We start from the raw sequence: 57,490 nt of genomic DNA on the forward strand, positions 1-57,490 counted from the left end.
ACAGCAGAAACTGATTCGTTATTGTTTTGAACGGCAGTTGGATTTACGGAAATAACATACATATGTGTTGAAACTGTGCATAGCTTGATTGCAGGGTTGCCATACTACTTCCAAAACGAAGGGGTGGCTTCTTATGCACAGTCGATTGAAGAAGAAACCAAACCGTAAAATAGCATGGCGCACTTATACAAAACATATCACACATCCAGAGATATGCGGCTTATTATCGAAATGGCTAGTTCGATCGTTATTATGGTTCGTACTCTGTGTTGTAGCCGCCCAATCCTTACTGCTTGTTGGTACGTTTCGACCGTGGGTGTCGCCTGTGGATAGGCTCGAAGGGGTTCCTTTTCATCCTCCTTTTGAGGAAGAGAATCTATCATTCGAGAGAGGCTTGCAGAAGAGGTGACTGCGATTCCCTTTTTGCATCCCTATTCTATGTGTGGTATAATTTTCACGTCGCAGGCAACGCCTGCTTTTTTCTTGAATGGTGCATGAAATGTTTTTCTACGAAGGGAGTCAGCCCCGTTGACACAGTCAGATCACAGCAGACATCACATAAATATTGCCATCGACGGACCTGCGGGAGCTGGTAAGAGTACGGTTGCACGCCTAGTTGCGCAAGAGCTTGGGTATGTATACATAGATACCGGTGCGATGTACCGGGCAATATCTCTTCACATGTCACGAGCCGGCATTCAACCCGATGAGGCAGCAGCACTCTCTGAAGAGCTGAAACGAGTCACCTTGGAACTGAAGCCGGAAGGCGAGCGGCAATTTGTTATTTTGAATGGTGAAGATGTTACGGATGCAATTCGTACGTCTGAGATCAGCCGCTTGGCATCTGATTATGCCAAATCCCAAGTCGTTCGTGAGCAGTTGGTACATATGCAGCGTCAAATGGCAACACGCAAAGGTGTCGTTATGGATGGACGAGACATCGGTACACATGTACTTCCTGATGCAGAATTGAAGTGGTTCATCACAGCCTCTGTGGAGGAACGAGCCCGCAGACGTTATGCAGAATGGAAGGACAAGGAGAACGCTTCTCTTGAGACGTTTATCCAAGAGATTGCGGATCGGGATCGTCAGGACGAGACACGTGAGGTGTCCCCACTTCGTCAAGCTGAAGATGCCGTTCTGCTTGATACGACAGGAATGGCAATTGCTGATGTTGTTTCGACGATCGTTGAGCGTGCTAATTTACAAAAGAGTTGGTGAGCTGTAACAATTATGTTCTATACGTTTGCAAGAGCATTGCTTCGAGTATTATACCGGTTCTTGTTCCGACTTGAAGCGAAGAGGAAGGATTACGTTCCTAAAGAGGGCGGTGTAGTCCTCTGCTCCAATCATATAAGCTTATTAGACCCTCCAGCAATCGGGATTATGTTGGATCGCAAGGTTCGTTTTATGGCGAAGGCTGAACTATTCGACGTCCCAGTGCTGGGTAAGATTATAAACGGTCTCGGAGCCTTTCCGGTTAAGCGCGGCGGAGTGGGCAAAGAAACCATTCGAACTGCTTTTAACCTGCTTCGCGACGGGGACATCATGGGGATCTTCCCGGAAGGCACACGCAATACAGATGGTGCTGTCGCAGCGAAGAAAGGTGCAGCGATGATTGCCTTGAAGAGCGGGGCTGCCGTTGTTCCTGTTGCCGTAATTGGGGAATATAAGCTGTTCCGCAAGACGAAGGTCGTATATGGCCCGCCGATTGACATGTCTGACTTATTGGAGCATGGAAGCGGTGCACTCGAGCTGGCGACTGAACGCATTATGGAGCATATCCATCGCATTATACTCGAGGAAACGGCTGCTTCGTAATTCATGCATGTTTTTGCTTCGATGGTATGATACTACAGGTATTATTTTTCTGGTATGCAGTGACCAATAGTTGGTAAGGAACTCTGCTTCATTCGTGGAGCGGGTTTTGAATAAATGGGGTTCAATCGAGGAGGTATTTCACATGTCTGAAGAAACAAAAGTTAACGAAACTGCCGAAACGGCAAGCCAAGAAGCGTTGGAGAACATCGTTTCCTTGAAGAAAGGTGACACCGTAAAAGGCACAATCGTCAAAATTGATGACAATCAAGCAGTAGTAAGCATTGGCTATAAATACGATGGCATCATTCCTGTGCGCGAGCTAACTGCGGTATCGGTTGACAATGCTGCAGATGTGGTTGAAGTGGGCCAAGAAGTTGAATGCAAGGTTGTTAGCATTGACGATGAGAAGGAACGTCTTGTTCTGTCCAAGCGTCAAGTTGACAGCGAACAGGCTTGGGACGACATGCAGAAGCACTTTGAAGCACAGGATGTGTTCGAAGTAACAGTCGCTGATGTTGTAAAAGGCGGCGTTGTAGCCGATGTTGGCGTTCGTGCATTCATCCCTGCATCCATGGTTGAACGTCATTTCGTTGAAGATTTCAGCGAATACAAAGGCCGTACGCTCCGCGTGAAAGTAAAAGAAATTGACCGCGAGAACAACAAGCTTATCCTCTCCCAAAAGGATGTATTGGAAGCGGAATTTGAAGCTAATAAAATTCGCGTTATGGAAGGCTTGACTGAAGGCCAAGAGCTCGAAGGAACAGTTCAACGCTTGACTCAATTTGGTGCATTCGTTGATGTTGGCGGTGTTGATGGACTTGTTCACGTGTCTGAATTGGCATGGAGCCATGTTGAGAAGCCTTCTGATGTTGTATCCGAAGGTCAAAAGGTAAAAGTAAAAGTACTGAAGGTTGATCCTGCTAACGGCAAAATCAGCCTAAGCATGAAAGCAACTCAACCAGGCCCTTGGGAACAAGCGGGCAACAACATCAAGACAGGCGATATTCTGACAGGTGAAGTGAAGCGTTTGGTTGATTTTGGTGCATTCGTTGAAGTGGCTCCTGGCGTGGAAGGTTTGGTTCACGTTTCCCAAATCGCTCATCGTCACGTTGCTACACCTTACGAAGTATTGAAGCAAGGTCAATCTGTACAAGTAAAAGTGCTTGATTTCAACCCTGCTGATAAGAGAGTAAGCCTCAGCATCAAGGAAACAGAAGAAGCTCCTGCAGCACCAGCACCGAAGGCTGAGAAAAAAGTAAAAGAAGAATTGAACAACCCAAATGTATCCCTTACGAACCAAGCAATGAGCGTTACGCTTGCTGAGCGTTTTGGCGATATGTTGAATAAGTTCAAAAACTAATCTATTCATAAATGCAAATAACGGCGGACTCTTTAGAGTCTGCCGTTTATTTTTGTACTGTGCATCAAATAATAGCATCAGACAAGGAAGGGGGCGCGGTCTCGATGACTTCATCAGGTGTGTTGTCAGTAGCGGTGTGGGTTTGCTTTGCAATCTTGATAGCAAGCGGTTGGCGTACGTCCCTATTCGCGGCTGTTACGCGGTCACAGGTGATTATTGTCGGACTTAGCTGGCTGCTTCTTCACAATTGGACGATAGCGTTGTCATACGGCAATCAAATAAATGGCGCATGGGTGCTATGGATGGTGTTGGCTGTATTTTTCCTTGGGCAACAGTCAGGTGGAAAGCTCATTACCGTATGCGGCCATGTCGCCATGCTAGCTGCAATTTGGATGTGGCTCGAGCTATTAAGCCGATTTTCCATGCAAATGTCGAATTCTCAAACAAACATTTGGCTGATAGCAGGCATCTTCTCGTGCTATATTCTGTTGTTTACAACAAATTGGCAGCTGCAATGGATCATCTTGACACTTGGATTAACCTTAGGAGAAGTTCTCATCCATCTGCGTCTGCATACGTTAATTACTGCTGGAGAAGGGCAAGTTCAGGATGTATGGTGGCTGTCGTTTCTGCTTGTTCGTCTGATGTCAATTATGATGGTGTGGATGAAAGAACGGTTTTTGAAAGGGCTTCTTGGCTCCGAACAATAGTGGGAAATGCGCTTTCTTCGAGTATTTCAACCATTTACGTTAGCCAAGACCCGCTTTTTTTGATATGATGATGTACGTGTATAGTTGCAAAATATGAAGGAGTGAACTGCATGGCAAAACCCATTGTTGCCATTGTCGGGCGGCCGAATGTCGGCAAGTCCACCATTTTCAACCGAATCATCGGCGACCGATTGGCTATAGTGGAGGACAAGCCTGGTGTAACTCGTGACCGTATATACGGAACGGGAGAGTGGATTGGCAAGCCGTTCAATATTATCGACACAGGCGGAATCGAAGTTTATGGTGAAGATGAAATGCTGCGTTCCATCCGCGTGCAAGCGGAGCTTGCGATAGAGGAAGCAGATGTAATTGTATTTATGTGCGAAGCGAAGTCTGGCGTAACGCAAGCGGATGAAGAAGTGGCACAGATGTTATTCCGCTCAGGCAAGCCGATTGTTCTAGCGGTAAATAAAGTCGACAACATGAGTCGTATGGATGACATTTATGAATTCTACAGCCTTGGCTTTGGGGATCCAGTTCCGATTTCAGGATCTCACGGTACAGGGATTGGTGATTTGCTGGATGAAGTCGTAAATAATCTCCCGGATTTATCGGATGAAGAATATGATGAAGATGTCATTAAAGTAGCCTTGATCGGCCGACCGAACGTAGGTAAGTCTTCTCTGGTTAACGCAATACTCGGCGAAGAGCGCGTTATCGTCAGTGATGTAGCGGGAACAACACGCGATGCAATCGATACACCGTTCGAGAAGGACGATCAGAGGTTCGTGCTCATCGATACGGCGGGTATGCGCAAGCGTGGCAAAGTATATGAGACGACTGAAAAGTACAGTGTCATGCGTTCGATGAAGGCAATCGAGCGAGCAGACGTCGTACTCGTCGTCATTAATGGTGAAGAAGGCATTATTGAACAAGACAAGCATATTGCAGGTTATGCGCATGAGGCAGGCAAGGCGGTGCTGTTCGTCGTCAATAAATGGGATATCGTTAATAAAGATGATAAGACTATGCAGCAATTCGAAACCAAGATTCGCGACCATTTCTTATTTATGACGTACGCACCGATTGTGTTCTTGTCTGCGAAGACTAAGCAGCGTTTACATAAACTGCTTCCTGTCGTACAGCATGTTGCTCAGCAGCATGCCAAACGCATTCCAACACATTTGTTAAATGACGTTGTAACTGATGCAGTCGCCTATAATCCGCCGCCAACGGATAAGGGAAGACGTCTCAGAATCAATTATGCGACGCAAGTTGCGGTTAAACCGCCAACGATTGTCGTATTCGTTAATGATCCTGAACTGATGCACTTCTCCTATGAGCGATATTTAGATAATCGTATCCGTGCAGCGTTCGACTTTGAAGGGACACCGATCCGGATATTCACACGCCGGAAATCCGACGAAAGTTAGGAGCGAGCGGAATTGACGCTATCTATTATCGCAATTGTAGCGAGTTACCTTCTCGGTTCAGTCAGCTTTAGTCTTCTGATTGGAAAGTGGCTTCGTGGTATTGATATCCGTCAACACGGGAGCGGTAATGCGGGCGCGACCAATACGTTGCGCGTATTAGGCAAAGGGCCAGCGGCTGGGGTTCTCCTGCTTGATGCAGCCAAAGGAATGGTAGCCGTTCTTATGGGGTATTTGCTATCGGATTACACATGGGTCATGGTGCTAAGCGGGATTGCCGCCATCGTTGGTCATAACTGGCCCGTTTATTTTCGCTTCCGCGGGGGGAAGGGGATTGCTACCACAATTGGGGTACTGGCCGTTCTAGCTTTTTGGCCAGCCCTATGTGCTGGCATTATCGCGATTGCTTCAATTGCTTGGAAACGTTATGTTTCGTTAGGATCATTGCTTTTTGCTGGACTGACTCCGATATTTATTTTGTTATTCCAATATGATTGGAGCATTTTCTGGGGCAGTTTGCTGTTATGCCTATTTGCATTCTATCGTCATCGGAGCAATATCGTAAAGCTGGTTCAAGGGACGGAGAACCGGCTTGGCGCGAGCAAAGGGGGCGTGTCCCGTGTCCGTTAAAGTTGCTGTATTCGTAGCCGGTAGCTGGGGGACTGCCCTAAGCGAGGTTCTCGCCCATAATGGACACGATGTGTATCTATGGACGAGAAATGAACAGCAGGCAGAAGAGATCAATACGGTGCATACGAACGGGAAATATCTGCCGAACGTTACCTTGCATCCCGGCATTCGGGCAACCAATTCCGTCGAAGAGGCTATGAGCGGTGCGAAGGCTTGCGTTGTTGTAGCACCATCTGCTGCGATGCGCCAAGTTGCGGGAATGATGAAGCCGTATTTGACGGACGAGATGGTTGTCGTACATGCGACGAAGGGATTTGAAACCGAAACGTTAAAGCGCATGTCAGAAGTGCTTGTAGAGGAGCTTGGATGCAGCTCAGATCGAATAGCTGTGCTGTCAGGTCCGAGCCATGCCGAAGAGGTTGTGAAGCAATGTCCAACAACGGTAGTCGTTGCATCAACCAGTACGAAGGCTGCTGAACATGCGCAGGATTTATTTATGAACGAATCCTTCTTTCGTGTCTATACCAATCCAGATGTGATTGGTGTGGAACTTGCAGGAGCGCTCAAAAATATAATTGCATTAGGCGCAGGCTTATCCGATGGACTGGAGTTCGGGGATAATGGCAAGGCTGCTTTGTTAACACGCGGCTTGGCTGAGATTGCTCGGCTCGGAGTTGTGATGGGAGCGAATGCGATGACATTTGCCGGCCTTGCGGGCGTTGGCGATCTAGTTGTAACTTGTACGAGCAGACATAGCCGGAACTGGAGAGCTGGCTCGCTGATAGGTCAAGGTATGGCGGTTGATGAGGTGTTGGCTCATATGGGGATGGTCGTTGAAGGTATCCGTACAACGAAGGCGGCTCATTTCTTGGCTGACCGATATGACGTCCAAATGCCGATTACAGAGCAGTTATATCGAGTATTATTCGAATCTCGTGATCCAAAGACAGCAGTTGAATGCTTAATGGGTCGAGTTCGTAAGAACGAAATTGAAGAAGTGGCCACATCGGATTGGTCATCCTAGATATTGATGGGCTTGCACGGACTCTATTATTGGCTAGTATCCTTATCACCTTCATTTATTCGTCGACATACACTGTATAGAGTACAGACCCGAGGAGGGGCGATATGTCGAATAAATTTCCGAAGGATGCATTGAATGCAATCAATAAGAAGTCTGGCAAGAACATAACGGAGAATCAAATCAAGAAGCTTGCAGGTACGGTGAAGCCTTCGACGATGCAGAATGAGGCGCAGTTGCGGCAGCTGATTAAGCAAGTTGCTTCAATGGCCAAACTCCCTGTCTCAGAGTCGACAATAAATGACATTGTCAGCACCGTGAAGAAGAGCGGAGTTAACGCAAACAACCTGGAAGCATTGATGAAGTTGATGAAGAAGTAGCAGGTACAATCGATTTGGTGTAAAAAGAAGACGACACGACAGCGAGTAGCTGATTGTGTCGTTTTTTTGTGCATGTTCGTGCAAAACGTTTCTCTTCTAATTCATCGAATGGTATAATGAGAGCAGTTTGAACGAATGGGAGAATCGGGAAAATGGACAGTATGACAAAAATGTGGGTATCCTTTATAGGAATAGGCCTAATGGCCTTTTCTGCACTGCTCATTGCTTTTGCCAGAAGTAAGACGAGAGGCTGGGTACGAGGTATTCTTTCGCTTATTGCGTTCATTATGCTGCTTGCAGGTATGGTATATGGATTTTTCTCCATCTTGTAGGCGTAATTAACACTTTACTCAATACATATCGTCATTGACGATAAGACGGTCGAAGGAGTGTGATTGAGAATGGTGGACATCCTATTCATAGGCAAGACGAAGCAAGCGAGTATATCTGTACCTGTAGGTACTACTCTGCTGGATGCCGCAAAGGAATCTGGAGTAGATTGGAATTATGCTTGCACGCGCGGAACATGTGCGAGATGTCGCTGCTTAATCGAAGACGGACGAGAATATGTATCCGAAGTGACGGATGCAGAGTGGAACCGTATGGAGGAAGAAGAATTCGAGCAGGGTTATCGGCTCTCTTGTCAGGTCGTTGCAGAAGCGGATGGCTTCATTCGTGCAGTTCACAAGCCGTATTTTTGATCATAGGCCTGACTGGTGACTGGCAGCCTGAATAATGCAGCATGGATTCAAATGTGAATGGAGCAAATGGCATGATATCATTATCCGAACCAATAATGGGGACAATTGAACAATTAGTAGCATCAGCGAACAACGATATGAAGCACTGGATGCTAGGTGGGAGCTGTGGATTAGTTCTACAAGGGGTACCGCTTGGCCGGGAGCCTCGTGATGTGGATATCTATGCGGATGAGCCCGATGCAAAGCAGCTACAGGAGCAATGGAATCCATATGCAACCGATGCGCCCGAGTGGAATGCAACGAGTACTTATCATTCCTTATTAAGTCATTATCAAATATGCGGAGTTCCCATTGAATTGGTTGGTCAATTCATCGTGACTACACCGCAATGCCAATACAACACAATCATTCGTGATGCCTTATGGAATCATCGCATCATCTATAATATTGACAGATATCGCATCGCGTTAATGCCGCTAGCTCATGAATTGGTCTTCAATATATTGCGTCAGCGGGAAGATCGTACAGCTTCGATCGCACAGGTAATCAATGCTGCTCCTGAGCAGCATATTGCTGCTATGAATACGGTATTGGCAAATTGCTCGGAACCTGCGTATATACGTTCCATCGTGAATGAAAGGTGTCCGAATATGATGTCTTTTTTATTTGTCTAATGTAAATGATTTGTAAATAAAGGTGGAGTCGCATGAGCCCTACCAACGTTGAGGAAAGGGGCTGGCTAGTATGGGGACAAACGTGCGGTTCGAGCCTTCTGGCAAGGTATGGGGGGCTAAGCGCTCGATGTCGTTATTGGATGCCGCGCAACGCGCAGGTGTTCCGATACGCACAAGATGCAGCGGGAAGGCGGGCTGCTTGATGTGTAAAGTACAGGTATCAGCGGATAAAGAAGGACTAATTGGAGAGCCCACGTTAGCAGAGAGCAGCAAGCTAGGTATCCATTCAGCAACTGGGCTTCGTTTATCGTGCCAGACACTGCTGACAGGGAATCCAGGTACGGTTACGGTGGAAGTCCCAGAAGATCCTTTGAAAGCCATTATTCGCCGCAAGCTAGCGGAACAGGAAGATGACAGCTTGTGGTAATGCCAGAATAAAATGAACAGCTCTATCTTCAAGTGTGGAATTGTGATTGTGACTGAGGAGGAGAAGTAGTTGAGGTCGGGGAGACAAATCTGTTGTATCGTGCTATTCGTTATCATGAGCATGACACTTCAAGGATGCTTATATCCGAAGGAGATGCGCAAGGAAAGCCAACAATCGGTTCGTGAGGGCGTACTTCTTGTCCAAAATGCTGTGGATCAGTATCAGAAGGATACAGGTCTGCTTCCGCTAGTAAGCAGCGATGAGAGTGTTCCACGATATGAGAAGTTCCGTGTGAACTTTGAATTGCTCAAGCGAAAAGATCTGCTTAGCGCAATTCCCGGGAGTGCATTTGAATCAGGTGGCTCGGGTGTGTATCTGATTATTGATGAAGAGACGATTCCGAAAGTGAAGGTGATGGATTTACTTACTTCACAGCGGGTCAATGATCTTGCTCGTGCTGTTGATGCGCATATACGGGCTAAGGGTGCGTTGCCGAAGCAGGAGGAAGTATATCCTGGATTCTATCGAATTGATGAGAAGCTGATAGGCATACAGCCTGTAGAAGTTCGAAGTCCGTTCAGCCGAAGTGTACTGTCGTTCATGATGGATGAGCAAGGAAGGATATACGCAGATTATGCGCAGGATATTATGCAGCTTGTGGAAACCTCTGGGAAGCAGCCTACAGGTCAAGAGAAGGATCTGAGGCCCATGCTTGCGGATGCCTCCTTCTTTGTGCCAGTGAAGTCAGTCGTGTACAAATGGAGCAACGGTGCGCCTGTACCTCAAGAAGAGACTTCTAAATAGACAAATGGAATGAAAGGAAGGCCGGTCGATATGTTCGACTGGTCTTTTTTGCATGCGAACATGGATGACAGGTTGGTACAGAAATAGAAAAGACGATTTACTCATCGATATGCAAGATAATGTCATACTTCATTTCTAACTTCATATATCTGATTTGGAAGGCGTTTGTTGATACGACCTTTTGCGTTCGTGCCCAAGTGGGGGGTCACTCACGGATGAGCATCACTATCTACTAGAACTGAATCATTTACGAAAAATGTTTTGTGTGAGGGGCATATTTATGCCATCTAGCAAATAAGATGTTACTAGTCCAAAAGCATGTACGAGTTGCGTCGAAATGCCCTTGTACGACGTGAAATCTCGGCGGCGAACACTGGCGACAACGGCAACAGCTCAATCCTAGCAACGGTGCCAATCGTTTCTGAAGGGCGAGAGGCGAACGTTGTCTCGTAGTCCGTCGGAAAAATTTGAGGAGGGGATATCAATTGGAGAAAGTGGACATTTTTAAGGACATAGCCGAGCGTACCGGCGGGGATATTTACCTCGGGGTCGTCGGTGCGGTCCGCACAGGGAAATCGACGTTCATCAAACGATTTATGGAAACGGTCGTATTGCCTAATATCACGAATGAATCAGACCGCATTCGCGCAGTTGACGAATTGCCGCAAAGCGCAGCAGGTAAGACCATTATGACGACCGAACCCAAATTCGTTCCGAATAATGCAGTTCAAATTAAAGTAGCGGAAGGCTTGGATGTTAACGTTCGTCTAGTGGATTGTGTTGGCTATGCGGTAACCGGAGCCAAAGGCTACGAGGATGAGAATGGCCCGCGCATGATTAATACGCCGTGGTTCGAGGAGCCGATTCCATTCCAGGAAGCGGCCGAAATCGGGACACGCAAAGTCATTCAAGAGCACTCCACATTGGGCGTTGTTGTGACGACTGATGGTACGATTGCTGAGATTCCTCGAAGCTCGTATATCGAATCCGAGGAGCGCGTCATTCAAGAGTTAAAGGAAGTTGGCAAGCCATTCGTACTGATTATTAACTCGACGAAGCCTCGCAGTGATGAGACGATTGCACTCCGCAATGAGCTGCAGATTAAATATGACATCCCAGTAATGGCGCTCAGTGCAGCGACGATGGGCGAAGAAGATGTAATGGGCGTTCTTCGTGAAGTTCTGTATGAATTCCCAGTACATGAAGTCAACGTGAATCTTCCGAGCTGGGTTATGGTTCTGAACGATACTCATTGGCTGCGCTCCAGCTATGAGTCGTCGGTACGGGATACAGTCAAAGATATTAGACGCCTGCGGGATGTTGATCGTGTTGTGCAGCAATTTATGGAGTATGACTTTATTGCCCGAGCTGGTTTGAGCGGCATGGACATGGGTCAAGGTGTTGCTGAGATTGATTTGTACGCGCCGGACGAATTGTACGACCAAATTCTGATGGAAGTGGTCGGGGTAGAAATACGAGGCAAGGATCACTTGCTTCAGTTGATGCAGGAATTCGCACATGCGAAGCGGGAATATGACCGATTCGCGGATGCGCTTGAAATGGTGAAGACAACTGGCTATGGCATTGCAGCGCCTACCTTGAACGAAATGGCTCTCGATGAGCCTGAGCTGATTAGACAAGGCTCACGCTTCGGGGTAAGGCTCAAAGCAACTGCTCCTTCCATTCATATGATTCGCGTCGATGTTGAATCGGAATTCGCTCCGATTATCGGAACGGAGAAGCAGAGCGAAGAGCTGATGCGCTACTTGATGCAGGACTTTGAAAACGATCCAACGAAGATTTGGGAATCTGATATTTTCGGTAGATCCCTCCATTCCATCGTTCGCGAAGGCATACAAGGCAAAATCGCCATGATGCCAGACAACGCTCGCTACAAGCTTCAAGAGACATTGGGCCGGATCATCAACGAAGGCTCAGGTGGATTAATCGCCATCATATTGTAATCGGATTGCAAGGAAGCCTAAGTCGCTATTCCAGATTGGATTAGCCACTTAGGCTTTTTGTATGTTCCTGTAAAAATTCATCGATCTTTTATTGCTAAATCAATTTACAGACTCGAAGGAAGCGGGTATATTTAAGAATAATGCCGTTAACGGTAAAAAGTGGGATTTATTCGTCATGCAAAAATCGAATGGATCAGTAAAGTTAAGAGGCGGGATAGAGATGAGCAGCGTATGGAAAACGCAAGGAGTATCAAACTTACGTTCCGCGCATGTCTCCGATACGGAAACGGCAGGCGATTGTCAATTTGAAGCGGATTCAAATTTGTACATGCTTGGAATTACAAAATCGTATAACGGGCTATCTGTTCTGAAGCAAGTCAACTTTACTGCATCTAGCGGAGAAATTCACGCTCTTGTTGGCTCTAATGGAGCGGGGAAGAGTACGTTGATGAATATATTGTCAGGTGCATGCCGATCCGATGTCGGAGTCATCCAGTTAGGAAGCGAGCAATTATCAATTCATTCACCTGCTGATGCGAAGAAACAGGGAATTCATTGTGTATATCAAGAGGTAGATGTGGCACTTGTTCCCAAGCTTACAGTAGCAGAGAATATTATGATGGATGACTTTAGCATGGGGAGAAGTTCTTGCTGGATTCGCCCTGCACATCTGAAGAAGAGGGCTGAGAGCATCATGGATGCTATCGGCCTGTCGATCTCGCCTTCGCTGCGTATGGAGGAGTGCACATTAGCGGAGAAGCAGATGGTGCTTATATCGCGAATATTATTGAATGAAGCTAAGATTGTCATATTTGACGAACCAACTGCATCCCTTAGCTTTGAGGAGTCAGAGCGGTTATTTACGATTATGCATACACTTCGAGATCAAGGAGTTATCGTTCTATTTATTACTCATCGCCTGGCTGAAGTGTTTCATCATTGTGATCGTATCTCTATCTTGCGTGACGGTGAATTGGTTCACAGTTCGCTAATCTCTGATATTTGCCCCAAGGAAGCAATTCAATATATGCTAGATAAAACCATAGAAGAAGAACCCGGGGTACATTCCTCTGTTCGTGAAGAGGTTCTGCTTACTGTGAAGGGAATCACTTGCGGACAGAAGCTTAAAAATGTAAACTTCGAATTGAGACGTGGGGAAATTCTTGTATTTGTGGGACTGATAGGAGCAGGGAAGACGAAGCTGGCTCGGATTCTTGGTGGGGCCGAGCTGTGCGATGGCGGAGAGATAACGTTGAATGGAGAAGTGCTTCAGCCGCGTTCTATTCGTGATGCGATTCGTGCGGGCATCGTGCTTGTTCCCGAGGAGCGACGCAAATATAGCTTATTTATGGATGAGTCGTTACAGAGCAATTTATGTATCTCTACATTGCCAAAATACTGCACAGCGGGTTTCGTATCAACCACGCGAGAGCGGCTGTCAGCAGAGCGCGTGATCGAGCAGCTTAATATCAAGACCGCTTCTGTGAAGCAGAAAGTGAGACATTTAAGTGGAGGCAACCAGCAGAAGGTTGCCATAGGGAAATGGCTTGGCACTGATGCGCATGTATTTGTCTTAGATGAACCTATGAATGGGATCGATGTCGGTGCGAAAAATGAGATTTTCCGCATCATTGGACAATTGTCAGAGGAAGGAAGAGGAATCATTTACTTCACTAGCGACATGTATGAAGCGTCAATGGTTGGCGACCGCATTGTTGTTATGTATGACGGGGAAATGGTGCGGCTATTTGAGCGAGGAGAGGCTTCGGAAGAGCAGTTATTGTTCTATGCTTCAGCTGGTGGCAGGCTGCGAGATGTTGAAGATAGAGTGAAGGGAATATCAGATAAACAGTAGGGGAAACACATAAGCTTATCGTTGTTCTTCAGTCCCTACTTGCATTTGTAACAACGGTATATTACTATAAATTTGTTCTGTGAACCGATTTGGCAGCAGATTGGATATCGTATTGAACTGTTTTGCTGATGATAAGGTATAAATTCTAGAGAAACAGTAAAGAAAATGGATAACGATGCATACTTGAATCAGGAGGTGAACAGAATGAATAAATCTGAATTGGTAACTGAAGTGGCAGAGGCTACGGAATTGTCAAAGAAAGATGTGACGAAAGTAGTTGATGCTGTATTCGAAGCGATTTCCACTGCACTTCAGAACGGCGACAAAGTCCAATTGGTAGGCTTCGGTAACTTTGAAGTGCGCGAACGTTCCGCACGCAAAGGCCGTAACCCGCAAACGGGCGAGGAGATTGAAATTCCTGCAAGCAAAATCCCTGCGTTCAAACCAGGCAAAGCACTTAAAGATGGCATCAAATAAGTGAACTTACATACTTTTGTCTAATAGGGGAACGCAAGTGAGGTAGAAGCCGCGACATGAATGTCGCGGCTTCTGCTCCTTTTCAGAGGGGAAGTTGTGGAGTAGGATGCTCTAGATTACTCTTAGCTGCTCTAGTGCTCTGTGCACTGCCGCTGTAGGCGACCAGTACAATACGCTGACCACTTACTTGACTTAATTGCTCTTCCCACTGCTGAAGCAGCTGTAGCTGGTTAGATTGTAAATGTGCTGGGTGCATCGCATTAGCTCCTTTTAGATGAAACGTGCTACACTAGTAGTATGCCCGAAGAATGGTGATTCACATGGTTGACGCTGCAAGGAAGCCAATACATATGCAAGGAGGTCAAGCAGTTGGAAACACAAAATGACTTTATCGTAATAAAGGCCAAAGATCAGGGAGTTCAGGTGATCGGTCTGACACGCGGAACAGATACGAAGTTTCATCATACGGAGAAGCTGGACAAGAATGAAGTGCTTGTCGCCCAGTTCACGGATCATACGTCCGCAATTAAAATTCGCGGCAAAGCAGTTGTGATGACAAAACACGGTGTAATTCATACCGATACAGACGAATAGGAATGAAATTTTTTGTTTTCATGAGGGAAGCAGGCATAGCCTGCTTTTTTTCATTATAGACATGAGGTATGGACATACTCTGGAACGTCGACACTGTCTGTTATCTGGAGTGTTGACTTGATCTACAATATGTGGAGGTGCAAGGTTCAGAATGAAGAATATGCATCGCTATAGAACTCTGGTCATCGTGCTTTGCGTTACGATTATGCTTCCGCTAGGATTAGGGCTATTGTATTCACTGGGTGAGCGGATGCCGGACGCCAATAAAGATGTAGCTGTATTTACCCCTTCACCACGTATGGTCAAGCTCAGTTCCGAGGAGATCGTGGATTATTTATCAGAGCTTCCACTTCAGTTGAAGTTTAGTCGGGTTACTTGGGAGTCAGATAAACTGGTGATTGATGTAAAAGTGGCTGCAACGATTGTCCATCCAGAAATTATTTATCATGATATCCATGAGCTTCTTCGCTTCGCCTTCATACAAACAAGCAATGTCGAACGTCTGCAGCTCCGTGTCGTTATACAGGATGACATGGCTAAAAAGAGATATGTATTGCTTGGTATGGATGCGCAGCGTTCTCAAGTAGATGTGGAAAGTTTGAAGCTTCTCCAGAAATCGAAAGGAACAATGCCGAAGGAGCTTGAAGAAGCATGGCGGATTATTTATACACCACATTGGGAGCGTCAGTTTCCGGCAGTCAGATGAGAGTAAGGGTCTTGGTCATAAGAAATAGGAGAACGAAGAAATGTTGTCCTATCACTTTAAACATATGCTATAATGATTTAGATTGCGACATCCGTAAGGATGACTAACCGGTACAGTCGGAGGCAGCAGATGAATGGTTATCATATCTCGCAATTGGCTAAGCGGTATGTTGAACATGACATGATCCAGGCGCACACGGAACTGCCTGCGTTTCCAAACGCAAGAGTGGAGCTGATGTTCGCCTTTTTAAACCGCAGTAAGCCAATAGCGGAACATAGTGAATTATTTGCGCTAGTTACATCGCTCGTGCAGGTTGGATTAGACACGCATGATACGATTGAACTGGCAGCGGTGCAGCATAACGACCGCAACTTGCGTTCAAGGCAGCTGAAAGTATTGGCTGGAGACTATTTCAGCAGTCGCTTCTATAACCTGCTTGCGCAGCAAGGTCAGATTGATACGGTAAGGGCTTTGAGCCAATCCGTATGCGATATTAATCGTCTGAAGATGACGATGGTGGACAAGATGAAGCATTGGACAATGACCGCAGAGGAATATTTACGGGCGAGCGTTACGCTGAAGAAGTCGTTGTTCCAGTCCTTCAACGCTCAGATGAATCAAGAAGACATCTCCACATGGGAGGAACTGCTTGATTCGTTGACAGAACTCGAAGTACTAGAAAGAGAACAAGAGCGAGCGGATCATTTCGAACGATTCGAAGGCAGCTGGTCTTACTGGCATGTATGGCAGCAAGGCACGGATGAGGAACGAAGAAAATTGAAGCAGAAATTGGTTGACGAGATGCTCTGGAATGCGCTCATGTCCAAGTATGAGGTGAGGGAGCAGTTGGCTTATCAAGTTCGTGTATCACGGGATAAATTGCATACGCTAGCGGTGACATTGCCGCTTGATGAGAGCACCAGACAACGTCTTGACACATTTCTTGCCTTACCTCGTCTGTAAATGATAGTGAGCGTTCAACCTCCAATAGATCGACGATACGTTCGGCGAAGAAAGGAATAGGTGACAGATCGTGGAGACACATTCGCCTAAGACTGGCAAGACCAAAGAACATTATGTTCAAGAAGTATTTCAGAGCATAGCTCCGAAGTACGATATTATGAATGATATACTGAGCTTCAGACGTCACAAGGCTTGGCGCAACTTCACGATGCGCAAGATGGACATGAAGCAGGGGGAGACAGCGCTTGATCTGTGCTGTGGAACTTGTGACTGGACGATTCAGTTGGCGCAAGCGAGCGGCACAGGCAAGATTACAGGGCTGGACTTCAGTTCGAATATGCTGGCGGTAGGTCAGAAGAAGGTGGATCAAACAGGCCTGCACAGCCAAATTGAGCTTGTTGAAGGAAATGCAATGGAGCTTCCATTCCCCGACAACAGCTTTGACTATGTGACGATTGGTTTTGGTTTGCGCAATGTTCCGGATTTTGAGCAAGTCATTCGTGAAATGCGCAGAGTGGTCAAGCCTGGGGGACAAGTTGTATGTCTTGAACTGAGTAAGCCAACATGGCAGCCGTTCAAGGGCATTTATTATTTCTACTTCCGCCATGTGCTGCCATTACTTGGCAAGCTGATAGCGAAGCGGTATGAGCAGTATAAGTGGCTTCCAGAATCGCTTGTTACGTTCCCAGGCCGCAAGGAGCTAGAACAGATGTTTAGAGTTAATGGACTTGATCGCGTACAAGCGTATTCGTTCTTCGGTGGAATTGCCGCTCTTCACATTGGGACGAAGGGGAATGGTCATGCTTAAAAAAGTACGTATCTTCTTAGAAATGATTAAGTTCGAGCATACAATATTTGCTCTTCCATTTGCGTTTATGGGCGCACTGCTGGGAGGAATGGTCGTTCATCAACGCTTCCCAACGCTCCCTGAATGGGGATGGATCCTCATGGCGATGTTCGGAGCTCGAAGCGCGGCAATGGCGCTCAATCGGTTAATTGACGCTGCCATCGACGCGAAGAACCCAAGAACTGCAAATCGAGCAATACCCGCAGGATTGCTGAAGGCAGGAGAAGTACTGTTATTTACGGCCGTGTCGTTCGGTCTTTTATTTTGGGCAGCGGCTAATCTGGAGCCATTATCTGTATACTTGCTTCCGGTTGCCGTCTTTATGTTAGTATTTTATTCGTTTACGAAGCGCTTCACATGGCTATGCCATGTTGTGCTGGGACTTACGATTGCATTGGCACCGCTCGGAGGATGGGTGGCTGTAACGAATGGAATCGATTGGGCAGCTCTCACCTTTTATTTAACCGTTGCGTTTTGGACTACCGGGTTCGATATTATTTATGCATGCCAGGATTATGAGTTCGATAAGAAGGAAGGCTTGAAGTCGATTCCGGTACGTTTCGGAATTGCGAAGTCACTCTGGATTGCAAGAGGTTTCCATATCGCTACAGCGTTTGGATTTATACTGCTATTATTTTTAACTCAATTAAGCTGGTGGTATATCATAGGTACGGTTATTGCAAGTGCTCTGCTTATTTATGAGCATATGCTTGTGAAGCCGTACGATTTGAGCAAGCTGAACACAGCCTTCTTCACGATGAACGGTGTGCTCAGCATCGTTGTATTTTGCTTCACGCTTATTGACATGGTGGTGATGAAGTAATGAGTGCTGCATCTCGCAAGCATTATGTAGTTGGTATTACAGGGGCAAGTGGTGCTATATACGGTGTCCGATTGATTCAATGTCTGTTGGAATCCGATTATGAGGTTCATCTCATCGTATCAGATGCTGGATGGCGCGTACTAAAGGAAGAACTCGGATGGAATGTTACGAAGCGTCAGCAAGCGATTGAGCTGGCATTCGGCGATTTGGCGGATCGGGTTACGTATCATCCGAACCAGGATATTGGGGCAAGCATAGCAAGCGGTTCATTTCGGGTGCACGGCATGGTGATCATGCCGTGCTCCATGGGAACCTTATCATCGATTGCACACGGCGCTTCCGATAATTTGATGGGGCGAGCTGCTGACGTTATGATGAAGGAAGGCCGTCCGCTTCTAATCGTTCCGCGCGAGACGCCGATGCATGCGATTCATTTGGAGAATATGCTGAAGCTTGCGAATATGGGTGTACGTATTGTGCCAGCGATGCCTGCATTTTATTATCATCCACAGACTCTGGATGACATCATTAATTTCCTTGTCGGCAAGGTGTTGGACTGCATGGATATCGATCACCAGTTGTTTACAAGGTGGGGGAATTCGGAAGTACAGACTGCCGAAGATTCGGATCGGCCGAATGGATAACACAAATGTGTGGCCGATCTTTTATCTTTTCGTGTCTGTATTTTTAAATTGCATTTGAGTTGGGACTTATTGATCTTGAGGTTCACTTGGAACTTGGGTCGGAAAATACAGTTGGTTAGGTGAAGGCATGAAACTGTGGGACATTTATGCGACAATGAAACAAGATGTAGCGTATATTGAACGTGAATTGGAGCGGAACATCCGCTCCGATCACGAGCTCCTTACGGAAGCGTCGCTGCATCTGCTGAAGGCGGGCGGGAAGCGAATACGTCCGGTATTCGTTCTGCTTGCAGGGAAATTCGGTACATACGATATAGAACAGTTGAAGCGCGTTGCTGTTCCCCTGGAATTAATTCATATGGCCTCACTCGTGCATGATGATGTCATTGATGACGCTGAAACTCGGAGAGGGCAACTGACAGTTAAGGCCAAATGGGATAATCGCGTTGCTATGTATGCCGGCGATTATATGTATGGCCAAGCGCTGGTTGTAGCTACAGAATTGAAGCAGCCAGAGATTCATCGCATATTTTCCAAAGCAATGGTTGAAATGTGCATCGGTGAAATGGAGCAAATTCGTGACTTCTTCAATACAAAGCAGACGATCCGTCAATATATGCTTCGGATCCGTCGAAAGACAGCGTTACTGATTGCGATTAGCTGTCAGTTGGGGGCAATTGCCGCACATGCAGAGCCGAAGATTGGCTATGCGCTGTATCGCTTTGGCTACAATGTGGGCATGGCATTTCAAATTCGAGATGATGTGCTTGACTTAACCGGTACTGAAGAGCAAATAGGCAAGCCGCCAGGGAATGATATTCGTCAAGGGAATTTGACGCTTCCAGTAATATTTGCACTGCAGGACACGAAGCTTCGCGAGTCTCTTCTTCGTGAAATTGAACGTATCCGTGAGCGAAATGGAGATACAGATGTATCTGCTGCGCTCGATATGATTCGCCAAAGTGATGGTATTAAGCGGGCTGAAGAGATAGCAAATCGGTATATCGAGAAGGCGCTTGCGGTATTAGAGCATCTGCCTAACATCCGTGCTCGCCGCAACCTGCGCGATATTGCTTACTTTATTGCAAATCGTAATCATTGATTTGAACTATGGTGAAAAAATCGAGTGCCAATTGAAGAAAAATCTGGTATAATGCGTGTGTTGGACGACTTCACATTTGAGTAGGAGTGATCGTATGGAACGCACATTCATCATGGTCAAACCTGACGGAGTACAAAGAGGCCTCATAGGAGATATAGTAGGTCGCTTTGAGCGGAAGGGCTTTAAACTTGTAGCTGGAAAATTGATGCAAGTCTCGCGTGAACAAGCTGAACATCATTATGAAGAACATGCACAAAAGCCTTTCTTTGGCGAACTGGTCGACTTTATTACCTCAGGTCCAGTATTCGCTATGATATGGGAAGGTGACGATGTTATCAGCTTGTCACGCTTGATGATCGGCAAGACGAAAGTGACTGAAGCTGCACCAGGGACGATACGCGGAGATTATGCAAGTCATACGAACTTCAATGTGGTTCACGGTTCGGATTCACCAGAGAGTGCTGAACGTGAAATCGCAAACTTATTCTCAGAAGTGGATTCATTTCGTTACGAGCGGGCATTGGAGCCATGGATTTAATCGGCAGCCATGAGCGCGGCTCACACACGCAGAAACATAATAATTATTTTTTTGATTTCTGATGTAAGAGCTTACATAGGGCAGGACTATGGAAGAACGCGGCGAATAGTAATATTCGACCGTGTTTTTTTATGTTGCGGTGTTGCTGAGCGATCTTGGGCTATGCTTGTTGTCGATCAGGAACTCAGTTGCAGCATTTATACGAACTTAGAAGGTGTGAGCACAATTGTCAGAGCGCAAGACGACCTTATGGGATGCAGCCACCATTTTCCCTGCTGCTAACGGATTCGGCCAAGGGGCAGCCGTGGATCATGGAGATGATCAAGATTATGCGGATTTTGTCCAATATTTCCGATCAACTACAGGCATCGATTTATCACAGTATAAGGAGACCCAGATGCGTAGACGCTTGTCTACGTTACGAATGAAGAATGGCTACTCGACATTTGCCTCCTATGCCAAGGCGATGAGTGCTAATTCTTCGTTATTTGATGAAATGCTGGATCGTATGACGATCAATGTATCTGAATTTTGGCGTAATCCGCTGCGTTGGGATACCCTGCGCACTCGTGTGCTTCCAGAGCTGTCGCAGCGAACGCGCCAGCTGAAGTGCTGGAGTGCCGCTTGTTCGACGGGTGAGGAGCCTTACACACTAGCGATGATTCTCGATGATATGGGCTTGCTTGATCGGACAGAACTCTCTGCTACGGATATTGACGAGAATGCACTTGCAAGAGCACAGCAAGCTTCCTATATTGAGCGCTCTTTGAAAGACGTTCCCCCATCATTCAAGTCAAAGTACTTTATGCAGCAGTCGAACAGTTTTCATATCATTGATCGCTTGAAGAAATCGATTCGATTCCGCAAGCAGAACTTATTAACCGATACTTTTGCTACTCAGCATGATTTGATTATTTGCCGTAATGTGATGATTTACTTTACGGAAGAAGCGAAGCATGAGTTGTATCGAAAGTTTGCCAATGCGCTTAAGCCAGGTGGGGTATTGTTTGTCGGAAGCACAGAGCAAATATTCAATCCACAGCAGTATCAGCTTGAAACGATGGAGACGTTCTTTTATCGAAAATTATAGCTGTTCGAACTTAAAGAGTGTATTCGACTATTACATTCATACTGGAATTACATACCATCGAATGGCTAAATTGAACATAGACAGACTACACGTCGATAACGAAAGATGCGCCCTAATGCTTGAAACAAAGCGGCAAGGGCGCGTTTTGTTTTCTTGTCAAACGTTGCCTCCTATACTATAATGAGAAAAAAGTTAAGGGTTTTAGCCATTTACAGCATCACAGTTAAAGGGGGAGCAACTTGTGAGTCTACGTTATTTGACTGCAGGAGAAACACACGGACCGCAGCTAACTGCCATTGTTGAAGGGATGCCTAGCAACATGGTTATTGATTTCGAGCAACTCAATTTCCAACTTCATCGCCGCCAGAAGGGGTATGGCCGCGGCAGACGTATGCAAATTGAGAAAGATACAGCAACGATCGTCGGCGGTGTGCGTCATGGACGTACGACAGGTGCTCCAATTGCTATTGTAGTGGAGAACAACGATTGGAAGCATTGGACGAATATTATGAATGTGGAGCCGATTGAAGGGACAGATGAAGAGAAGCGTCGTGTTCATCGCCCGCGTCCAGGTCATGCGGATCTGAACGGAGGCTTGAAATATCAACTGAAGGATCTGCGCAATGTATTGGAGCGTTCAAGCGCTAGGGAGACAGCTGCTCGCGTAGCTGTGGGTGCAGTAGCGCGCCAGTTCCTTGCAGCATTCGGCGTCAAGATTGCAGGACAAGTTATTCGCATTGGTGAAATCGAAGCTCCTGCTCACAATTTGTCAGTTGACGAGATTATTGAACGTACGGAGGCTTCTTCTGTTCGTGTGGTCGATACCGATACGGAGAAGAAGATGGAAGCGTACATCGATCAAATCAAAGGCGAAGGCGACTCGATCGGCGGTATTGTCGAGTGCATCGTGGAGGGGCTACCGGTTGGACTAGGCAGCCATGTGCAATATGATCGCAAACTAGATGGACGCATTGCGCAAGCAGTGATGTCGATCAATGCTTTCAAAGGTGTTGAGATCGGTATTGGCTTCGAGGCAGGTCAACTGCGCGGATCACAAGTTCATGATGAAATTCTATATAGCGAGGAATCGGGATATACACGAGCTAGTAACCGACTTGGCGGTTTCGAAGGCGGTATGACGAACGGAATGCCAATCGTCGTGCGTGGGGTTATGAAACCTATTCCGACCCTTTATAAGCCATTGCGCAGTGTTGATATCGATACGAAGGAGCCGTTCACTGCACAAGTGGAACGCTCAGATGCGTGTGCAGTGCCGGCTGCGAGTGTTGTCATGGAGCATGTAGTCGCTTGGGAAGTTGCGAAGGCGTTCCTGGAGAAGTTCGGCGGCGATTCGATGGAAGAAATTCGCGCCAACTATGAGCACTATTTGGAACAAGTGTCCCGATATTAAAAGGGGGGAACGTCATGAGCAAGAATCTCACTTTAGATGCAGCAGAGCTTACTGTTGAACTAGGAGAACGCTCTTATCCAATTTGGATTGGCAGTGGTCTTCTCGGTCGAATCGGTGAGGCATTTCAAATGCGCAGCATCCCCACTCGCAGTCCAATTGTGATCATCACGGATGATCATGTGGCTCCGCTATATTTAGAGCGCACGGAAGCAGCACTGCGTGAGGCTGGCTATCAGGTTTCTTCCTTTGTAGTAGCAGCTGGTGAATCCTCCAAGTCGCTGCAGGTGTACGAACAGTGCATCACTGCAGCACTTGATGCGGGCTGTGATCGCCATTCTTCCATCGTCGCCCTCGGCGGTGGCGTAGTCGGGGATTTGGCAGGTTATGTGGCGGCAACTTACATGCGAGGAATTCGCTTTATTCAGGTGCCTACGACGATATTGGCTCATGACAGCAGTGTCGGCGGCAAGGTTGCGGTTAACCATCCGTTCGCCAAAAATATTATAGGGGCTTTCCATCAACCAGAAATGGTGCTGTACGATACAGCTACCTTGCTTACGCTTCCTGATCGGGAAGTCCGCGCAGGACTGGCTGAAATGATTAAGCATGGCCTTATCTGGGATGAAGAGTTTACAGCATGGTGCGAAGCACAAGCTGAACGCTTGCTGGCTAAGGATGAGGAAGCACTCACGTATGGACTGCTTAAGGGCTGCGCGATTAAAGCGCAGGTCGTCTCTCAGGATGAACGTGAGCATGATCTAAGAGCGATATTGAATTTGGGACATACGATTGGCCATGCTCTAGAGGCGGTTGCTGGCTACGGAGAATTGCTGCATGGCGAAGCCATCTCAATTGGAATGGTTGGTTCTGCGCGTCTTGCAGAGCGGTTGGGTGAAGATAAGCAGATTGCTGTTCGAACAGAAGCGATATTGAAGAAATACGGCCTGCCGGTGGCAGTGCCACAGCATATGAATTCGGATGATATTATTCAAGCCATGATGCATGACAAGAAATTTAAGGAAGGGCACACCGTATTTATTGTGCCTACTGCAATCGGTCATGTAGAAATTCGCAAGGATGTACCGGTCAGCCTAGTACGAGATATCATCGAGGAATTGAAAGGAGAGAAGGCGTGACCATGTATGCAAGAGGAATTCGCGGAGCAACTACGGTAACCCGCAACGATGCAGAAGAGATTCTGCATGCGACTACGAAGCTGCTCCAGGAGATAGTTGCGCAAAATACGGTTCAACCTGAACAGATCGCAAATATTTGGATCACGATGACAGAGGATTTGAATGCTACTTTTCCAGCACGTGCGATACGTGCCATGGAAGGCTGGGATCTAGTGCCACTCATGTGTGCCATTGAAATTCCAGTGAAGGGCAGTCTGCCTTTGTGCATCCGCCTAATGGTAACGATCAACACGGACAAGGAGCAACACGAGATTCGCCATGTCTACTTGAATGAGGCGATAGCTCTGAGACCTGATTTGTCTAGTAAATAGAGATGTGGGAAACCCAGTCTGAAGATCGTTTATGTCTGGAATTTAGTTTGCTGGATTGACGAAGCCGACATTTCCGGTTATATTGATATCAGCATAGTTGAGCAGAGTTGAGATTGAGATGAGTTGAGCTGAGACGAGATAGAATATGGACATCATGTCTATATAGGTTAGCGCCTATTGTATTTGCTGTACATTGATTTATGGCAGCGGCACAATAGGAGGGCTTATATAAGGCGATCCATATCCTCATGAATTGAATTACTCATCCACAATTTCATCGTATACCAACAAGCCTCTGCCTTGCGCAGAGGCTTTTTTTATTCGTACACGTTATTTTTCAGTAGTGCCTTTCATTCGTGATTCGCCTGATTCCGATAAGGCACTGAAACAAGCGTAAACAAGTGAATAAGAAATGGTTGGTAGACGCTCTCGTTCATCACGCGGTATGTATTCGTCTTAACGGCTGCATAACGAAGTTGAAAGGAGTGGAAAGCGATGTATCCCCAATTGGACGAAGTAATCCATCTCGCCCAGCAGTATAATGTCATACCTGTTGCCGAGACGATGATGGCTGATACCGAAACCCCAATTCGATTATTTCAAAGATTGCGCAATGAACCATATGCTTTTTTGTTGGAGAGTGTGGAGGGTGGCGTCCAATGGGCCCGCTATTCCTTTATCGGAACGGATCCGTTCTTGCTCCTTCAAGGGAAGAGTGGACGATTGCGGAAGATAGAGCATGGCCATATCACCGAGGTGCGAGAGCGCCCAATCGAGATGATGAAGCAATTGATGCATAAATATAGAAGCCCTGCGCTAGATGGACTTCCTCCAATGACAGGAGGGGCAATTGGCTGCTTCGGCTACGATTTGGTTCAGCAGTATGAACGCCTGCCGCGTCATAAGTACGACACGCTGCAAATGGACGACATCCGATTTATGTTCTGCGATCAGCTTGTTGCCTTCGATCATATGAAGCAGCAAATGCAGTTTATTGTGAACATTCATGTGGAACCAGGGAGTTCGGCAGATGTGATACGGCATCGCTACGAGCAAGCGAGAAAGAAATTGCGCAGCCTGCAAATGAAGCTGACAGCACCTTTAGTGAGCAACACCCGACTGGTACAGCAAACAACGGCAGCATCTGCGGCTGAAGAGGTACTGCAGGGGGTTCGATCCTCGGAGACGAAGGAATCATTCGTTGCGAAGGTGAATCGAGCCAAGGAATATATTCGGTCAGGAGATATCTTTCAAGTGGTGCTGTCACAGCGCTTCGAACGGCAGACACAAGCAGACCCGCTTGATGTGTATCGGGTGCTGAGAATGACAAATCCTTCCCCGTATATGTATGTGCTCAAGACAGAGGACGACCTGATTGTCGGTACTTCTCCAGAGATGCTTGTGCGTATTAAGGATGAGCGGGTAGAGACGCGGCCGATTGCGGGAACAAGACCACGCGGCGCCACAACTGAAGAGGATGCAGCGCTGGAAGCAGATCTGATGCAGGATGAGAAAGAGCGGGCCGAGCATGTGATGCTTGTTGATCTCGGGCGGAATGATCTCGGCCGCGTATGCGAGTTCGGCAGCGTGCGCTGTGATACGTACATGAATGTTGAGCGTTATTCCCATGTCATGCATATCGTATCGAACGTTTCTGGCAAGCTTCGCAAGAACAAGGATTTCTTCGATGCCTTCCTCTCCTGCTTGCCAGCAGGTACATTGTCCGGAGCGCCTAAGCTTCGTGCAATGGAGATTATTGCAGAGTTGGAAGAAGAGTCACGTGGGATATATGGGGGCGCTATCGGATACTTAGGATTCAATGGGAATATGGATTCCTGTATTACGATACGTACAATTATTTTCCGAGGAGGTCATGCTTACGTACAGGCAGGTGCTGGTGTTGTATGGGATTCGGTTCCGGAGATGGAATACGAAGAAACGATTAACAAGGCGAAAGCACTGCTGCTGGCGATTCGGATGACAGAAGAGATGTTCAGCCGCGAAGGTGACGCTGAAGGGCAAGAGGACAGTGTCAATGAGAGCAAGCTAACGAACGCAGCTGAGGGAAGTGAGGTTGGATATGCGGCATCCTATACTTCGGTGATGCCGGCGAACTGGGACTATTATATCGGAACGGAAGAACGGGCTGCTTCGATTCCCGTCGCCGAAGGGAGGAATTTAGGATGACGAGCCAACTTGTAATCGGAAGTGCACTCATGAAGGAGGCGCTTGCTCAAGTGCTGTCAGGGCATCACTTAAGCCGCTCAGAAGCGAGGGATGCAATGGCAGATGTTATGGATGGCCATGCGACTTCGGCTCAGATTGGAGCACTGCTTGCAGGTCTGCGTTTGAAGGGGGAGACAGTTGATGAGATTGCGGGCTTTGCTGAAGCGATGCGCAGCCGCGCCCATCAAGTGGTCACTTCGCATGAGCGCCTGCTTGATACATGTGGAACAGGCGGATCGGGCATTCATAAGTTGAATGTCTCCACAGTTGCTGCCATCATCGCCTCATCCGCATCCGTGCGGGTTGCGAAGCATGGCAACCGATCGGCTTCCAGTCGCTCGGGGAGTGCGGATGTACTGGAGGCGCTGGGTGTAAATATTCAGCTGACGAGCGAGGAAGCTGCACAGTGCTTGGAACGAATCGGCATCTGCTTTATGTTCGCACAAGTCTATCATCCTGCAATGAAACATGCGGCTGCACCACGCAAGGAACTAGGGATACGCACCGTATTCAACATGCTTGGCCCGTTGACGAATCCAGCGGGAGCTGATCGACAAGTCCTTGGGATCTATGATCGCACGAAGACTGGGACGATCGCATCCGTATTGCGTGAATTGGGGTTGAAGCGTGCGCTCGTTGTTGCGAGCGAAGATGGATTGGATGAGATCAGCCTGTCGGCACCAACTCAAGTTAGTGAACTGAAAAATGGAGAAGTATTCACATATACCATTACACCGGAAACACTTGGTCTACACACGCAGCCGTTGACTAGTGTGCTGGGTGGAGACGCCGCAACGAACGCGCAAATTATAAGAGGTCTGCTTCGCGGAGAGCAAGGCGCACATCGCGATATTGTTCTTGCAAATGCGGGCGCATGTATTTACGTTGCAGGACAATCGAGCTCCATTGCTGAAGGCGTGCGGATTGCAGCTGATGCGATCGATAATGGATTGGCGAATCAGAAGCTGGAGCAATGGATCGCAGCAACAGGAGGGCTAAGTCATGTTTCTTGAACGGATTGTACGAACGAAGGAAGAAGAGATACTAGCGCTTAGACGAGTGATGAATCGGAACGAGGCAATTCTGGAGGCAGCAGCGCTTTCACCTTGCCGCTCCTTCACTGGGGCACTTACTGTAAATAAGAACCGTTCGGTTGCCTTGATTGCTGAAGTAAAGAAGGCATCGCCATCCAAAGGGCTGATTCGCGAGCATTTCAATCCCGCTGAGATTGCAGCTGGATATGAGGCTGCAGGTGCTGATGCATTGTCCGTACTTACAGATCGCGCATATTTTCAAGGCGGCAATGACATTCTGCAGCAGGTGCGTGCGCTGACAGAACTGCCGATCTTGCGGAAGGAATTTATTATCGATGAGCTTCAAGTGCTTGAAGCAAGATTAATAGGTGCGGATGCAATCCTGCTGATTGCAGCGATCTTGAGTGACGACCAATTGCAGCATCTGCACGGAACAGCTAGACAACTTGGCATGGATGTTCTCGTGGAAGTCCATGATGAAGTTGAAATGGAGCGTGTAGGCAGAATTGAAGGAATCAAGTTAGTCGGCATCAACAATCGAAACTTGCATACATTCGAGACCGATATCGAGCAGACCCATCGTATTCGCCATTTGGCTCCGTCAGGTTGTATCTTAGTCAGCGAGAGCGGTATCCATCTTCCGGAGCATCTCCGTCGCATGGATGAGCTGCATGTCGATGCGGTGCTGGTAGGGGAACATTTCATGAGACGAGACAATGTAAAGGATGCAGTAGAGCACTTGATGAGCGGTCTTCTAAATTCGAACACTGCTTCGTAAACAGACGTAAGGAGTGAAGAAGATATGGAAGTCGAAGCATCGAGGGAACACGAGTCACCTACAGCGAGTGCACGTTCATGTGTTGCTCGTGCAACGAAAGTAAAAATATGCGGCCTGACGGATCTCGAGATGACGCGTCGAGTTGTCCAATTAAGACCAGATCATATTGGATTCGTCTTCGCACCGAGTCGCAGACAGGTGCAGCCGTCTCACGTTAAGCAGTGGCTGTTGAAGCTGAGGGAGGAAGGAGACGCACTTCCAGACCTTGTAGGTGTGTTCGCGAATCCAACTCGTGAAGAGCTGAAGCAAGTGCTCGATGCAGTGCCTCTAACAAGCGTTCAGCTCCATGTGAAGGGCGATACGGCATTGTTGGAATGGATGAAGGATCACTATGATATTCAAATATGGAGGACGGTACCTATCGTTCGTACTGATGAGCACCAACCTACCCAGTCTATAGCAGCAACTGCGGCGGTATATGAGTTGGATGTCCAATATGCAGATGTTGTCCTGCTAGATACACATTGTCCGATTCAGGGCGGTGGTTCTGGCAAAGTGTTCGACTGGACGGTAATCCCATCTTATGCAGACCAATTGGCTTCATTAAGGCTCCCTCTCTATATCGCTGGCGGATTGTCTCCTAATAATGTCGGTCTAGTTGTGAGAGAGTACGATATAGATGGCGTTGATGTATCGAGTGGTGTTGAAACAAATGGAGTAAAAGATATATCCAAGGTTGATGAGTTTATCGAAAGGGTGAGGGGAAATGAGCATGGAAAAGAGTAGTGCGACAGCAACAGCAACAGCAACAGAGACAACGGTTCTACCGGACGAAAAAGGCAGATTCGGACCATTTGGAGGCCGTTTTGTGCCCGAGACATTGATGAGTGCGCTTCTGGAACTGGAAGAGGCTTATCGTACACATGTGAAGGATCCAGAATTTCAAGCAGAATTGATCAAGCTGCTGACTCAGTACTCAGGGCGACCTACTTCACTCTATTATGCAGAGCGGCTTACTGCGAAGCTGGGCGGAGCCAAGATTTATTTGAAGCGTGAGGATTTGAACCACACCGGTGCCCATAAAATCAACAACACCATCGGTCAAGCCTTGTTAGCCCAGCGTATGGGCAAGACGAAGGTGATCGCTGAAACAGGGGCGGGACAGCATGGTGTTGCCACTGCAACAGTCGCAGCGCTGCTGGGCATGGAGTGCAAAGTATTTATGGGTGAAGAGGACATGAAGCGTCAAAGCCTGAATGTGTTCCGTATGAAGCTGCTCGGTGCAGAGGTTGTGCCTGTGATGTCAGGTACAAGAACGTTGAAGGATGCAGGGAATGAAACGCTGCGCTACTGGGTTAGCAATGTGCAGGACACGTTCTACATTCTTGGTTCCGTAGTGGGGCCTCATCCGTATCCGATGATTGTGCGGGATTTCCAGCGAATTATCGGAGATGAGACACGCAAGCAAATCCTTGAACTGGAAGGGCGTTTGCCGAATCTGCTGATCGCTGCTGTTGGCGGAGGGAGCAACTCTATGGGGATGTTCTATCCGTTTTTGAGGGATGAGTCGGTTCAACTTCTTGGGGTTGAGGCAGCAGGCAAAGGAATTGATACCCCATATCATGCGGCTACGATGACACTTGGGACACCAGGGGTTTTCCAGGGATCGATGAGCTATCTGCTTCAAGATCAGTTTGGTCAAGTTCAGCCGGCACATTCCATCTCCGCTGGATTGGATTATCCGGGAGTAGGGCCAGAACATGCCTATTTGAAATATTCGGAACGAGCATCGTATGTGCCTATTACAGATGATGAAGCCATGGATGCGCTGCAGCTTCTTACCCGTACAGAAGGCATTATACCCGCATTGGAATCGTCACACGCGATTGCGCAGGCGATCAAATCAGCACCTGGCATGAATAAGGATGATCTAATTGTGATTTGCTTGTCAGGCCGTGGGGACAAAGACGTTGCCACCATTATGGAGAGATTGGGGGAGGAACTGCTATGAGTCAGACACTAGCGAGCCGTAATTTACTGGATGATGCATTCCGTACTTTACAAGCACAGGGCAAGTCCGCATTGATGCCATTTATAACGCTAGGTGATCCAACCTGTGAAATCACTCTTCGGCTTCTTCTGCAAATGGAGCAAGCCGGCGCAGACATTATTGAACTTGGCATACCGTATTCCGATCCGCTGGCTGACGGTCCGGTTATTGAGCGAGCATCGGCACGCGCGTTGCGCAATCATGTATCGATCGCTGATGGACTGCGCATTGCTGCTCAGGCTAGGAAACAAGGTGCACAAATTCCTTATGTATTGTTTACTTATTATAATCCAGTGCTGCAATTTGGACTGGACAGCTTCTTACACCAGGCTAGGGATGCCGGAATTAGCGGCATAATCATTCCTGATCTGCCCTATGAAGAGAGTCATGAAGTCCGTGAAGCTGCTGACCGAATGGGCATTCATCTCATTCCACTCGTTGCGCCGACTTCGGAATCTCGGGTTAGCTCCATTGTGGCAGAAGGAAGAGGCTTTATCTATTGTGTATCCTCGCTTGGCGTTACGGGTGTAAGAGACACTTTCGACTCGCAAGTAGATGCGTTTATTGAACTGGTGCGACGCAGTACAGAGCTTCCTATTGCGATCGGATTCGGCATTTCTACAGCAGAGCATGTGAAGCATTTTGCGAAACGCTGCGACGGTGTGATTGTAGGTAGTGCCATTGTAAGGCGCATTGAAGAAGCTCTGCCGCTTCTGGAGCATCCTGATTCATCTGAAGAAGGGATCTTGCAAATTTGTGATTTTGTGCGACAATTAAAACATTAATTTTTTTGCAATGATCTATGTAGATGAGAAAGGTGGTACCCATATGCAGCCGAAGAACAGTGTTGTACACCTGCCTGTATATCAGCCAGGCAAATCTGTTGATGAAGTGAAGCGGGAGCTTGGCTTGGATCGTATTATCAAGCTGGCTTCCAACGAGAATCCGTTCGGATCCTCTGAGCATGCGAAGCAAGCAATATTGAATGAAGTGAACAATACGAGCATTTATCCCGATGGAGCGGCTAGAGCACTGACAGATGCTGTTGCGGCACACTTGAGCGTTGAGCACAATCAATTGATTTTCGGCGCAGGTTCCGATGAAGTTATATTAATGATATGCCGTGCGTACCTGATTCCAGGTGATGAGATTGTCATCGCAGATCAGACGTTTCCTCAATACAAGCATAATGCAGAGATTGAAGGGGCTGTCACAGTAGAGATTCCTTTGAAAGAAGGAGCGCATGATCTGGAAGCAATGCTTGCTGCCGTAAACGAGCGGACGAAGATCGTATGGATCTGCAATCCGAACAATCCGACAGGCACAATTGTAAGTGCAGAAGAATTGGAGCAGTTTGTTGCACAAGTGCCTGCAAATGTCATGGTTGTATTGGATGAAGCTTACTGTGAGTACGTGACAGATCCTTCCTTCCGTGATGGATTAGATCTGGTTCGTCGTTATCCCAATGTCGTGTCCTTGCGCACGTTCTCGAAAATTTATGGACTTGCGTCCCTACGTATCGGCTACGGGGTTGGACATGCTGACGTGATCCGTACGATTAATCAAGTGCGTGAACCGTTCAATACGACTCGCTTCGCACAAGCAGCAGCATTGGCTGCCGTTCAAGACCAAGGGTTCATTGAAGATTGCAGACAGAAGAATGCAGCGGGCATTCAATATGTAGAGCAGCAATTTGCGCGTATGAATTTGGAGAGCTTCCCGGCTCACGGCAACTTCATTATGGTTGACGTAGGCTTTTCTGCAATAGAAGTCTTTAACGCGCTCCTGCGTCGTGGCGTTATAGCGCGTGCGGGGCATCATAAATACCCAAATCATTTACGTATTACAATTGGCAGCCAAGAAGAAAATGAGGCAATGATTCAAGCCTTGGAAGAAGCGCTGGCCGAGATTAAGGTGACTTCATGAGAACTAAGATAGCTATATTGGGCGTGGGACTAATCGGAGGCTCCCTCGCCCTCTGTTTCAAAAATAGACCTGGCATGCATGTAGTTGGTTACTCTCCGAGCCCGTCTTCAACAGAGAAGTATGTGCAGCGCGGCGTTGTAGACGAAGCGACGACTTCCTTGCACGAAGCGGTAGAGGATGCGGACTACATATTCGTATGCTGTCCGGTTGGAATGCTGGAATCGATGCTGAGTGATTTGCGGAATTTACCTCTTAAGGCAGGCTGTATCGTAACTGATGTGGGGAGTACCAAGGCTTCGGTCGCACGCTGCGCACGTTCTCTTTCATGGGACGATGTGCATTTTATAGGCGGGCATCCAATGGCAGGCTCGGAGCGTTCAGGGGTTGAAGCGGCAACGACATTGTTGTTCGAAAATGCTTACTACGTGCTCACTCCTGACGATTCGGCGGATGAAGAAGCTTACAGCAGACTTGTATCTCTGCTCCGCTATACGAAAGCGCACATTATTCGGATGAATCCAGAGGAACATGATGAAGTGGTTGGCGCAATCAGCCATTTGCCGCATGTAGTGGCTGTAGCATTGGTTAATCAAGTACGATCCTATAATGAGAGCAATGAGCTGTACGAACTGCTCGCTGCCGGCGGGTTCCGGGATATTACCCGCATTGCATCAAGCGATCCGGTCATCTGGAGAGATATTTTGATTAACAATAGGGATGTTGTTCTCCATTTACTTCAGGACTGGAAAGCGTCTACGGAGCGATTTATTGATATGCTGCAGCGCCAGGACGGTGAAGGAATTATTCAGCAGTTCACAGAAGCTGGCGAATTCCGAAGCCGTATGCCGGAACGCCGCAAAGGTATAATTCAATCGCTCTATGAACTGTACGTGAATGTTCCTGACCATCCGGGCATTATTGGCAGCATTGCGACAGAGTTGGGAAATCATCACATTAACTTGAGCAATGTTCAAATTATTGAAAGTCGTGAAGATGTGCCAGGTGTGCTCCGATTATCGTTCCGGCAGCAGGATGACTGGGATCGTGCGAGGGAGCTGTTAAAATCGAAAGGTTATGAAATATTCATCTAACGGAAAAATTTGTGAATTGAAGAAAATTTTTTACGAAAACCTATTGACGTCATGAAAACGTATACATTATAATAGCAGTACAGTATGGTTTCTCTCCACTCCTATCCAATAGAATTGCACAAGTGTGCAGCCACTCCAATCGGAGTGGTATTTTTTTTGTCTTGAAATGGAATTGGCGCTAAGCGTCCTGCGAGCAGTAAGGTATGAACTAAGGATAAACAGCTGAAAAACAGCTTCGTTTAGGTTTTTGACAGGTAGGTGTTCGGCTCTCTATAATTGTGTAAAAGTACCAGTAATGCAGGGGGCAGCAGCATCACTGATATAACATGTATGTCTGCCTCAACAAATATGCTTGAATGAAGGGGAAAGGATGAGGGTTGCGATGAAGAATGATCTGCTCCATATTGGCCCAATCACCATATATGGATATGGACTAATGATTGCAATTGGAATTTTTACTGCATATCAAGTATTGGTTAGGCGAGCAGAGAAGAAGCGCATAGAGCGCTCCCATATATCTTCGATTACGCTCTGGGGGCTGCTTGGCGGGTTTATGGGAGCTAAGCTCTTATTTTGGATAACCCAAGGCAATAATCTCATTGATCATCCCGAGATGATATGGGATTTGTCATCGGGGTTCGTCGTCTATGGCGGGATTATTGGAGGCGTGCTTGCAGGCTATGTGTATTGTAAGGTGAAGGGTCTGTCCTTCATGGAGCATCTTGATCTGTTTGTTCCTTCCATTGCCTTGGCACAGGGCTTTGGCAGAATCGGATGCTTTTTGGCAGGGTGTTGCTATGGAGAGGAGACAAATGGATGGTTCGGCATTACGTTTCACGAATCCGAAATCGCGCCTAATGGTGTGAACCTGATCCCTACACAGCTCATGGAAAGTGGATTTAGTTTTGCGCTCTTTTTCCTTCTACTTTATGCAGCGAAGCGCAGTAAGACGGCTGGTGTCATTGCGAGTCTGTATCTGCTGCTCTATCAATCGATGAAACAGCGGAATGCGGCGTTGTAAGGCTGGCTTGAATCACTCCTGAGGGGGTGATTTTTTAATGAAATCTGAATCTTAAAAAATTTTTAATCAATTTTCGACTTTATTATGCTAAAATACGACTTGAAATGATAAAGCTCGAGTGTCATGTTTTCATGACACGGATCATACCCATAGTACGTATCATTAGGCTTATAGAGGCTTTTATAACATTTTTCTCCGATTCGCAACTTTTTTTAACTTCGAGAGTATAACCATTCAGGTAGCGCATCGGGATGGATATGGAAAGCAAGGAGGACTTGAATCCATGACCGATTCCCAAATCATCCGTGAAATCAAGGACGGCAACACAGACTGTTTCGCGGAATTGATGAATCGTTATCAACGCAAATTGCTATCATTTATTTATCATATGTTGAAAAATTCCCAGTTGGAGCTGTTGGCAGAAGATTTGTGTGCAGAGACATTTTACAAGGCATATCGAAGCCTGCATACGTTCAGGGAATCAGATGCCTCTTTCTCGACTTGGCTGTATACGATTGCGCGCAACACCGTGTTAAGCGAACTTCGTAAGCAGAGAAGCATTCAAGTATCACTTGATGAAGAGCAAGGAATCGTTCCGGAAGCGCCGAAGGAAGCGGCGCCTGAATATGCATTGCTGCGGCATGAGAAGGTAGAATTGGTGCGTGAGGCAATCAGCAAGTTGCCTGACAAACAACGCTCCGCTCTCATTCTTCGAGAATACGACCAACTGGACTATCAAGAAATTGCCCAAGTATTAGGGCAAACCGTAAGTTCGGTTAAATCGTTGTTGTTCCGGGCTCGAGCTAGTGTAAAGATCCAGTTAGAACCATACATAAGGGAGCCTGGTCTTGAAGGGATGAACTAACATGAAATGTGCGGAAGCGCTCGAATGGATATCGGATTATGTCGATATGCCTATTGACGATCCGCAACGTGAAGCTATCGATCGACATCTGGAAGGATGCGAAGCGTGTGCGGAGCAGTTCGCAGTATGGTCTGCGAGCATGGATTGGATGGAAGATGAAGTTGAGTTGGAGCTTGATGCGGAACAAGCGAGCAGCTCAGCAGCGAGTCGCGTTATGGATCGCATATATGAGGAACAAGATTGGCTGATGCCTGTACATAGACGTTCTCATGCGTTATCCCTGCGCTCACGTCAAGTGATTGCGGGGATAATCGCTTTTTGTATGGCCATGTTCCTCTGTGCTCTTGTTTTCCTTCTTATTCGCAATGAACAGTCTAATATTCATGCAGTTAGTGGGATACTGCCGACTGCGTTGGCAGGCAGTGATCATTCTGGCCTGGATGCATTTGATATTGAATTGCCGGTTGCAAGCAATGTAAGTGAACCGACAATATTGCGGGTTGTTCCGACGATTCCTCATTATTGGATTGCATTGTCATTGTTTGGGGTGACGTTTGCACTACTGCTGTTGAACTGGTTGACACGAGTGCGTCAATAACGGATGACTATGAAGGAGTAACAATGAAACAACATATTGGTTTGGTACGCCATGGGTTAACCGATTGGAATGCGCAGGGGAAAATACAAGGACAGACGGATATACCGTTGAATGAAACAGGTCGTGAACAGGCAAGGCTGCTGGCAGAGCGCCTCGTCCAAGAGACTGCACCATTCGATTATGTCATATCCAGCGGATTACAGCGAGCAGAAGAGACTGCATCGATTCTGGCAGATGCACTCCAAATTCCATTACTATCACCCGTAGAGGGACTTCGTGAGCGAGCTTATGGTCTCGTAGAAGGCACGACGCCGGAAGAGCGAGAGCAGCGCTGGGGTGCAGAGTGGCGGAAGATGGATCTCGGCAGGAAAAAGATGAAGAACTTCAGTACCGCGCAGTTCAAACGCTAGAGCATATCGCAAATCAGCATATGGGATCTAATCTCTTAGTAGTCTCTCATGGGAGCTGGCTGGCTCAATTGTACATTGCTCTATTTGGAAGCGACAGACAAGGACACATTGGGAACTTATCCTATTCAATATTAGAAAAACGTTCGGAAGGCTGGCACCCGCTGCTCTATAATTGCATGGAGCATATCCGCCATTTGGATCTAACAGCAAAACCACGATAATTAAGGATATCTTAATAAGCAGTTCGACTTCACGTGAAGTGAAGCGAACTGCTTTTTTGTGTTTGCATGAGCAAATGCCTGAGGGCTATGAGGAGAATCTCCTCGTTATATAATATTCGATGTTTTCTACGACAATGTGAATAAATGTGATAAATATTCCAATAATGAGTAATGGACATCGAGGATTCGGCACATTACGTCTGACGGAAACGGAGGTCATGCATGAATTTAGCGGATATGCTCAGTTACGCGGATATTAATCAACTAACTCGAATTGCTCAGCGTTATGGGTGCGTCTGCAATGAACATTCCAAGCACGAGCTGATTCAGTCCATTCTGTCAGTGTTAGGCAGAAGGGATGTGTTCGAACAGCATGTGAATGAGATGACGCTTGAAGAGCTTAGGTTCCTTAACTCCATTTTGTTTGATAAGCGTTCTTCATTTAGCTTGGAGGAATTGATCGCTCGAGTGCAGCAGACAAAGTTCGATTTAGAACATGCTGGTGCTGAACAGCAGGCGGTGACGTCAATGCCGCATCCACGTGAAACGATATCTAAATTTAAGCATAGTGGATGGCTGTTCAATGGCTGCTCGCATCAAACCAAGTATTTGTTCCAAGTGCCGAGCGATTTGAAAATGAGATTAATTGATGTACTTAGGCAGTCATTCGCGATGCATTTGACAGAAACGGATACCCCTTCCTCTTATCGGGATGAAGATGGAAGAATGGCGGAGGACGTGTTACAGCTTTTGAAATTCATCGTGGACGGAAATGTATTGCTTAATGCGGAAGGTGTTATGTACAAAAAAACGCAGCAGCAGCTTCTCGATTACTTTGGCGTACAAGAAGCCCCTATTGCCCGTGGTGAATGGAGATTTGGATACGGGAGAAGATTCCATGATTATCCGAACCGTATGTCGCTTTTATATGACTACGCCTTTTATCAAGGGTGGCTGGAGGAAGGCGATGGACGGTTAAGCTGTACACCGAAGGGGATTGAGCGTATCGCTAACGGGGGGATAGAGTCGTCTGCTTCGTTGTATCGATTTTGGTTGAAGCTGTACAAGAATGCGATTCCGAATTTGTTATCCATCGTGCATTGGATTCAGTTATGTACCAAGCAGTGGACAACGTTAGATTCCTTGGAGCGGGCTCTACTCCCGTTCGTGCGGCCATTCTTCTTTGATTCGTCACAGGCCGTATTCAGACAGCGAATTATTATGATGCTGGTTCATCTAGGCGTCATTCGATTCGGTGAAGATGAGCAGTATGGTTCGGTCATACAGACGACTCGCAGAGGGCAGCTTATTATTGATAGTGTTTATGTCGCGCATGAGGACAAAATTCAGCTAGATGTTGACAAGAGGCATTCTCATTGATACGATGGGGCCAAAAATTTCCTATGCCTAGTGAATTTGCAGCTAGAGCTATGTGGGAATGGTCGATCGGGAGGATGTTATCGAATGTACATACCTTATCAAGGCATATTGCCAGTTGTTGATGCTTCCGTATATGTGGCAGAAGGCGCTAAGCTGATTGGAGACGTGACGATTGGCGCTGAATCCAGTGTGTGGTTCAATGCGGTGCTTCGTGGAGACATGGCACCCATACGGATAGGCAAGCGAGCGAATATTCAGGATGGCGTTATCGGACATGTGAATGCCAATCAGCCGCTAATCGTTGAAGATGATGTATCGGTAGGCCACGGTGCAATTATACATGGCTGCCGGATAGGCAACGGTACATTGATTGGCATGGGGGCTATTGTACTGAACGGCGCTGACATTGGTGAATATGCTTTAATAGGAGCAGGTTCTGTCGTAACAGAAAATAAAAAAGTACCGGCCTATACTCTTTCTCTAGGTTCACCCGCAAAAGTCATACGCGAACTGACAGATGAAGATGTAGAGCGAATGAAACGGACAACTCAGAACTATGTGGTGAAAGGAAAGGAATATAGGATCTCTTAATCGTGTTGGTTGGAGGTGTATCCTATGGATAAAATGAAGGTATCGTATGAGGCGATGTTAAGTTTAACAGCGGAGATGATATGGGACGATGCCATACGGAAATACCGTACGGAAAAAATATATGAACAAATCGACAAAGCACTCGCAACAGGGGATGAATCCTCGTTCCGAACCTTGACGGACGAATTGAAAACATTGCAGTAGCTTCTAAGAACTTGTCCAAAAGGATGCCTTACAAATCGTTATGAATGAAGAGCGCAATTTTGCGGTTCTTCATTTTTTTGTTCATTTCAGTATAATGGGGAGTAATGACAAGGAAAAAGATGGGGGAGACGTCGTGAAATTTAGTGAACTGACCGAAGAACAATGGGAAGAATGGGGGCCGTATCTGGACACGTGCATATTGCCAGTTACAGGGCTGAACGGGACTGAATCCCCAATCGAAGCTGGGTATCGTCTGGAGAAGCTGCGCGACTGGCTGGATGGCATTGAGATACCTTTCCGAGGAAGAACGGTAACCTATCCTGCATACCATTTCGTATCTCAGCAGCTTGATGCTGATGAGCTGAGGCTATTGAATGGATTGTGCACCAGACTCCGACGCCAGGGATTTGCGTATATTGTCGTCGTATCGGCACAACTGCCGCTTACTTCAGATAAGCTTCCGGCCGCGGATCTAGTCATTACTCCTGCTGAGTTGATGGAAGAAGAGGCTGGGCAAGTACGTTCTGCGATGAAGATATGTGTGCAAAATATGTGGAGCGTCACACAAACTCAAGGATAAATGTGACAATATTCAAACATTTTACATAAGAAAAAGGTTCATTCTGGTAATTATATTGGTAAATTCTTGACGCTTTCATAGTGCTGGGATATTATAGTGATGTCCTAGTTAGAATGTGATTATCGTCATAGCAAGCTCTCAGAACGGTTGTGTAAAGGGGGGTTAGACAGTATATGAGTAAACCGCAGAATAACGAGCATCCACCTCAAAAGCCACGAAAAGAAATGTCCCGTCGACAATTTCTTACATACACGCTGGGTGGGGCAAGTGCTTTCATGTTTGTTGGTCCTACTCTGCCGATGGTCCGGTTTGCAGTTGATCCGTTGCTTCAGAAGAAGTCAGAAGGCGATTACATTAAGGTTGCTGAATTGAGCAAGATTTCAGAATCACCTACTGAATTTACCTTCGAAATCAAGCAAGTCGATGGCTGGTATGAGAGTACTCCAACGCTCACGGCATGGATAAGCAAGGATAAGGAAGGCAATATATTTGCATTGTCTCCGGTGTGCAAGCACTTAGGATGTACGGTTGACTGGAATAAGAATCCGGCATACAAGGATCAATATTTCTGCCCGTGCCATGGTGCGCACTATACGAAAGAAGGCAAGCAGTTAGCAGTTGCTCGTGCACCGCTCGACGAATACAAAGTGCAGGTTAAGGATGGCTTTGTATACTTGGGCGATATCATTGCGAACCAACACGTGCAATAACGAGGAGGCGTAAATAACAGATGTTTAAAGGTGTTTATAACTGGATTGACGAACGTCTGGATATAACGCCGATGTGGCGCGATGTGGCGGATCATGAGGTGCCTGAGCATGTTAACCCTGCACACCATTTTTCTGCGTTCGTGTACTGTTTCGGTGGCTTGACGTTTTTTATTACAGTCATTCAAATTCTGTCAGGCATGTTCCTGACCATGTATTATGTCCCTGATATTGTGAACGCATACTACAGTGTCGAATATTTGCAGACGAAGGTTGCCTTCGGACAAATTGTTCGCGGTATGCACCACTGGGGAGCAAGCTTAGTAATCGTTATGATGTTATTACATACGCTCCGTGTATTCTTTACTGGTTCCTATAAGGCACCACGCGAGATGAACTGGGTAGTCGGCATGCTTATCTTCTTCGTCATGCTCGGACTCGGTTTCACGGGTTATTTGCTGCCTTGGGACAACAAAGCTTACTTTGCAACTAAGGTCGGCATGGAGATCGCGGATACCGTACCATATATCGGTCCGTATTTGAAAGAATTGCTGCAGGGCGGAACGGTCGTCGGCGCGCAGACATTGACGCGATTCTTCGCGATTCATGTGTTCTTCCTGCCAGGGGCACTTCTTGCCTTGCTTGGAGCGCATTTCTTCATGATTAGACGCCAAGGCATTTCGGGACCGCTATAAGGAGGAGGAAACGAGATGGCACATGGGAATTCCAAAGAAGAAAAAGTCGTCTTTGTTGGCGACTCTCGTGTTAAGAAGAGAACAACCACAATCAAACAACCGGATTACACCTCATTTCCGGGGAAATCCGAAGCCTTCATTCCTAACTTCTTGTTGAAAGAGTGGATGGTTGGCTGTGTGGCACTGGTCGCTTTTCTAGTATTAACGATCTCGGAAGCTGCACCGCTCGGTTATCCGGCGAACCCGAATAACGCGGCGTTCGTTCCGATTCCAGACTGGTATTTCTTATTTCTCTATCAGTTCTTGAAGTATCCATATGCATCAGGAAGTTATGTTGTTATCGGTACGGTGTTAGTCCCTGGTCTTGCATTCGGAGGCCTGCTGCTTGCTCCATTCCTCGATACAGGGAAGGAACGCAGATTCTATCGCCGCCCAATCGCATCCTCAATGATGATTTTGACATTGATCGCATGTGTATATTTGACAAGAGTCGCTTGGGTTCACTATGAGGCCGAGATGGCTGAGAAGAATATGATACCAGAGCATGTCGAGCGTGAGGAAAAGGCACGTGAGGCTGCTGAGAAGGGTGAGGCTTCTAACCAGCCAAAACCAAGCAAAGGCATCGCCATCGTTGAAAAGGATGATCCAGCATTTGCGAACATGAAGAAGGTTGGCTGCTTAAGCTGCCACGCAGTTGATATGAAGGGTGCTGCGGGCCCTGCCCTTGTTGGTATTGGCGACAAGCTCAGCAAGGATGAGATCTTAACGGTCATTAAGGATGGTAAAGGCGGAATGCCTTCTATGGTGGAAGCAGCCAAGAAGGAAGGCCTGAATGACCAAGATATCGAACATATTGCCGACTGGCTCTCGAAGCAGAAGGCAGCAAAACAATAGATTCAAACGTGTGACAGACCTGATTGCCAAAAGTGCAGTCAGGTCTTATTCTAATATTACATAGAAATTGACACCCTAGAAATGCATACGAACTTAATATTCCTAATAATCGGAGCAGAGCAATTATGAACTTGTTATCAGTAATGAGCACACGTTTTCTTTCGCAGCGATGGGTATTATGGTTATTGTTTTGGAGCAATCTTATTGGAACAATTTACGGTTACTACTGGTATAAAAACCAGTTGATCTATACGTGGGAGCACCATCCTGCATGGCAATTGATCTTCGTTCCAGATAGTCCTACGGCAAGTCTGTTCTTTACGATCAGTATTGGATTTTTGCTATTTCGGCCGCAGCCTCGAACCATATTCGGCATGATTGCAAAACGTATTATTGAAGCGTTAGGTGTTGTTACGTCGATTAAATATGGGATTTGGGCATGTGTCATGATTGTCGCTGGAGCTTATTTGGGTTCTCCAATGGTATGGCAGGATTGGATGCTAATTGGTTCACATTTGGCGATGGCGGTTGAAGGGCTGTTATTTGTCCGGTTGTTTGCATTTGGCAGTGCGGCGCTGACGCTGGCAGCGTGCTGGACATGGCTTAATGATACCGTTGATTACAGTGCTGGGGTGTACCCATGGCTTCCGTATACGCTAGTAAATGAACTGCCTGCAGTATGTATTTTTACTTTTACATGGACAGGGATTAGTGTCGTTATGACATGGCTAGCAATGCGCTATCGAGACCAAAGAACGAACATATCGAAGGAAGCTATGTTCTAAATGTGGACATCCTCCCATACGATGATGGGGGAGGGATGTACATGCGTGCGGTAATGGTTGTGTTATGTATTCTCGGATACCTAGGACTGCCCGATTTTACATATGCGGGGTCTCGACTTGCTGCTGATCCGGTTCAGACGGCGAGCGAGAAGTGGAAGCAGCTAGATCAGTATGCAGAACAGATTTATCGGGCGAGCGTTGCAGGAGAGATCGAGAAAATACAGCAAGCGGTTCAGGCTATGGGGAAGCTGTTCACGGAGACAACATTCAATGATGTGACAAATGTTGAGGGGGTACGTGCACTTAGCGATGCAATCGTACAAGTGAAGCGGATATTGCCTTCCATTCAATTGAAGCAAGAGGAATTGATGAGTGCATCGGCCAGATTGCGCCTTGCTACGGACGCTTTAACCAATCCGAAGCAACCGATGTGGCTTCAATACGAGCAGGTGCTGCGGGATGATATGGCACGCTTGCTTGCTACGGATAATAAGGGAGAATGGATTCCCTATGCCAACCGCTGGTTGGAGCATATTGATCGGATTCGTCCTGCTGCGACCATCCAGCGAGATGTGCAGACGATTGAGATGATGGAGTCGTTAAGCCAACTTATCCGTGAATCAATAATGGGAAAACACAGTCCTAAGGAAGCTAATCAGGCATTAAATAAATATGGGGACTCGGTGCTGATCCAGTTATTCGGTTCGAGTAAGGCGAACCCGACATTAGGGCCGCTTGCTTATACACCGATGCCGTTTCAGTGGATTTTTATGCTGGCCTTTATCGTATGCATGATGTTGGCTTATGTAGGTTTTCAGAAGTATCGCTATGAACAATATGCTATTCGTCCAGGGAACTTCCGCAATAGTAAGAGGTAGAAGGCAGTAATATCAGTATGTCGTTCGGACAGGCAAGGAATGAAAAAAAGAATGAAGGATGGGATGGGCGAAGTCTTCTAGGAATGCCTATCTTACAGTAGACCTCGATATAGGCCAGCGACAGCAGGCTTGCTTCGAGGTCTGTTTATTTGGGGCTAAGAAATGACTTTATGAAGAACGCTGAGCAGGCAGTGGGATGGGAATTTCTAGTGTTCGCGAAGGCTGAACCTCTAACTTCTTCTGCTACTCCTCTCGAAAGCCTTCACCAAGCACATCATGAACATCGTTCACAACAATAAATGCCCGTGGATCGATTGTTTTTACGATCGTTTTGAAGCGGCGAATTTCTGTGCGGCTAACGACACAGTACACCATTTGCTTCTGAGAGCGGGAATATGCTCCTACTGCTGGAATAAGTGTGACCCCGCGTTCCATTTCTTTTGTAATCGCATCCGCAATCTCCTGCGAATGATCAGAGATAACGGTGAATGCTTTGGCTGCATATGCTCCCTCTTGAATAAAATCGATGACTTTAGAGGAAATGAATACAGCAACGAGCGTATATAGAATTTTTTCCTTAGGAATATAGAACAAAGCAGCCCCTATGATGAATATATCGAGGATAAGGATGAATTGCCCCATGCTGATACCGAATTTACGGTTCGCAATCCTGGCGATGATGTCGACGCCACCTGTAGTACCGCCGAATCGAAAGACAATACCGAGTCCTGTTCCTACGGTAACGCCAGCGTACAAGGTGGCCAAAATGAAGTCATTCGAAGTTTGAAATGGTAAAATCCAATGCATGGAGACTGCACGCTCGAACAACCATAGGAAGAATGTGAGGTTAAGAACACCGTAAAAACTAAGTGCCAGCTGCTTCATGCCAAGTGCTCTCCATCCGATGATGAACAGTGGGATGTTCAAAACTAGCGTAGAGATTGATGGATGAATACCTGCTGCATAATTCAATAGAACGGTAATTCCTGTAACGCCGCCTTCCATCAACTGGTTAGGCATGATGAAGTAAATTAATCCAAATGCAAAAATCGCGGTTCCAACCGTTATCGGGAGAAACGTATTCCAAATGCGTTGAACAATGGTCGATTTCAAAAGTATTCAGGCTCCTTTAGGCAGGAAGATGCTCATTCGTTCATTAGTATATCGGATTACGAAGCAGATAAAAAGCATTTGTTTTCCAGACGGTGATACGATAACATAGTAGCAGAAAGTAACGAATTCGTTACCCTCAATATAGGGAGCAGATTTCATTCATTTCAAACCACTTTTGCATGAATAAAGAAGGGGATCGTATGACAAATCCAGAGATGAAGTCTTTCCTCACTTCCCTGCGCAGCAAGCCACTCGCGCAAATGCAGCAGGAAGTTGATGACTACATATCACAGTTTAAGGAAGGCTACTTCAGCCCCCTTGCGATGCTTGCCCGATTGTCTGAAGAAGTAGGGGAATTGGCGCGTGAAGTGAATCATCGCTATGGGGAGAAGCCGAAGAAGGCTTCAGAAGAAGACAACTCCATTGAGATGGAGCTTGGAGATATATTGTTCATTCTGTTGTGCTTCTCGAACTCACTCGGTATCGACTTGACGAAGGCTCATGATGCCTGCATGCACAAGTTCAATACACGTGACGCGAATCGATGGACACGGATTGATGAACAGACATCAAACGAATCATAATCGAAAAAAAAACATATCGTTATTGGAGCAGTTGGGGGGACAAAAAATGGAACGAATTCGCGTAGCCGTCTCAGGTGCAAGCGGACGCATGGGAAGAGAAGTTGTGAGAATGGTACTGCAGGACGAGTCCTTGGAACTGGTTGCAGCAATTGCACCGTCAGCGGGCGCTGTCGATGCGGGCACGCTAGTAGGTCTACCTGCATGCGGTGTTACAACTACAGCAGATGTTGAAGAGACACTGCAGAAGGTAGAAGCAGATGTCATGGTTGATTTCTCGATCCCGCAGGCCGTAATGAAGAATACGATGCTTGCAATTGAGTATGGAGTTCGCCCTGTTATTGGGGCAACAGGCTTCCAGCCTGAAGAGATTGAGCAATTGACGCAACTTTGCCAAGAGAAGAAGCTTGGTGGTCTGATTGCGCCGAATTTCTCTATTGGGGCCATTCTTATGATGCAATTTGCACAGCAAGCGGCCAAGTATTTCCCGGATCTCGAGATCATTGAATATCACGGAGATCAGAAACTCGATGCTCCTTCCGGAACTGCTGTGAAGACAGCAGAATTGATCTCTCAGGTAAGAGCGGAGCATCGCCAAGGCAATCCGAATGAAGAAGAGAAGATCGAGGGTTCCCGAGGCGGATATTACAACGGATTCCGTATTCATAGTGTACGCTTGCCAGGGGTCTTTGCTCAGCAGGAAGTTATCTTCGGGGGCTATGGGCAATCTCTTAAAATCCGTCACGACTCCTATGAGCGTGCAGGGTATATGCCAGGTGTGAATATGGCAGTCAAGAAGGTAATGAATCTGGAGCAATTGGTATACGGCTTCGAGCACCTGCTTGATGACTGATCAATTGACTTCAATTTCTATTAATGCTGAAGGCATTTGTATTTTTAGATAGCATCAAAATGAATGTGAGCAGGGGACACACAACGGAGGGATAGACATGCTAAATATCGCATTTATTGCACATGATCGCAAAAAAGATGAAATCGTTAATTTTGTTATCGCATATGAAAAAGTGTTCCAAGGTCATAAATTATATTCAACGGGTACGACAGGGCTGCGCATTATGGAGCAGACAAGCCTGGATATTCATCGCTTCCAGTCTGGCCCGCTCGGCGGCGATCAGCAGATCGGCGCACTTGTTGCGCAAAATGAAATGGACTTCATTATCTTCTTGCGCGATCCGTTAATGGCTCAGCCTCACGAGCCGGATATTATTGCTCTTCTTCGCCTATGCGACGTGCAGGGCATTCCAGTTGCAACGAATATTGCGACAGCAGAAATTCTTGTTAAGGCGCTTGAACGTGGCGACTTCGCATGGCGTGAACTGACACATAAATATAAGCCGGGAACGGAAGAATGATGAATACTCTCGACATTCTTGCATTCGGAGCGCATCCTGATGATGTCGAGATCGGCATGGCGGGCACGATTGCCAAGCATACGAAGGAAGGGTATCGTGTCGGCATTTGCGATTTGACTGAAGCGGAGATGTCCTCGAATGGTACGGTAGAGCTGCGCAGAGAGGAAGCGAGGGAAGCAGGAGAAATCTTGCGGCTCTCGGCACGCGGTAATTTGTGCCTTCCTGATCGCGGTTTACAGGTAAGCAAGGAGCATATCGATGCGGTGGTAACCGCTATTCGCAATCATCGTCCTCGTATTGTCTTCATGCCTTACTGGGAGGATCGCCATCCTGACCATATTGCCTGCAGCCGCATTGTTCAGGAAGCAGTGTTCAATGCAAAGCTGCGGCGTTATATGCCAGAGCTGCCTGCGCATACGGTTGAGCAAGTCTATTATTACTTTATTAATGATGTTGCTGCTTCTCAAGTTCTGGTTGATGTGTCTGATGTATATGATCAGAAGCGGAAGTCGCTTCAAGCATATCGCTCTCAGTTTATGAAGCCAGATGGCGACAATGACTTTGTCGCAACTCCATTGAATCAAAATTATGTGGAGCGGGTTGCTGCACGAGATTCGCTGCTTGGTCAGACTCGCGGATTTGAGTATGCGGAAGGGTTTGTCGTGAAAGGCCCGTTTGCGGTATCTCTTTTCTTATAGTGCGTGTTCAAAAAGGCCGGTTTTCAGCACCGAGAAAGTTGGATGAAGCTAGGGCCTGAGGAGCGGAGCGTACGTTTTGGGTACATGAGCACCGGAAGGTTCGGCTGAATTCAAGATTCGATGCCGAGTCCACTTCATGATTTACTTCGTGATCAAAAGCGGACTTTTTGAACAACATTTATAGTGATCCGTGTGAGGGAATGGCGAAAAGGGGGGGACAGCTATGAACGAAGGTCTTAAAATCGGCATTACGTGTTATCCGTCGCTCGGTGGCTCTGGTGTTGTGGCGACGGAGCTTGGCAAGCTATTGGCTGAGCGGGGACATCAGGTTCATTTTATTACACATAATATTCCGTTTCGCTTAGGTGCAAGCTTTCAGAAGAATATTCATTATCACGAGGTCGATGTTAACGATTATTATGTCTTTCGTTATCCTCCTTACGATTTATCTCTGGCAAGCAAGATGGCACAAGTGGCAAATATGCAGCAGCTTGACTTGCTGCATGTTCATTACGCGGTTCCGCATGCGGTATGCGCTTATTTGGCGAAGCAAATGGCCCACCCAGGGCTGAAGGTAGTCACTACCCTGCATGGAACCGATATAACGGTATTGGCTCAAGACGAATCGCTCAAGGATATGATTCGCTTCGCCATTAATGAGAGTGATGCGGTTACGGCTGTATCGAATGATTTAATTAAAGAAACAAGAGAATTGCTTGATATTACACGTCCGATTGATCTTACGTACAATTTTGTTGATAAGCGTGTGTACTATCCAAGGGAAGTTGCTCAATTCCGTGCCGACTTCGCCTATCCGAATGAGAAAATATTGATGCATATCTCGAACTTCCGCCCTGTTAAGCGGGTGAGTGATGTGGTGGATATTTTCAATCAGGTTCAGGAGCAAGTTCCGTCACGCCTCGTCTTCGTCGGAGAAGGGCCAGACATGCCGAAGGTTCAGTGCCGCATCCGAGAGTTAGGACTGGAAGATCGGGTACATTTCCTCGGCAAGCAGGATGAAATCGCACAGGTGATTTCGCTGGCAGATGTGCTGCTGCTCCCATCCGAGAAGGAGAGCTTCGGGTTAGTGGCCCTGGAAGCAATGGCTTGCGGTGTCCCTACGATCGGTTCCGAAGCGGGGGGCATACCAGAGCTGGTGAGCCATGGAGAGACGGGTTTTTTAGCGCCAACAGGAGATACAGCGGCGATGGCCAATTATGCGATTCGACTGCTGTCTGATTCGCAATTGTCGCAGAAGATGCATGAGGCATGTCTGCATCGGGCACGACATGTATTCTGCAACGATCTCATTACGTGGCAATATGAACAAATTTATTATCGTGTGCTTGGGAAGGAAGCATTGGATCCGAAGCCGGTGTGCTGAGGGTGATCTGCTGTATACCGTACCCATTACCACCACACGTCGAATGCGCGCAATGGCCATCTCCGTTGCGCGCTCTTGTATGTATTGATGGGAGGAGACCTGATGATGGGCGATGAATATGGAAGCAGGGGCGGCTTGACCGATAACTCGCTGTTCCAGGAAGCGGAACAAGTGATGAACTGTCTCCTGGAAGCGGGGTTCAGTGCTTATATGGTTGGGGGCTGTGTCCGCGATCCGCTGATCGGGCGGCCGATCTATGATGTGGATATCGCGACATCCGCCCACCCAGAACAGGTAGTGGCTTTGTTCCCAAAGGTGATTCCAACAGGGCTGCAGCATGGGACGGTAACTGTTGTGATGCCGCAGAATACCTATGAGGTGACCACCTTTCGCAAGGAAGCAGCGTATGAGGGGCACCGTCGGCCAGAGGAAGTCGAATTTATTGATGATCTAGATGAGGATCTAAGAAGACGGGACTTCACGATTAATGCGATGGCTAAGGATGTGAACGGGTGCATTCATGATCCATTTGGTGGACAAGCCGATCTGAGACGGCTCATCATCCGTTGTGTCGGCACAGCCGAGGAGCGTTTCCGCGAGGATGCGCTGCGAATGATGCGGGGCGTGCGCTTTGCGTCTTTGCTTGGCGGCGTGTTCGCCAAGTCGACTTGGAAGGCGCTGCGGGTCAATAGGGAGACGCTCGCATTCGTTGCGATGGAACGCGTGCGGGACGAGCTGTGGAAGCTTACAGCAGGACCGAATCCGGCGCGCGGATGGGGGCTGCTCGTACGCAGCGGTCTGCTGGGTCATACGAAGGAGCCGCTGGGAGCACTTGCGTCGACCGATGCTGCCGTGTGGCAGCCGCTGCTGTGCGCGCTCGGCCAGGTGGATACGGCCGAGAAGCGCATGGCGCTGCTGCTGCTTGGGCATGAGGTCGACGAAGCGGAGGCGCAGCGCATTGTGCAGGCGCTGCGCTGCTCGGGCGCGCAGCAGGACGCCATGCTGGCCGTCCTGCGCGCGGATGCCCGGCTCGCGGCTGGCGGCACTGCCGCCTTGGCCGCGGCCGGGGAAGATAGCGGCGCCTTGGACGCGTGGCGCCGCTCCATCGCGGAGACCCTGTTCGCTGTCGGCGAACAAGGTCTCCGCGATGCACTCGCGTGCCGCCGCGCCCTACTGGGCGTTGGGGCGGCGCGCGAGTATGCGGCTGCAATGCAGCCGTTCCTCCAGTACGGCGAGGCTTGGCTGGAGGGCATTTCCGTCCGGGGCTTGCGAGATATTGCCCTGACGGGCTCGGATGTGTTGCAAGCCACAGAACGGATGGCAGGGCCATGGCTACGCCAATGCTTGGAGCAGGTATGGCTCTCCGTAGCATTAGGGGAACTTGCTAATGAGCGCGAGGCTCTGCTTGACTACGTAAGGAAAGCGTGGAATGAACAATGAGTGACCAATTACTAGCATGGTTCAAAGAGCATCCAGGAGAGTTTATATCCGGTGAAGAGATTAGCCGGAGACTTGATATATCACGGACCGCCGTGTGGAAGCAAATCAACCGTCTTCGTTCGAAGGGCTACGAATTCGAAGCTGTGCCGAAACTGGGCTATCGACTCGTTCAAATGCCAACGCGGCTTGACGAAATGTCACTGCTGACGAAGCTGAAGACGAACAAGCTAGGGCATCAGCTTCGCATCATTGCCCGTACGGAGTCGACGCAGAACGAAGCGGCTGCGTGGGCACGGCAAGGAGCGGAAGACGGTGCGGTCATTATCGCAGAGGAGCAGACAGTAGGTCGAGGTCGTCATGGGAAAAACTGGCACTCACCCGCAGGCAAGGGAATATGGATGAGCCTGATTCTCCGCCCGCAAATTCCGCTTCAATTCACGCCGCATCTGACGCTGCTAGCTGCAGTTGCGTTATGCCGCGCCATGAAGCGTGTAACAGAAGTAGACTTAGGCATCAAATGGCCCAATGATATCCTGCATGAAAATAAAAAAGTATGCGGCATTCTAACGGAATCCTCTGCTGAAGATGAACGGCTCGTTCATGTCATCGCCGGAATTGGGATAAGCGTGAACTTGGATGAACATGACTACCCAGAAGAATTAAAGGCTATTGCGACCTCTCTCAAAATTGCAGCAGGTAAGGAAATTGATCGTGCCTCACTGCTTGCAGAGTGCTTATTTGAATTAGAGCAGCTATACAAGCTGTATGTTGAGCAAGGATTTGCACCGATCCGTACGCTATGGGAAGCGCAAAGCGTAACCATTGGACGCAGTCTGTCGGTGACGACCCCGAACGGAATCGTATCTGGGGTTGCACAGGGACTTGATGACTCCGGAGCGCTTATCGTGCTGGGCGAGGATGGTTGTTACCGGAAAATTTTTTCCGGGGATGTACACTTTACGTGATGTAAGTAGGAATAAACTCTGGTATAATAAGTGTCGGCTTGGCGGTATCCTCGCGGAACCGCACCGGCCACACACAGCAAGGAAGATTGAAGAGAAGTGCATATTCCTTGACGAACGTGTAGTACGTTTCTGCTCTGAGCCGAAGGGACCGAGACAGAAGGACGTCCGCTTGCGACCTCTTTTTTTCTTATGGACCCTTTTAGTGGAAATGCTAAAAGGTTTTTTGTTTTGCACACACTAAGAAAAATGCGCACAGCAACAGCTATCAGGTAAGAGAGACGATGGAAGATTGTGTTGAAATGCGCCAAAGAGACGTTGAAGGAGATGAAGAAAGAATGAACAAACCGAAGCAGCCGCTAAGTATTGTTAAAATGAAAACGATGAAGAAACAAAACGAACCCATTGCCATGGTGACAGCCTATGATTATCCTACTGCTCGATTGGCAGAGGAAGCGGGCGTCGATATTATCCTCGTCGGTGATTCCTTGGGCAATGTCGTGCTAGGCTATGATTCTACATTGCCTGTTACGATCGATGATATGGTATACCACTCCCGCGCAGTGCGCCGGGGAGCGCCGAACACGTTCATTGTGACAGATATGCCATTCATGACTTACCACAGCACGGTGGCTGAGACGCTGAATGGGGTTCGCCGCATTATGCAAGAAGGCCACGCAACAGCTGTGAAAATGGAAGGCGGAGCGGAGATTGCACCTATGGTCAAGGCTTGTGTGCAGGCAGGTGTGCCAGTACTCGGACATATCGGCTTGACACCGCAATCGGTACATCAAATTGGAGGATATCGAATCCAAGGCAAGACGATGGAAGATGCACAGCGATTGCTTGAAGATGCCCTAGCACTGCAGGAGGCGGGAGCCTTCGGTGTTGTACTAGAACTTGTGACGGATGAGGTGGCTGCTTATATCTCAGAACGGCTAGAGATTCCGACAATCGGAATCGGAGCCGGTGTCAAATGTGATGGGCAGGTGCTCGTATTCCATGATATCGTGCGATATGATGCAGACTATCGTCCTAAGCGGTTCGTAAAAACATATGCGGATGTAGGAACGACCATTCGTGAAGCGTTTGCTTCTTATGTAGAAGAAGTGAAGCAGCGCACATTCCCAGCCCAGGAGCATGTATTCGCTGCAGATGAGGAATTAGCAGGACAATTATACGGAAGTGGGAAGGTGCAGACACCATGATCACAGTACATTCCATACAAGAGCTGAGAGACGCGCTGCGTCGCATGAAGCTTGAACATAGACGACCGGACGGAGACCCAACCATTGGCTTCGTTCCGACGATGGGGTATTTGCATGATGGGCATGCGAGCTTGTTAAGCAAGGCTCGCAGTCAATGCGATATTGTAGTCCTAAGTATATTCGTCAATCCGATTCAGTTCGGGCCGAACGAAGATTATGAGAAGTACCCTCGTGACGAAGAGCGGGATCTGGCGGTAGCGAAGAAGCATGGTGCCGATATCGTATTCATGCCAACACCAGACATGATGTATCCTTCACCTACCAAAACCAAAGTTCATGTGGATGACATTACAAGTCCGCTGTGCGGTGCTACGCGACCGGTTCACTTTGACGGTGTGACAACCGTTGTTACGAAGCTGTTCCACCTCGTGCAGCCGGATCAAGCCTTCTTCGGGATGAAGGATGCACAGCAGGTTGCTGTCATTCAGCGCATGGTGGAGGACTTGAATTTCCCAGTTGAGATTGTTCCATGTCCGATTGTACGCGAAGCAGATGGTCTGGCAATGAGCTCGCGCAATGTGTATTTGTCTGAGGAAGAACGGACACAAGCGCTCGTACTATCCCGCTCACTGGGTCAAGTTGACGTCTGGCTTGAAGAGAATCCGCAGCTGACAGCCCCAATGCTTCAGCAGAAGATGAAGGGCATGATAGCACAGCAGCCGCTGGCAGACATCGACTATGTAGAAGTATTGAGCTTCCCAGATTTGGAGCCACTGGCGCCTGAGATGTCGCTAGATCAGCGAAGCACCAATATTTTGATTGCACTTGCAGTCAAATTCGGTCGGACAAGATTAATTGATAATCGTATGTTAACTCATGGAGAGTAGGGTGAGCTAGATGATGCGCGAAATGATGAAATCCAAAATTCACCGTGCTACGGTGACAGAAGCAAATCTGAACTATGTTGGCAGTATTACGATCGATGAGCATTTAATGGAGCTGGCTGATATTTGGGCGAATGAAAAAGTTCAGATCGTAAACAATTATAATGGAGCTCGCTTAGAAACTTACGTGATTCCAGGGCCTAAGCATTCAGGGGTGATTTGCTTGAATGGTGCGGCAGCTCGATTGGTACAACCAGGGGACAATGTCATTATTATTTCTTACGCATCCATGACGAATGAAGAGGCGCGTCAATACAAGCCGAATATTGTTTTTGTTGATGATGATAACAAGCCTGTTGAAGTAATGAAACTAACAGAAGAGCATTCAACTATTCGTTAATGCATTTCGATTATGGGCATGATTAATGGCCGAATTGCTTGCTTGCGCTACCATGCAGGACGTATTGCTGCTCTGCTTCGCTGACAACGGAAGCCAGCGCACGGGAATCGTTGGAGCACCGAATGAAACTTAGCTGTGAGGCACACAATGAACGTGAGCCGATAAGACAACGATACGCAACACTTGTGAAGGTGGGATGGAATCGTGCTGCAACATGTATTCGAGACCATGAATGAACTGTTGGATGAAGTGATTGCTCAATACCCGCATGCGAAGGGAAAGCAAAAACAGGAACTCGATCATCAAGTGTCGCTGCTTCGCTCCATGAGTGACCATATTGTGGAGGAATGGCTGCGCTTCGAAGAGCGTCTGTCATTGTTAAGGCCCAAAGCAGGCAAGGGAAGCTCAGTCCCCGTACAGCCATGCCCAGTGAAGGAGAGCAAAATAGCTATTCCGGACTATGGGGATCCCTATCAGCGGGGTCAGGGGTATTATTTGCTCATGATGTATAAGGAAGCAGTTATGTTTTTGGAACAGGCGGCTAAGATTCAGCCAGAGAATATCGAGGTGCGCGCGTATTTGGCGATGTCGCACTTGCATTTAGGGAATTGTCAGGAAGCAGGACATCATTTTCAACTTATCATACCTTTGACTGACAACAACAGCATGAAGGCCATTGCCTGCAATGCGCTTGGCTGCATTCATGCGAAGCAGCATCAGTTTGCACAGGCAGAAGCATGCTTCCTGAAGGCGCATGAATGGGATCCGGCTCTGCCGGAACCGATTATGAATTTGAAGGTATGCCAGTCCAAAAGCGGTCATTTTGAACTCGGCGGCGAGCACATGATGCATATCCAATAACATGCATGTAATATCAATGATTCATGACATCGGAGGGGAACGACTGTGTGGAAAAAATACGCACAGATGTTTCCCTCTAGTCATTTCCAAACGCCTGAACATCTGTTATGCTAAGAACAGAAATTGTGAGAGGAAAGCTATTGAGATGAGATTTGCTGTTTTGGATTTTGAGACGACCGGCAGTCAGCCGAACGATGAAATAATTCAAATTGGTTTGGTTATTCTTGGCCATGATTTGAAGATAGAACGCGAATATCATACGCTTGTGCGGCCAACTGTTCCCATACCGGAATTTATATCGCAGCTCACTGGCATTACCGGGGAAGATGTGAAGGATGCTCCGGATATTGATGATGCCATGACGGGGCTTGTCCCTTTGCTAGGGGATGTCGTACTGGTCGGCCATAATGTGGCCTTCGATTATCAATTCCTATGCAGGGCGCTGGAACAGACGGGATATTTGCCGTTCACAGGTCGTATATTAGATACAATTGAGCTGCTTCGCATCCTCTTTCCATCACTGCCTTCCTTCCAGCTTGGTTCTGTGTCACATGAGATGGGGATTGTTCATGATCGCCCGCACCAAGCAGACAGTGATGCGCGGGCGACAGCAGATATATTTATTCGCTGTTTAGAAGCGATTGACCAGCTTCCGTTATTGACGCTACAGCGCGTCGTTGATGTGTTTGGCGATCAAGAGGAGCGGGATTTGAAATGGCTGCTTGCAGAGAAGCTTCAGGAGCGTGAGGTGTCTGATTGGACAGAGGAAGAAGGGTATTATCCGTTCCGCCAATTGACGTTGAAGCAAGCGGATTGGACAGAGACGGAGGCGCCGCGTGATTCTTCAGCAGAGAACCCGCTTAAGGGAGTAACCTTCGCTCAGTTCCTGGATCAGGTCAAGACGAATCTGGCAAGCCGCTTGGATAATTATGAGCCGCGCGAATCGCAGGAGCAGATGTTCAATGAAGTGATGGAGTGCTTCGAACAAGAGCATCACCTGCTAATCGAAGCGGGTACTGGTACCGGCAAGTCGCTTGGGTACTTGCTGCCATCCATATATCAGAGTGTTTCTCAAGAGAGCAAAGTGATTGTTAGCACACACACAATCAATCTGCAAGAACAGCTGAGACAGCGTGATTTGCCGCTCTTGGAGAAGATTGTGCCGGTTCCATTTAAGGCATCCGTATTAAAAGGCCGCAGTCACTATTTGTGTTTGAGAAAATTTGAACATAAAATAAGTAATAGAGAGTATGTACATGCACGCGATGATAGTTTGACAGCTGCCCAAATGCTGGTGTGGCTCAGTCAGACGGAGCATGGAGATGATGAAGAACTGCATTTCGTTCATAAGGGTGCAGACTTCTGGGATACCGTTGCCAGTGATAGTGATTCCTGTCTGAATCGCGCATGTCCTTGGTTCCGTCGGTGCTTCTACCACCGGGCAAAGAATGATGCGAATTTATCGGACATTATTATAACGAATCACTCCCTATTGTTTACGGACGTGATTGCGGAGCATCGTTTGCTCCCCGCATACGAGCAGCTTGTCGTAGACGAAGCACATCACTTCGAAGAAACGGCAGGCAAACATTTAGGCATTCACTTGCAATATTTTTCACTCATTCATCCGCTGACCCAATTGTTCAAAGACAGCAAAAATGGTGCGCTTGTATTGCTGCAGCAGCGTCTTCGCTTGTCAGGCAATGAAAAAGCGCTCGTATGGGCTGAAGGGATTGAGAAGCTGTTAACACAGCTTGTCGATGTTAAGGATCAATGGGATCGGCTGCATGAGCTGCTCTATCAAATGCTTCCTTCCATGAATGAAGCGGGGCAGGCGGAAGGCGGACAAGCTGTTCTCCGGCTGCCATCTGGCAATCGTCCTGATGGATGGAGCTCCGTATCGGAGCTCGAAGGCGATATTCACACGCGTTTAAGTGATATTGTTCGTTCGGGGGAGAAGCTCGTCAATGAATGGAAGGATTATGATGATGATGAAGTGCAGGGCGTTACGGCTGATGTGACAGGTTTATTCAAGGACATAGGGCAGCTTCGCGATGAATTCCGTGAATTTATGCAAGGCAAGGATGCGGATACCGTGTACTGGATGGAGGGCAATCTCCAATACAAGCATAAATCAATGCAAATGTATGCGGTCCCTGTCGATGTAAGCGAAGCGCTGAAGCGATACTTCTTCGAGCCGAAGAAGAGCGTAATCTTAACTTCGGCTACATTGTCCGTTGATAAATCATTCCAATTCGTAGCCGAACAACTTGGCTTGAAGGATGCGCAGCGGGATGGTCGTCTAAATACGGTCATACTCCCGTCGCCGTTCAACTACCGGGAACAAGCACTTGTTGTCATCCCGCGTGACTTCCCTAGTGTGAAGGGAGCATCAGATGCCAAGTTTAACTCGACGCTGATGCAGTCCTTGGCTGATGTAGCCAAGGTAACAGAAGGACGTATGCTTGTCTTATTCACGTCATACCGCATGCTGCGGGATGTGTATGAACCGCTGAAGGAGGCGCTTAGCCTGCATGGCATTCAAGTGCTGGGACAAGGGATTGACAGCGGCAACCGAAGCAAGCTGACACGCCGATTCCGAGATCAGCCGAATTCAGTCCTGCTAGGAACGAGCAGCTTCTGGGAAGGCGTTGATATTCCAGGAGATGCGTTGACATGTCTTGCGATTGTACGGCTGCCATTCCAGCCACCGAATCATCCACTCGTGGAAGCGAAGTGCGATCGGCTGAAGCGGATGAATCAGAATCCATTCCGCAAATATTCCGTCCCACAGGCTGTAATTCGCTTCAAGCAAGGATTCGGCCGCCTTGTGCGTACGACGCAGGATAAGGGAATTGTCATCATATATGACACTCGTGTAATAGAGACAAGCTACGGCAAACATTTTCTTTACTCGCTGCCTGGCCCAAAAATGGAGCATATGGCAACAGAACAACTTGTACCACGTATTGATACGTGGCTAGACCATAATCAAAGAGGCATTGGAGAGCGATGAGAGGGGCTTGTTCAGAATGAAAGCACTAAAGATATCAGAAGCTGTCGTTCGGCGATTACCCGTGTATTTACGTCATCTATTGGAATTGAAGCAGCGAGAAGTGCTCACAGTTTCATCTCAAGATTTGGGACAGAAGCTGAACTTGAATCCTGCGCAA

The 57,490-nt window shown here is 47.6% G+C and carries 65 protein-coding genes and 1 pseudogene (2 of these 66 running past the window's edge); 64 read left to right on the top strand and 2 right to left on the bottom strand.

Going from position 1 to position 57,490, the window contains the following annotated elements; all coding sequences use genetic code 11:
* The 18 genes from M3661_RS06315 to M3661_RS06400 form a co-directional block, all read left to right on the top strand.
* On the top strand, positions 1–55 hold the 3' end of the coding sequence (locus M3661_RS06315; protein ID WP_251482999.1) for a flagellar brake protein. The gene continues 590 nt to the left of window position 1, outside the view; the window shows 55 of its 645 coding nt (coding positions 591–645); its start codon lies off the left edge, out of view; its stop codon occupies positions 53–55.
* 78 nt (positions 56–133) lie between these two features.
* Complete coding sequence (locus M3661_RS06320; RefSeq protein ID WP_251483017.1) at positions 134–409, top strand: hypothetical protein; 276 nt, start codon at positions 134–136, stop codon at positions 407–409.
* 119 nt (positions 410–528) lie between these two features.
* A complete protein-coding gene (gene cmk / locus M3661_RS06325) occupies positions 529–1,221 on the top strand; it encodes a (d)CMP kinase (RefSeq protein ID WP_065290839.1) in 693 nt (230 codons plus the stop codon).
* A gap of 12 nt (positions 1,222–1,233) precedes the next feature.
* Complete coding sequence (locus M3661_RS06330; RefSeq protein ID WP_021252905.1) at positions 1,234–1,821, top strand: lysophospholipid acyltransferase family protein; 588 nt, start codon at positions 1,234–1,236, stop codon at positions 1,819–1,821.
* A gap of 142 nt (positions 1,822–1,963) precedes the next feature.
* Positions 1,964–3,181, top strand: coding sequence for a 30S ribosomal protein S1 (gene rpsA, locus M3661_RS06335; RefSeq protein WP_065290841.1), 1,218 nt, complete (start codon positions 1,964–1,966; stop codon positions 3,179–3,181).
* Between the two features lie 104 nt (positions 3,182–3,285).
* Entirely contained in the window at positions 3,286–3,891 is a 606-nt protein-coding gene (locus M3661_RS06340) for a hypothetical protein (RefSeq protein WP_251483037.1), read from the top strand.
* Between the two features lie 110 nt (positions 3,892–4,001).
* Positions 4,002–5,324, top strand: coding sequence for a ribosome biogenesis GTPase Der (gene der / locus M3661_RS06345; RefSeq protein ID WP_021252902.1), 1,323 nt, complete (start codon positions 4,002–4,004; stop codon positions 5,322–5,324).
* 12 nt (positions 5,325–5,336) lie between these two features.
* Positions 5,337–5,951, top strand: a complete 615-nt coding sequence (gene plsY, locus M3661_RS06350; RefSeq protein ID WP_065290843.1) for a glycerol-3-phosphate 1-O-acyltransferase PlsY — start codon at positions 5,337–5,339, stop codon at positions 5,949–5,951.
* Positions 5,941–6,975 carry an NAD(P)H-dependent glycerol-3-phosphate dehydrogenase gene (locus M3661_RS06355; RefSeq protein WP_251483039.1) on the top strand — a complete coding sequence of 345 codons (1,035 nt, stop codon included), beginning with the start codon at positions 5,941–5,943 and terminating at the stop codon, positions 6,973–6,975. Before plsY ends, M3661_RS06355 begins: the two co-directional genes overlap by 11 nt.
* Positions 6,976–7,079: 104 nt before the next feature.
* Complete coding sequence (locus tag M3661_RS06360; protein WP_021252899.1) at positions 7,080–7,352, top strand: stage VI sporulation protein F; 273 nt, start codon at positions 7,080–7,082, stop codon at positions 7,350–7,352.
* Between the two features lie 152 nt (positions 7,353–7,504).
* Positions 7,505–7,684, top strand: a complete 180-nt coding sequence (locus M3661_RS06365; RefSeq protein ID WP_065290844.1) for a DUF2768 family protein — start codon at positions 7,505–7,507, stop codon at positions 7,682–7,684.
* Between the two features lie 69 nt (positions 7,685–7,753).
* Positions 7,754–8,053: a 2Fe-2S iron-sulfur cluster-binding protein gene (locus tag M3661_RS06370; protein WP_251483041.1), complete on the top strand. Its 300-nt coding sequence runs from the start codon at positions 7,754–7,756 to the stop codon at positions 8,051–8,053.
* Positions 8,054–8,124: 71 nt separating this feature from the next.
* Positions 8,125–8,727: a nucleotidyltransferase family protein gene (locus tag M3661_RS06375; RefSeq protein WP_251483043.1), complete on the top strand. Its 603-nt coding sequence runs from the start codon at positions 8,125–8,127 to the stop codon at positions 8,725–8,727.
* Positions 8,728–8,797: 70 nt separating this feature from the next.
* Entirely contained in the window at positions 8,798–9,154 is a 357-nt protein-coding gene (locus tag M3661_RS06380; RefSeq protein WP_065290846.1) for a 2Fe-2S iron-sulfur cluster-binding protein, read from the top strand.
* 69 nt (positions 9,155–9,223) lie between these two features.
* Positions 9,224–9,958, top strand: a complete 735-nt coding sequence (locus M3661_RS06385; protein ID WP_251483045.1) for a DUF3939 domain-containing protein — start codon at positions 9,224–9,226, stop codon at positions 9,956–9,958.
* A gap of 485 nt (positions 9,959–10,443) precedes the next feature.
* Positions 10,444–11,922 (top strand): stage IV sporulation protein A, encoded by a 1,479-nt coding sequence (spoIVA, locus tag M3661_RS06390; protein ID WP_021252893.1) that lies wholly within the window; start codon positions 10,444–10,446, stop codon positions 11,920–11,922.
* 220 nt (positions 11,923–12,142) lie between these two features.
* Positions 12,143–13,777, top strand: a complete 1,635-nt coding sequence (locus M3661_RS06395; protein WP_083189092.1) for a sugar ABC transporter ATP-binding protein — start codon at positions 12,143–12,145, stop codon at positions 13,775–13,777.
* Between the two features lie 204 nt (positions 13,778–13,981).
* Positions 13,982–14,254 carry an HU family DNA-binding protein gene (locus M3661_RS06400; RefSeq protein WP_021254695.1) on the top strand — a complete coding sequence of 91 codons (273 nt, stop codon included), beginning with the start codon at positions 13,982–13,984 and terminating at the stop codon, positions 14,252–14,254.
* An 82-nt stretch (positions 14,255–14,336) separates the two neighbouring features.
* Here the strand turns inward: M3661_RS06400 and M3661_RS06405 are convergent, their stop codons facing one another.
* Entirely contained in the window at positions 14,337–14,510 is a 174-nt protein-coding gene (locus tag M3661_RS06405) for a hypothetical protein (protein ID WP_172619517.1), read from the bottom strand.
* Positions 14,511–14,623: 113 nt separating this feature from the next.
* Here M3661_RS06405 and mtrB point away from each other — a divergent pair, with 113 nt between their 5' ends.
* The 33 genes and pseudogenes from mtrB to M3661_RS06570 all read left to right on the top strand — a co-directional run bounded on the left by mtrB (position 14,624) and on the right by M3661_RS06570 (position 43,413).
* Positions 14,624–14,848: a trp RNA-binding attenuation protein MtrB gene (gene mtrB / locus M3661_RS06410; protein WP_021254694.1), complete on the top strand. Its 225-nt coding sequence runs from the start codon at positions 14,624–14,626 to the stop codon at positions 14,846–14,848.
* A 151-nt stretch (positions 14,849–14,999) separates the two neighbouring features.
* Positions 15,000–15,554, top strand: a complete 555-nt coding sequence (locus tag M3661_RS06415) for a hypothetical protein (RefSeq protein ID WP_065290847.1) — start codon at positions 15,000–15,002, stop codon at positions 15,552–15,554.
* 129 nt (positions 15,555–15,683) lie between these two features.
* A complete protein-coding gene (locus M3661_RS06420; protein ID WP_021254692.1) occupies positions 15,684–16,517 on the top strand; it encodes a heptaprenyl diphosphate synthase component 1 in 834 nt (277 codons plus the stop codon).
* A 70-nt stretch (positions 16,518–16,587) separates the two neighbouring features.
* Positions 16,588–17,325 (top strand): demethylmenaquinone methyltransferase, encoded by a 738-nt coding sequence (locus tag M3661_RS06425; RefSeq protein WP_021254691.1) that lies wholly within the window; start codon positions 16,588–16,590, stop codon positions 17,323–17,325.
* Positions 17,318–18,187 (top strand): UbiA-like polyprenyltransferase, encoded by an 870-nt coding sequence (locus M3661_RS06430; RefSeq protein WP_021254690.1) that lies wholly within the window; start codon positions 17,318–17,320, stop codon positions 18,185–18,187. The genes M3661_RS06425 and M3661_RS06430 overlap by 8 nt, the downstream gene beginning before the upstream one ends.
* Complete coding sequence (locus tag M3661_RS06435) at positions 18,187–18,831, top strand: UbiX family flavin prenyltransferase (protein WP_251483047.1); 645 nt, start codon at positions 18,187–18,189, stop codon at positions 18,829–18,831. Before M3661_RS06430 ends, M3661_RS06435 begins: the two co-directional genes overlap by 1 nt.
* Positions 18,832–18,958: 127 nt before the next feature.
* On the top strand, positions 18,959–19,933 hold the full coding sequence (gene hepT, locus M3661_RS06440) for a heptaprenyl diphosphate synthase component II (RefSeq protein WP_021254688.1): 975 nt from the start codon (positions 18,959–18,961) through the stop codon (positions 19,931–19,933).
* 94 nt (positions 19,934–20,027) lie between these two features.
* The gene (ndk, locus tag M3661_RS06445) at positions 20,028–20,471 is read left to right on the top strand and encodes a nucleoside-diphosphate kinase (RefSeq protein ID WP_065290849.1); all 444 of its coding nucleotides are present in this window, start codon (positions 20,028–20,030) and stop codon (positions 20,469–20,471) included.
* Positions 20,472–20,736: 265 nt separating this feature from the next.
* Entirely contained in the window at positions 20,737–21,561 is an 825-nt protein-coding gene (locus M3661_RS06450) for a CheR family methyltransferase (protein WP_302621941.1), read from the top strand.
* Between the two features lie 241 nt (positions 21,562–21,802).
* Complete coding sequence (gene aroC / locus M3661_RS06455) at positions 21,803–22,972, top strand: chorismate synthase (RefSeq protein WP_065290850.1); 1,170 nt, start codon at positions 21,803–21,805, stop codon at positions 22,970–22,972.
* Between the two features lie 14 nt (positions 22,973–22,986).
* On the top strand, positions 22,987–24,108 hold the full coding sequence (aroB, locus tag M3661_RS06460; protein WP_065290851.1) for a 3-dehydroquinate synthase: 1,122 nt from the start codon (positions 22,987–22,989) through the stop codon (positions 24,106–24,108).
* Between the two features lie 2 nt (positions 24,109–24,110).
* Entirely contained in the window at positions 24,111–24,479 is a 369-nt protein-coding gene (gene aroH, locus M3661_RS06465; protein WP_021254683.1) for a chorismate mutase, read from the top strand.
* 495 nt (positions 24,480–24,974) lie between these two features.
* A complete protein-coding gene (gene trpE / locus M3661_RS06470) occupies positions 24,975–26,666 on the top strand; it encodes an anthranilate synthase component I (protein WP_251483049.1) in 1,692 nt (563 codons plus the stop codon).
* A 29-nt stretch (positions 26,667–26,695) separates the two neighbouring features.
* Entirely contained in the window at positions 26,696–27,718 is a 1,023-nt protein-coding gene (gene trpD / locus M3661_RS06475) for an anthranilate phosphoribosyltransferase (protein ID WP_397376498.1), read from the top strand.
* Positions 27,708–28,517, top strand: coding sequence for an indole-3-glycerol phosphate synthase TrpC (gene trpC / locus M3661_RS06480; protein WP_251483052.1), 810 nt, complete (start codon positions 27,708–27,710; stop codon positions 28,515–28,517). The genes trpD and trpC overlap by 11 nt, the downstream gene beginning before the upstream one ends.
* Positions 28,518–28,541: 24 nt before the next feature.
* Positions 28,542–29,303: a phosphoribosylanthranilate isomerase gene (locus M3661_RS06485; RefSeq protein ID WP_065290855.1), complete on the top strand. Its 762-nt coding sequence runs from the start codon at positions 28,542–28,544 to the stop codon at positions 29,301–29,303.
* Positions 29,290–30,528: a tryptophan synthase subunit beta gene (gene trpB / locus M3661_RS06490; RefSeq protein ID WP_065290856.1), complete on the top strand. Its 1,239-nt coding sequence runs from the start codon at positions 29,290–29,292 to the stop codon at positions 30,526–30,528. The genes M3661_RS06485 and trpB overlap by 14 nt, the downstream gene beginning before the upstream one ends.
* Entirely contained in the window at positions 30,525–31,352 is an 828-nt protein-coding gene (gene trpA / locus M3661_RS06495; RefSeq protein WP_090510394.1) for a tryptophan synthase subunit alpha, read from the top strand. Before trpB ends, trpA begins: the two co-directional genes overlap by 4 nt.
* A 43-nt stretch (positions 31,353–31,395) precedes the next feature.
* On the top strand, positions 31,396–32,493 hold the full coding sequence (gene hisC / locus M3661_RS06500; RefSeq protein ID WP_021254676.1) for a histidinol-phosphate transaminase: 1,098 nt from the start codon (positions 31,396–31,398) through the stop codon (positions 32,491–32,493).
* A complete protein-coding gene (locus M3661_RS06505) occupies positions 32,490–33,584 on the top strand; it encodes a prephenate dehydrogenase (RefSeq protein ID WP_065290858.1) in 1,095 nt (364 codons plus the stop codon). The genes hisC and M3661_RS06505 overlap by 4 nt, the downstream gene beginning before the upstream one ends.
* Before the next feature lie 382 nt (positions 33,585–33,966).
* Positions 33,967–34,605: a prolipoprotein diacylglyceryl transferase gene (locus M3661_RS06510; RefSeq protein WP_251483054.1), complete on the top strand. Its 639-nt coding sequence runs from the start codon at positions 33,967–33,969 to the stop codon at positions 34,603–34,605.
* A 283-nt stretch (positions 34,606–34,888) separates the two neighbouring features.
* Positions 34,889–35,470, top strand: coding sequence for an RNA polymerase sigma factor (locus M3661_RS06515; RefSeq protein WP_021254673.1), 582 nt, complete (start codon positions 34,889–34,891; stop codon positions 35,468–35,470).
* A 1-nt stretch (position 35,471) separates the two neighbouring features.
* The gene (locus M3661_RS06520; protein WP_021254672.1) at positions 35,472–36,068 is read left to right on the top strand and encodes an anti-sigma factor family protein; all 597 of its coding nucleotides are present in this window, start codon (positions 35,472–35,474) and stop codon (positions 36,066–36,068) included.
* 23 nt (positions 36,069–36,091) lie between these two features.
* Positions 36,092–36,699 (top strand): annotated as a pseudogene (locus M3661_RS06525) (histidine phosphatase family protein).
* Between the two features lie 222 nt (positions 36,700–36,921).
* Positions 36,922–38,079, top strand: coding sequence for a hypothetical protein (locus M3661_RS06530; protein WP_065290861.1), 1,158 nt, complete (start codon positions 36,922–36,924; stop codon positions 38,077–38,079).
* Between the two features lie 84 nt (positions 38,080–38,163).
* Positions 38,164–38,670 (top strand): gamma carbonic anhydrase family protein, encoded by a 507-nt coding sequence (locus tag M3661_RS06535; protein WP_021254669.1) that lies wholly within the window; start codon positions 38,164–38,166, stop codon positions 38,668–38,670.
* Positions 38,671–38,694: 24 nt separating this feature from the next.
* Positions 38,695–38,874, top strand: a complete 180-nt coding sequence (locus M3661_RS06540; protein WP_021254668.1) for an IDEAL domain-containing protein — start codon at positions 38,695–38,697, stop codon at positions 38,872–38,874.
* 133 nt (positions 38,875–39,007) lie between these two features.
* Positions 39,008–39,454: a DUF2487 family protein gene (locus tag M3661_RS06545; RefSeq protein WP_065290880.1), complete on the top strand. Its 447-nt coding sequence runs from the start codon at positions 39,008–39,010 to the stop codon at positions 39,452–39,454.
* 173 nt (positions 39,455–39,627) lie between these two features.
* On the top strand, positions 39,628–40,164 hold the full coding sequence (locus M3661_RS06550) for a Rieske (2Fe-2S) protein (RefSeq protein WP_065290862.1): 537 nt from the start codon (positions 39,628–39,630) through the stop codon (positions 40,162–40,164).
* A gap of 20 nt (positions 40,165–40,184) precedes the next feature.
* Positions 40,185–40,856 carry a menaquinol-cytochrome c reductase cytochrome b subunit gene (qcrB, locus tag M3661_RS06555; protein WP_005546984.1) on the top strand — a complete coding sequence of 224 codons (672 nt, stop codon included), beginning with the start codon at positions 40,185–40,187 and terminating at the stop codon, positions 40,854–40,856.
* 15 nt (positions 40,857–40,871) lie between these two features.
* On the top strand, positions 40,872–41,750 hold the full coding sequence (locus M3661_RS06560) for a menaquinol-cytochrome c reductase cytochrome b/c subunit (RefSeq protein ID WP_065290863.1): 879 nt from the start codon (positions 40,872–40,874) through the stop codon (positions 41,748–41,750).
* 125 nt (positions 41,751–41,875) lie between these two features.
* The gene (locus M3661_RS06565) at positions 41,876–42,535 is read left to right on the top strand and encodes a DUF1405 domain-containing protein (RefSeq protein ID WP_065290864.1); all 660 of its coding nucleotides are present in this window, start codon (positions 41,876–41,878) and stop codon (positions 42,533–42,535) included.
* A gap of 41 nt (positions 42,536–42,576) precedes the next feature.
* Positions 42,577–43,413, top strand: a complete 837-nt coding sequence (locus tag M3661_RS06570; protein ID WP_065290865.1) for a sporulation protein YpjB — start codon at positions 42,577–42,579, stop codon at positions 43,411–43,413.
* Positions 43,414–43,656: 243 nt separating this feature from the next.
* On the opposite strand, the gene M3661_RS06575 is transcribed toward M3661_RS06570, so the two are convergent.
* Complete coding sequence (locus M3661_RS06575) at positions 43,657–44,526, bottom strand: YitT family protein (protein WP_065290866.1); 870 nt, start codon at positions 44,524–44,526, stop codon at positions 43,657–43,659.
* Positions 44,527–44,726: 200 nt separating this feature from the next.
* Between M3661_RS06575 and M3661_RS06580 the strand changes: the two genes are divergently transcribed.
* The 13 genes from M3661_RS06580 to M3661_RS06640 all read left to right on the top strand — a co-directional run.
* Complete coding sequence (locus M3661_RS06580) at positions 44,727–45,110, top strand: MazG nucleotide pyrophosphohydrolase domain-containing protein (RefSeq protein WP_021254661.1); 384 nt, start codon at positions 44,727–44,729, stop codon at positions 45,108–45,110.
* A gap of 46 nt (positions 45,111–45,156) precedes the next feature.
* Positions 45,157–45,960 carry a 4-hydroxy-tetrahydrodipicolinate reductase gene (gene dapB / locus M3661_RS06585; protein ID WP_251483056.1) on the top strand — a complete coding sequence of 268 codons (804 nt, stop codon included), beginning with the start codon at positions 45,157–45,159 and terminating at the stop codon, positions 45,958–45,960.
* A gap of 97 nt (positions 45,961–46,057) precedes the next feature.
* Complete coding sequence (locus tag M3661_RS06590; protein WP_021254659.1) at positions 46,058–46,480, top strand: methylglyoxal synthase; 423 nt, start codon at positions 46,058–46,060, stop codon at positions 46,478–46,480.
* A complete protein-coding gene (bshB1, locus tag M3661_RS06595; protein WP_394358355.1) occupies positions 46,477–47,178 on the top strand; it encodes a bacillithiol biosynthesis deacetylase BshB1 in 702 nt (233 codons plus the stop codon). The genes M3661_RS06590 and bshB1 overlap by 4 nt, the downstream gene beginning before the upstream one ends.
* Before the next feature lie 223 nt (positions 47,179–47,401).
* Positions 47,402–48,562, top strand: coding sequence for an N-acetyl-alpha-D-glucosaminyl L-malate synthase BshA (gene bshA, locus M3661_RS06600; RefSeq protein WP_044355307.1), 1,161 nt, complete (start codon positions 47,402–47,404; stop codon positions 48,560–48,562).
* A gap of 102 nt (positions 48,563–48,664) precedes the next feature.
* Positions 48,665–50,002 carry a CCA tRNA nucleotidyltransferase gene (locus tag M3661_RS06605; RefSeq protein WP_251483058.1) on the top strand — a complete coding sequence of 446 codons (1,338 nt, stop codon included), beginning with the start codon at positions 48,665–48,667 and terminating at the stop codon, positions 50,000–50,002.
* Entirely contained in the window at positions 49,999–50,967 is a 969-nt protein-coding gene (locus M3661_RS06610; RefSeq protein ID WP_065291651.1) for a biotin--[acetyl-CoA-carboxylase] ligase, read from the top strand. The genes M3661_RS06605 and M3661_RS06610 overlap by 4 nt, the downstream gene beginning before the upstream one ends.
* 335 nt (positions 50,968–51,302) lie before the next feature.
* On the top strand, positions 51,303–52,172 hold the full coding sequence (gene panB / locus M3661_RS06615; protein WP_021254654.1) for a 3-methyl-2-oxobutanoate hydroxymethyltransferase: 870 nt from the start codon (positions 51,303–51,305) through the stop codon (positions 52,170–52,172).
* A complete protein-coding gene (panC, locus tag M3661_RS06620) occupies positions 52,169–53,059 on the top strand; it encodes a pantoate--beta-alanine ligase (protein ID WP_065291650.1) in 891 nt (296 codons plus the stop codon). Before panB ends, panC begins: the two co-directional genes overlap by 4 nt.
* A 10-nt stretch (positions 53,060–53,069) precedes the next feature.
* Positions 53,070–53,456, top strand: a complete 387-nt coding sequence (gene panD, locus M3661_RS06625; protein WP_065291649.1) for an aspartate 1-decarboxylase — start codon at positions 53,070–53,072, stop codon at positions 53,454–53,456.
* Between the two features lie 204 nt (positions 53,457–53,660).
* On the top strand, positions 53,661–54,317 hold the full coding sequence (locus M3661_RS06630) for a tetratricopeptide repeat protein (RefSeq protein WP_021254651.1): 657 nt from the start codon (positions 53,661–53,663) through the stop codon (positions 54,315–54,317).
* A gap of 145 nt (positions 54,318–54,462) precedes the next feature.
* A complete protein-coding gene (dinG, locus tag M3661_RS06635; RefSeq protein WP_251483060.1) occupies positions 54,463–57,333 on the top strand; it encodes an ATP-dependent DNA helicase DinG in 2,871 nt (956 codons plus the stop codon).
* A gap of 16 nt (positions 57,334–57,349) precedes the next feature.
* Positions 57,350–57,490, top strand: the 5' end (the start) of a protein-coding gene (locus M3661_RS06640; protein WP_021254649.1) for a redox-sensing transcriptional repressor Rex. It continues 507 nt past the right edge of the window; 141 of the gene's 648 nt are visible here — the first part of the coding sequence; its start codon is at positions 57,350–57,352; its stop codon lies off the right edge, out of view.

The sequence above is a fragment of the Paenibacillus sp. MER 180 genome, assembly GCF_023713665.1.
Lineage (GTDB): Bacteria > Bacillota > Bacilli > Paenibacillales > Paenibacillaceae > Paenibacillus_B > Paenibacillus_B suaedae.

Excerpts from the sequence above, each read along its gene's own strand:
- rpsA (WP_065290841.1), top strand. The coding sequence starts at position 1,964 with ATGTCTGAAGAAACAAAAGTTAACGAAACTGCCGAAACGGCAAGCCAA.
- ndk (WP_065290849.1), top strand. The coding sequence starts at position 20,028 with ATGGAACGCACATTCATCATGGTCAAACCTGACGGAGTACAAAGAGGC.
- trpA (WP_090510394.1), top strand. The coding sequence starts at position 30,525 with ATGAGTCAGACACTAGCGAGCCGTAATTTACTGGATGATGCATTCCGT.
- hisC (WP_021254676.1), top strand. The coding sequence starts at position 31,396 with ATGCAGCCGAAGAACAGTGTTGTACACCTGCCTGTATATCAGCCAGGC.
- M3661_RS06405 (WP_172619517.1), bottom strand. The coding sequence starts at position 14,510 with ATGCACCCAGCACATTTACAATCTAACCAGCTACAGCTGCTTCAGCAG.
- dinG (WP_251483060.1), top strand. The coding sequence starts at position 54,463 with ATGAGATTTGCTGTTTTGGATTTTGAGACGACCGGCAGTCAGCCGAAC.
- M3661_RS06540 (WP_021254668.1), top strand. The coding sequence starts at position 38,695 with ATGGATAAAATGAAGGTATCGTATGAGGCGATGTTAAGTTTAACAGCG.
- M3661_RS06395 (WP_083189092.1), top strand. The coding sequence starts at position 12,143 with ATGAGCAGCGTATGGAAAACGCAAGGAGTATCAAACTTACGTTCCGCG.
- M3661_RS06505 (WP_065290858.1), top strand. The coding sequence starts at position 32,490 with ATGAGAACTAAGATAGCTATATTGGGCGTGGGACTAATCGGAGGCTCC.
- panC (WP_065291650.1), top strand. The coding sequence starts at position 52,169 with ATGATCACAGTACATTCCATACAAGAGCTGAGAGACGCGCTGCGTCGC.
- bshA (WP_044355307.1), top strand. The coding sequence starts at position 47,402 with ATGAACGAAGGTCTTAAAATCGGCATTACGTGTTATCCGTCGCTCGGT.
- M3661_RS06590 (WP_021254659.1), top strand. The coding sequence starts at position 46,058 with ATGCTAAATATCGCATTTATTGCACATGATCGCAAAAAAGATGAAATC.
- M3661_RS06380 (WP_065290846.1), top strand. The coding sequence starts at position 8,798 with ATGGGGACAAACGTGCGGTTCGAGCCTTCTGGCAAGGTATGGGGGGCT.
- M3661_RS06560 (WP_065290863.1), top strand. The coding sequence starts at position 40,872 with ATGGCACATGGGAATTCCAAAGAAGAAAAAGTCGTCTTTGTTGGCGAC.
- M3661_RS06510 (WP_251483054.1), top strand. The coding sequence starts at position 33,967 with ATGAAGAATGATCTGCTCCATATTGGCCCAATCACCATATATGGATAT.
- M3661_RS06570 (WP_065290865.1), top strand. The coding sequence starts at position 42,577 with ATGCGTGCGGTAATGGTTGTGTTATGTATTCTCGGATACCTAGGACTG.
- M3661_RS06365 (WP_065290844.1), top strand. The coding sequence starts at position 7,505 with ATGGACAGTATGACAAAAATGTGGGTATCCTTTATAGGAATAGGCCTA.
- qcrB (WP_005546984.1), top strand. The coding sequence starts at position 40,185 with ATGTTTAAAGGTGTTTATAACTGGATTGACGAACGTCTGGATATAACG.
- aroH (WP_021254683.1), top strand. The coding sequence starts at position 24,111 with ATGTATGCAAGAGGAATTCGCGGAGCAACTACGGTAACCCGCAACGAT.
- M3661_RS06320 (WP_251483017.1), top strand. The coding sequence starts at position 134 with ATGCACAGTCGATTGAAGAAGAAACCAAACCGTAAAATAGCATGGCGC.
- M3661_RS06370 (WP_251483041.1), top strand. The coding sequence starts at position 7,754 with ATGGTGGACATCCTATTCATAGGCAAGACGAAGCAAGCGAGTATATCT.
- M3661_RS06530 (WP_065290861.1), top strand. The coding sequence starts at position 36,922 with ATGAATTTAGCGGATATGCTCAGTTACGCGGATATTAATCAACTAACT.
- trpC (WP_251483052.1), top strand. The coding sequence starts at position 27,708 with ATGTTTCTTGAACGGATTGTACGAACGAAGGAAGAAGAGATACTAGCG.
- M3661_RS06420 (WP_021254692.1), top strand. The coding sequence starts at position 15,684 with ATGAATGGTTATCATATCTCGCAATTGGCTAAGCGGTATGTTGAACAT.
- M3661_RS06580 (WP_021254661.1), top strand. The coding sequence starts at position 44,727 with ATGACAAATCCAGAGATGAAGTCTTTCCTCACTTCCCTGCGCAGCAAG.
- M3661_RS06435 (WP_251483047.1), top strand. The coding sequence starts at position 18,187 with ATGAGTGCTGCATCTCGCAAGCATTATGTAGTTGGTATTACAGGGGCA.
- trpE (WP_251483049.1), top strand. The coding sequence starts at position 24,975 with ATGTATCCCCAATTGGACGAAGTAATCCATCTCGCCCAGCAGTATAAT.
- M3661_RS06330 (WP_021252905.1), top strand. The coding sequence starts at position 1,234 with ATGTTCTATACGTTTGCAAGAGCATTGCTTCGAGTATTATACCGGTTC.
- M3661_RS06605 (WP_251483058.1), top strand. The coding sequence starts at position 48,665 with ATGATGGGCGATGAATATGGAAGCAGGGGCGGCTTGACCGATAACTCG.
- M3661_RS06520 (WP_021254672.1), top strand. The coding sequence starts at position 35,472 with ATGAAATGTGCGGAAGCGCTCGAATGGATATCGGATTATGTCGATATG.
- der (WP_021252902.1), top strand. The coding sequence starts at position 4,002 with ATGGCAAAACCCATTGTTGCCATTGTCGGGCGGCCGAATGTCGGCAAG.
- trpB (WP_065290856.1), top strand. The coding sequence starts at position 29,290 with ATGGAAAAGAGTAGTGCGACAGCAACAGCAACAGCAACAGAGACAACG.
- M3661_RS06565 (WP_065290864.1), top strand. The coding sequence starts at position 41,876 with ATGAACTTGTTATCAGTAATGAGCACACGTTTTCTTTCGCAGCGATGG.
- M3661_RS06485 (WP_065290855.1), top strand. The coding sequence starts at position 28,542 with ATGGAAGTCGAAGCATCGAGGGAACACGAGTCACCTACAGCGAGTGCA.
- aroB (WP_065290851.1), top strand. The coding sequence starts at position 22,987 with ATGAGCAAGAATCTCACTTTAGATGCAGCAGAGCTTACTGTTGAACTA.
- M3661_RS06375 (WP_251483043.1), top strand. The coding sequence starts at position 8,125 with ATGATATCATTATCCGAACCAATAATGGGGACAATTGAACAATTAGTA.
- M3661_RS06610 (WP_065291651.1), top strand. The coding sequence starts at position 49,999 with ATGAGTGACCAATTACTAGCATGGTTCAAAGAGCATCCAGGAGAGTTT.
- hepT (WP_021254688.1), top strand. The coding sequence starts at position 18,959 with ATGAAACTGTGGGACATTTATGCGACAATGAAACAAGATGTAGCGTAT.
- dapB (WP_251483056.1), top strand. The coding sequence starts at position 45,157 with ATGGAACGAATTCGCGTAGCCGTCTCAGGTGCAAGCGGACGCATGGGA.
- M3661_RS06400 (WP_021254695.1), top strand. The coding sequence starts at position 13,982 with ATGAATAAATCTGAATTGGTAACTGAAGTGGCAGAGGCTACGGAATTG.
- M3661_RS06415 (WP_065290847.1), top strand. The coding sequence starts at position 15,000 with ATGAAGAATATGCATCGCTATAGAACTCTGGTCATCGTGCTTTGCGTT.
- M3661_RS06535 (WP_021254669.1), top strand. The coding sequence starts at position 38,164 with ATGTACATACCTTATCAAGGCATATTGCCAGTTGTTGATGCTTCCGTA.
- panB (WP_021254654.1), top strand. The coding sequence starts at position 51,303 with ATGAACAAACCGAAGCAGCCGCTAAGTATTGTTAAAATGAAAACGATG.
- trpD (WP_397376498.1), top strand. The coding sequence starts at position 26,696 with ATGAAGGAGGCGCTTGCTCAAGTGCTGTCAGGGCATCACTTAAGCCGC.
- M3661_RS06515 (WP_021254673.1), top strand. The coding sequence starts at position 34,889 with ATGACCGATTCCCAAATCATCCGTGAAATCAAGGACGGCAACACAGAC.
- panD (WP_065291649.1), top strand. The coding sequence starts at position 53,070 with ATGATGCGCGAAATGATGAAATCCAAAATTCACCGTGCTACGGTGACA.
- M3661_RS06430 (WP_021254690.1), top strand. The coding sequence starts at position 17,318 with ATGCTTAAAAAAGTACGTATCTTCTTAGAAATGATTAAGTTCGAGCAT.
- M3661_RS06550 (WP_065290862.1), top strand. The coding sequence starts at position 39,628 with ATGAGTAAACCGCAGAATAACGAGCATCCACCTCAAAAGCCACGAAAA.
- M3661_RS06340 (WP_251483037.1), top strand. The coding sequence starts at position 3,286 with ATGACTTCATCAGGTGTGTTGTCAGTAGCGGTGTGGGTTTGCTTTGCA.
- M3661_RS06360 (WP_021252899.1), top strand. The coding sequence starts at position 7,080 with ATGTCGAATAAATTTCCGAAGGATGCATTGAATGCAATCAATAAGAAG.
- bshB1 (WP_394358355.1), top strand. The coding sequence starts at position 46,477 with ATGATGAATACTCTCGACATTCTTGCATTCGGAGCGCATCCTGATGAT.